Source organism: Streptomyces sp. NPDC004752, from assembly GCF_053601275.1.
The window spans coordinates 1-55,768 of record NZ_JBSGBN010000048.1 but is presented as its reverse complement, the minus strand read 5'-3'; the positions used below and the strand labels follow the sequence as shown (position 1 = coordinate 55,768).

Here is a 55,768-nt window from a genome sequence, read left to right as displayed (position 1 = left end):
AACCGCGCGCCAGCTGGTCGGCCATCTGCCAGAACTGGTCGCCGGTGCGCTGGAAACCGAACATCGAGTAGAAGACGTAGACGGGGATCAGCGGCTCGCCGTGGGTCGCGTACGCCGAGCCCGCCGCGATCAGCGATGCCGCGCAGCCCGCCTCCGAGATGCCGTCGTGCAGCATCTGGCCGGTCGGCGACTCCTTGTAGGCCAGAAGCAGATCCCGGTCCACCGCCTCGTACTGCTGGCCGAGCGGGTTGTAGATCTTCGCACTCGGGAAGAAGGAGTCCATGCCGAATGTGCGGTACTCGTCCGGTGCGATCAGCACGAAGCGCCGGCCGATCTCCTTGTCCCGCATGAGGTCCTTCAGCAGCCGTACGAACGCCATGGTCGTGGCGATGGACTGCTGACCGGTGCCCTTCTTCACGGTCGCGTACGTCGCTTCGTCCGGCAGTGCGAGCGGCTTCGAGCGCACGACCCGGGTCGGGACGTAGCCGCCGAGCCCCTTGCGCCGGTCGTGCATGTACTGGATCTCCGCCGTGTCCCGGCCCGGGTGGTAGTACGGCGGCGGGCCGGACTCCAGATCCCGGTCGGAGATCGGCAGATGCAGCCGGTCGCGGAAGTGCTTGAGGTCGTCGACCGTCAGCTTCTTCATCTGGTGGGTGGCGTTGCGGCCCTCGAAGTTCGGGCCCAGCGTCCAGCCCTTGATCGTCTTGGCCAGGATCACCGTCGGCTGGCCCTTGTGCGCCTTGGCCGCGGAGAACGCCGCGAAGATCTTCCGGTGGTCGTGACCGCCGCGGCCCAGGTGCAGGATCTGGTCGTCGGTCATGCTCTCGACCAGCGCGCGCAGCCGGTGGTCGTCGCCGAAGAAGTGCCGGCGGATGTACGCGCCGGACTCGGTGGCGTACGTCTGGAACTGACCGTCCGGGGTGGTGTTCATCCTGTTGACCAGCACGCCGTCGCGGTCCTGGGCGAGCAGCGGATCCCAGGTGCGGTCCCAGACCAGCTTGATCACGTTCCAGCCGGCGCCCCGGAAGACCGACTCCAGCTCCTGGATGATCTTGCCGTTGCCGCGCACCGGACCGTCCAGCCGCTGCAGATTGCAGTTGACGACGAAGGTGAGGTTGTCCAGGCCCTCGCGCGCGGCGATGGACAGCTGGCCGAGCGACTCCGGCTCGTCCATCTCGCCGTCCCCGAGGAACGCCCATACATGCGACCCGGAGGTGTCGGCGATGCCGCGCGCCTCCATATAGCGGTTCATCCGGGCCTGGAAGATCGCGGCGAGCGGGCCGAGACCCATGGAGACCGTCGGGAACTCCCAGAAGTCCGGCATCGAGCGCGGATGCGGATAGCTGGACAGCCCGTCCGGGTACTTCGACTTCTCCTGGCGGAAGCCGTCGAGCTGGTTCTCGGTGAGCCGGTCGAGCAGGTACGCGCGCGCGTAGATGCCGGGGGAGGCGTGGCCCTGGAAGAAGACCTGGTCGCCGCCGCTGCCGTCGTCCTTGCCGCGGAAGAAGTGGTTGAAGCCGACGTCGTACAGCGAGGCGGAGGAGGCGAACGTGGCGATGTGGCCGCCGACGCCGATGCCGGGGCGCTGCGCGCGCGAGACCATCACGGCCGCGTTCCAGCGGGTCGCGTTGAGGATCTTGCGCTCGATCTCCTCGTTGCCGGGGAAGAACGGCTCGTCCTTGGTCGCGATGGTGTTGACGTAGTCCGTGCTGCGCATCTCGGGCACGGCCACGCGCTTCTCACGGGCCCGCTCGATCAGGCGCAGCATCAGATAACGGGCCCGCTCCCGGCCGCGCTCGTCGACGGCGGCGTCGAGGGAATCGAGCCACTCCTGGGTTTCCTCGGGATCGAAGTCAGGAACCTGACTCGGAAGGCCACCAATGATGATCGGGTTGCGATCGGATCCGGAAGCCACGCTGTTCCTTACCTGTCAGAGGGCCGTTTTTCTGCTTGTCCCTATATCGTTCCCCATCGTGTACCTCGGCACGACGTACGTCATCTCCACCGTGAGGTAATGAGGGGTCCGTCCGGCCCCTCCCGCCTCGCACTGCGGGCGGTGTCGTCGAAACGCAACGATACGCCCAGGGTGTACCGTGCGTGGCAAAGTTGTTCGATAGCCGTATACGCGGCTGATGCGGATGATTCCGAACGGCGCAAACCGGGCACATGGGTGTGGTGTGCGGTCGAGAGCCGCGCGATACGGTGCCAGGAGTTGCGACGACACGGCCGGGATCGTCACCGTTTCGACGGTCTGAACGGCCGGGTACTTGCGCGATCCGCGCCGCCCGTGTGGACTACGGCCAATGCTTCGCGCACGCGCGTGGCTGAGTCATTCACCGAAACATGATCAGGAGGCAACCCGTGAGCGCGACCGCGGACCACGCGGAGGAGCGGACGAGCCCTGCCGCAAGGCTGGGGTTCCAGCCCGAGCAGGTGGTCCAGGAGATCGGCTACGACGACGACGTCGACCAGGAGCTCCGCGAGTCCATCGAGGAAGTCATCGGCAGCGACCTGGTGGACGAGGAGTACGACGACGTAGCCGACGCCGTGGTGCTGTGGTTCCGCGACGAGGACGGCGACCTGACGGATGTGCTGGTGGACGCCATCACGTACATCGAGGAGGGCGGCGCGATCCTGCTCCTCACGCCGAAGACCGGCCGTTCGGGGTACGTGGAGCCGAGTGACATCTCCGAAGCCGCGACGACGGCGGGGCTGTCGGCGTCCAAGAGCGTCAGCGTGGGCAAGGACTGGAGCGGCTCCCGTCTGGTGACCCCGAAGGCCGCCAGGCCCAGGAAGTAGGCCGCCTCATCACGTACGCGGGACGGGCCGGGCGAGCCTCGGCCCGTCTGCAGCTCCCCGGTGATCGCTGCGTAGGGTGGTCTCACCCGAACAGCCCCACCGAAGGGATGCAGGACGATGGCGATCCAGGTCGGCGACAAGGCACCCGACTTCGAACTGAAGGACAACCACGGCCGCTCCGTGAAGCTCTCGGACTTCCGCGGCGAGAAGAACGTGGTGCTCCTGTTCTACCCCTTCGCCTTCACCGGAGTGTGCACCGGCGAGCTGTGCGAACTGCGCGACAACCTGCCGACGTTCGTCAACGACGACACGCAGCTGCTCGCCGTCTCCAACGACTCCATCCACACCCTGCGGGTCTTCGCCGAGCAGGAGGGCCTGCAGTACCCGCTGCTCAGCGACTTCTGGCCGCACGGCGAGACCTCGCGCGCGTACGGCGTCTTCGCCGAGGACAAGGGCTGCGCCGTCCGCGGCACCTTCATCATCGACAAGGAGGGCGTCGTGCGCTGGACCGTCGTCAACGCGCTGCCGGACGCACGTGACCTGAACGCGTACGTGCGGGCACTCGGCGGCCTGTGACGCGGCGCCCCGCGACCGACACCCTTCGGATTCTTCGGCTCCAGGGCCTGCGGGGCGCGGGAACCCGTCACTAGGATCGAGTCGTTGATCCGGTATCCGACGCACTAATGGGGCTCCCCGCCCCCGGACACATATGGAGGACTCGTGGGAGTCAGCCTCAGCAAGGGCGGCAACGTATCACTGACCAAGGAGGCCCCCGGTCTGACCGCTGTCCTCGTCGGTCTGGGCTGGGACGCGCGTTCCACCACCGGCACCGACTTCGACCTGGACGCCAGCGCGCTGCTGCTGAACGGGTCGGGCAAGGTCGGCAGCGACCAGAACTTCGTCTTCTTCAACAACCTCAAGAGCCCGGACGGCTCGGTGGAGCACACCGGTGACAACCTCACCGGTGAGGGCGAGGGCGACGACGAGGTCGTCAAGGTCAACCTCGCGTCGGTCCCGGCCGACGTCGACAAGATCGTCTTCCCGGTGTCGATCTATGACGCCGAGAACCGCCAGCAGTCCTTCGGCCAGGTGCGCAACGCGTACATCCGTGTCGTCAACCAGGCCAACCAGCAGGAGATCGCCCGTTACGACCTCAGCGAGGACGCCTCCACCGAGACCGCCATGGTCTTCGGCGAGCTGTACCGGCACGGCGCCGAGTGGAAGTTCCGCGCCATCGGCCAGGGCTACGCCTCGGGCCTGCGCGGCATCGCGCAGGACTTCGGCGTCAATGTCTGAGACATGACCCGCCCCGTCCGGCGCCGCTGCCCCGTGCAGGGCCGGCGCCGGACGCGCAGGACAACCGAAGAAGCTCCACCCAGGGGAGGACCAGCAACATGGGCGTCACGCTCGCCAAGGGAGGCAATGTCTCCCTCTCCAAGGCCGCACCGAACCTCACCAACGTCCTGATCGGGCTCGGCTGGGACGCGCGTTCCACCACCGGCGCCGACTTCGACCTGGACGCCAGCGCGCTGCTGTGCCAGAGCGGCAGGGTCCTCGGCGACGAGTGGTTCGTCTTCTACAACCAGCTGAAGAGCCCGGACGGCTCGGTGGAGCACACCGGTGACAACCTCACCGGTGAGGGCGAGGGCGACGACGAGACCATCCTGGTCGACCTGCCGAAGGTCCCGGCCGGCTGCGACAAGATCGTCTTCCCCGTCTCGATCCATATGGCGGACGAGCGCGGCCAGACCTTCGGCCAGGTCGCCAACGCCTTCATCCGTGTCGTCAACCAGGCCGACGGCCAGGAACTCGCCCGCTACGACCTCAGCGAGGACGCCTCCACCGAGACCGCCATGATCTTCGGCGAGCTGTATCGCTACCAGGGCGAGTGGAAGTTCCGTGCAGTAGGACAGGGGTACGCGTCGGGACTCCGGGGCATCGCTCTAGACTTCGGAGTCAACGTTTCGTAAAGCCGAGTACGGCGAGGGGGAGACCCTCCCTCAGACTGCGTCTGGGAGGGGCCCCCACACACGATGGGGTAGCCAGTGCTTCTGAAAACCTTCGGCTGGTCGTTCGCGGTCACCGCGCTCGGCCTGGTCGCCGCGGTCTTCTACGGGGGGTGGACCGCATTCGGCATCGTGGCGATCCTGTCCATCCTCGAAATCTCGCTGTCGTTCGACAATGCCGTGGTCAACGCCGGCATCCTGAAGAAGATGAATGCCTTCTGGCAGCGGATCTTCCTCACGGTCGGCGTTCTCATCGCGGTGTTCGGCATGCGGCTGGTCTTCCCGGTCGTGATCGTCGCGATCAGCGCGAAGATGGGTCCCATCGAGGCCGTCGACCTCGCGCTCAACAACAAGGACCGCTACCAGGAACTGGTGACCGACGCCCACCCGGCGATCGCCGCCTTCGGTGGCATGTTCCTGCTGATGATCTTCCTCGACTTCCTCTTCGAGGAGCGGGACATCCAGTGGCTGCGCTGGATCGAACGGCCGCTGGCCAGACTCGGCAAGGTCGACATGCTGTCGGTCTGCATCGCCCTGGCCGCCCTGCTCGTCACCGCCTTCACCTTCGCCACCCACGCCCACCAGCACGCCGGCGCACACGTCGACAAGGCACAGACCGTCCTGATCTCCGGCATCGCCGGCCTGATCACCTACCTGGTCGTCGGCGGCCTCTCCGGCTACTTCGAGGACCGCCTCGAAGAGGAGGAGGAACGCGAACACGAGGAAGAGGAGGAGGCCGCGCGCACCGGGAAGAAGCGCCCGGCCGTCGCCCTGGCCGGCAAGGCCGCGTTCTTCATGTTCCTCTACCTGGAGGTCCTGGACGCGTCGTTCTCCTTCGACGGCGTGATCGGCGCGTTCGCCATCACCAACGACATCGTGCTGATGGCGCTGGGCCTGGGCATCGGCGCGATGTATGTCCGGTCCCTCACGGTCTACCTGGTCCGCCAGGGCACCCTGGACGACTACGTCTACCTGGAGCACGGCGCCCACTACGCCATCGGCGCCCTCGCCGTACTCCTCCTGGTCACCATCCAGTACCAGATCCACGAGGTCATCACCGGTCTCGTAGGCGTCCTACTGATCGGCGCCTCCTTCTGGTCCTCCGTCCGCCGCAACCGGGCCCTCGCCGCGGCCGAGGGCGGCGCCGGCTCGGACGAGAAGGCCGAGGTTCCGTCCGGGGTGTGACACCCCGGACGGTGAGGAACGCTCTGTGCAGGGCGGCCGACGCGCTCGGCCGCCCCGCACACATCGGGCATGAGTACTGGGGGCGGGAATGGGCTTCTTCGACGGGCTGCGGGGCGGGCGTGCGGCCGATTTCGACTCGGGCGACGCGGCCACCAACTCCATCCAGCTCACCAAGCGGCACCAGCAGGTGTCCCTGACCAAGCAGGACGCGGCCACCGGGCATCTGCGCGTCAACCTGTCCTGGCGGATGCGGACGTCCGACATCATGGGCGGCGTCGAGCGCACCAGCCTGTTCCGGCACCCCTTCAAGGCGCTGAAGCCCTCGGAGGCCCTCGGACACGGCCAGAGCATGGTCAACGTCGACCTCGACCTGGGCTGCCTGTACGAGCTGACCGACGGCACGAAGGGGGTCGTACAGCCGCTCGGCGGCTACCTCGGGGACGTCAACGCACCGCCGTACGTCAAGCTGAGCGGCGACGACCGGTTCGGTTCGGCGTCCGGCGAGACGATGTACGTCAATCTGGACCACCGCGAGAACATCAAGCGGCTGCTGGTGTTCGTGTACATCTACGACCAGACGCCCGCGTTCGACCGCACGCACGCGATCGTCACGCTCTATCCGAGCAACGGCCCGCGGATCGAGATAGGACTGGACGAACGCCACCCGCAGGCACGCTCCTGCGCCGTGGTGATGATCGAGAACGTCAAGGGCGAACTGGTGGTCCGACGCGAGGTCCAGTTCGTCTACGGCTTCCAGGGAGAACTGGACCGCCTCTACGGCTGGGGCCTCCAATGGGGCCGAGGCTACAAAACCCAATCAGGCCGCTAACCCCCACCCCTGTCCCCCGGGCAGGGCAGCCCCGCCAAGGGGCGGGACCCCTCTTCCGCCGGGTAGGGCAGCCCCCTCAAGGGGCGCGGGGGACTGCGCGCCAAGCCACGACGTTGCCGCGGCCGCCGGACGGCCGACCGTGGCACCCGCTGGGGCTGATCCACCCCACCCCTGTCCCCCGGGTAGGGCAGCCCCGCCAAGGGGCGCGGGGAACTGCGCGCCAAGCCACGACGTTGCCGCAGTCGCTGGACGGCCGACCGTGGCACCCGCTGGGGCTGATCCACCCCAAACTTGTCCCGCCGGGTAGGGCAGCCCCGCCAAGGGGCGCGGGGAACTGCGCGCCAAGCCACGACGCTGCCGCAGCCGCCCAACGGCCCACCGTGGCACCCCCTGGGGCGCGCCCAGCCACAACACCGCCCACTTGAAATCCCCCGCACAGCCAGCGCAGCGCCACGGCGCCTACCGGCCGATGAACTGCGGCCCCTGCGGCGGCAACCGCACATCAGGCGTCACCGGCGCGATCACAGGCGCCGTCACAGGCGGCGGATAGCCGTACGCCGGCTGGGACGAGACCGGCTGCGGATACCCGTACGCGGGCTGGACCGGAACGGTCGACGGCTGTTCCGGGGGCAGCGGCCGGGACACCTCCGGCGCCACCGCGGCCGGCACCACCGCGCCCGGCTCCTCCGCCGCCTCCGACTCGTCCACCGAGATGCCGAAGTCCGTGGCCAGGCCCTTGAGGCCGTTCGAGTAACCCTCGCCCAGGGCGCGGAACTTCCAGCCCTCGCCACGGCGGTACAGCTCCCCGCAGATCAGCGCCGTCTCCGCGCCGGTCTCCGGCTTCACATCGAAGTGCGCCAGCGCCGCACCGTCGCCCGCCGTCGCGTCGTACAGCAGGATGCGCAGGGACCGTACGCGGTCGAAGGTGACGCCGTCCGCCGAAGCGACCAGCAGAATGCGGCCCACTCTGGGGTCGACACCCGAGAGGTCTGTCTGGATCGTGTCGGTGAGGCCCTCGGCGACCCGCTTCTTGCCGAGCCGCCATACCGTCCCCGACGGGTGCCGGGGCTGGTTGTAGAAGACGAAGTCCTCGTCGGACCGCACGCGACCGTCGGGGCCGAGGAGCAGCGCCGAGGCGTCGACATCGGGGATCCCCTGCCCGGGCGACCAGCGCAGCACGGCCCGCACCGTCCTGGCCTCCAGAGGGACGTTCGACCCTTTCAGCATCGCGTGCGTCATGCGGTCATCCTGCCCTCTCGGTCCTGGTCACGACAATGCGGGGGGTGGCCGCGGTCGACATGGTGGAGTTACCTGAAATTCATGCCCGGTGGGAACCTAGGGCATGAGTCCCTACGTACTATTACCGGCCACCCCAACACGGAACCCATAGGCCCACCTTGCGCCCCGGGGGAGTTATATGCGTCATTTCGGGCACATCGCCCCTGAGGTGCGGCAGCGCCTCTTTCACCAGGAGCCGTGCGAGTTCACCGCCGACTCCGCGGCCCGGTTGCTCTCCGCCGGCCTGGGCGCCACGCTGTACAGCCCGGCCACCCGGCCGCGGCTCGCTGACGACATCGTCAAGCAGGCCGGACTCGGCGTGGTCTCGATGGTGCTGTGCCTGGAGGACTCGATCGACGACGCGGACGTCGTGGCCGGCGAGGAGAACCTCGTCGGGCAGTTCGCCGACCTGGCGTCCCGGCAGGGCGCGCGGCTGCCGCTGCTCTTCATCCGGGTCCGCCACCCCGAACAGATCCCCGACCTGGTACGGCGCCTCGGTCCGAGCACCCGGCTGCTCTCCGGCTTCGTCCTGCCGAAGTTCACCGAGGAGCGCGGAATCCCCTTCCTGGAGGCGCTGACCGGAGCCGAGGCGGCCAGCGGCCGACGGCTGTTCGCCATGCCGGTCCTGGAGTCGCCCGACCTGCTGTACCGGGAATCGCGCGTGGAGACCCTGGAGGGCATCCTGCGCGCGGTCGACAAGTACCGCGACCGGGTGCTCGCGCTGCGCCTGGGCGTGACCGATTTCTGCTCCTCCTACGGGCTGCGCCGGGCGCCCGACATGACGGCGTACGACGTCCAGGTCGTCGCCTCCGTGATCGCCGACGTGGTCAACATGCTGGGCCGGGCCGACGGCACCGGCTTCACGGTCACCGGACCGGTGTGGGAGTACTTCCGGGTCCCGGAGCGCATGTTCAAGCCGATGCTGCGCAGCAGCCCCTTCCTCCAGGGGCAGGCTGTCGAGCTGCGTGAGCGGCTCATCGAGCACGCGATGGACGGACTGCTGCGGGAGATCTCCCTGGACCAGGCCAACGGCCTGCTCGGCAAGACCTGCATCCACCCCTCCCATGTGCTGCCCGTGCACGCACTGTCCGTGGTCAGTCACGAGGAGTTCAGCGACGCCCAGGACATCCTGCGGCCGGAACGGGGCGGCGGGGGTGTACTCCGGTCGGCGTACACCAACAAGATGAACGAGGTGAAGCCGCACCGCGCCTGGGCCGAGCGGACCCTGCTGCGCGCCGAGTTGTTCGGCGTCGCCAACGAGGACGTCGGCTTCGTCGAGCTGCTCGCCGCCGGAATACCCGGCTGAGCGCCCGCGGCACAAGGAACCCATGAACCCCAAGAATCCCACCCCCATGCCCACCACCCCCATGCCCACCACCTCCGTGCCTGGCACCCCGATGCCTTCCGACCCCACGCCCCACAACCCCACGGATTCCATGCACACCACGCACAGAGCGGCGAGTGCCGGGGTCTGGTCCGGCAGCTGGGTCGCCGAGCGGCTCGGCGTCGAGCTGACGGGCGACGACACCCTGACGGGTCTGGTCGGGCTCGCCCTGCGCCGCAATCCCAAGCGGGCGCATCTGCTCGTCTCCAACGTGCTCGGCAAGCATGTGCCGCAGTCGCCGGCCATGGTGTACGGCCACGGTGTCGCCCTCGGCCGGCGGGTGCGCGAGCTGCTCGGCGACGAGGAGGCCGCCGCCGCGGTCGTCCTCGGCTACGCGGAGACCGCCACCGGGCTCGGCCACTCGGTCGCCGACGGCCTGCATCTGGCCCCGTATCTGCACTCCACGCGTCGCCCGGTGCGCGGGGTGACACGGGCCGGCGGCTTCGAGGAGTCCCACTCGCACGCCACCTCGCACCTGCTGCTGCCGGAGGATCCGGCGCTGCTGGTCGGCGACGGCCCGCTGGTGCTCGTCGACGACGAGTTCTCCACCGGGAACACGGTCCTGAACACCATTCGCGACCTGCACGAACGCTATCCGCGTCGGCGCTATGTGGTGGTCGCCCTGGTCGACATGCGCTCCCCGGCCGACACCGCACGGCTGACGGAGTTCGCCCGGGAGATCGACGCCCGCGTGGACCTCGTAGCGGCCGCGTCGGGCACCGTGCGCCTCCCGGCGGGCGTCCTGGAGAAGGGCCGGGCACTGGTCGCCCGCCATGAGACGCCCGCACCCGGCGGCACAGGCGGCGGTCTCACAGCCGGCGTCACAGACCACGCGACCGGGCCGCACGGCACGACGGAGGCGTACGGCGCGACGGAGGCGGAGGGCGCCGTAGGCGGTGCCGTGGGCCGGTTCGGCCGGGTCGAGCTGCGCTGGCCGCACGGGCTGCCCGACGGCGGGCGGCACGGGTTCACGCCCGCGCACCGCGCCCGCCTGGACCGGGCCCTGCCCGCCATGGCCGCCCGTATCGCCGAGGCCCTGACCGCCGACGCCCGGCGCGTCCTGGTCCTCGGCTTCGAGGAGCTGATGTACGCGCCGCTGCGGCTCGCCCGCGAGCTGGAGCAGGTCGTCACCGCCGAGGTCCGCTACTCCACCACCACCCGTTCGCCCGTCCTCGCCGTCGACGACCCCGGCTACGCGATACGCAGCCGCATCGTCTTCCCCGCCCACGACGACCCGGCCGACGGCCCCGGCGAGCGCTACGCCTACAACGTGGCGGGCGGCGGCTTCGACGCCGTCGTCGCGGTCGTCGACTCGGCCGCCGACACCCCCGAACTGCACGCCCCCGACGGCCTGTTGGCCCGGCTCGGCGAGCACACCCCGCATGTCCTGCTCGCCGTCGTACCGTCGTACGTCCCCGAGCCCCTGTACGTCCCCGCCTCCCGCGAGGAGAGATCCGCCATGCTGTCCGAGCCCCTCCGCGGCCCCGCCTTCTCCTCATACGCACCGGACGAGGTGGGCTGGCTGCTCCAGGACCTCTCCGAGGTGACGCTGGAGGCGCCGACCGAGGAGCGCGAGGAGGCCATCCAGAACGGCGGGGCGCACTACGCCGAGTCGCTGCCGGTGGAGTACCAGCCGAGCGAGCAGTACCAGAAGCTGTTCCACGCGGCCCTCGACGCCTCCGCCGTACGGCTGGCGCGGGCGGTCGGCGTGGTCACCGAGACGGTGATCGCCGAGCTGCCGCTCTCTCGACCTCGCTCAAGCGAGGGGGCCGTCCCCCGCCCGGTGCTGGTCTCCCTGGCCCGCGCGGGCACCCCCGTCGGCGTGCTGATGCGCCGCTGGGCCCAGTTCCGGCACGGACTCGACCTGCCGCACTACGCCGTCTCCATCGTGCGCGGCAGGGGCATCGACGCCAACGCGCTGCGCTGGCTGGCCGCCCACCACGACCCGCGGGACGTCGTCTTCGTCGACGGCTGGACCGGCAAGGGCGCCATCACCCGCGAACTCGCCGACGCACTCCGGGAGTTCGAGGAGTCCGACGGCATCACCGGGTTTAACCCGGAGATCGCGGTGCTGGCCGACCCCGGCTCGTGCGTACGGACCTACGGCACCCGCGAGGACTTCCTCATACCGTCCGCCTGCCTCAACTCCACGGTGTCCGGCCTGATCTCGCGTACGGTCCTCCGTGCCGACCTGGTCGGACCGCACGACTACCACGGCGCGAAGTTCTACCGCGAACTCGCCGGCTCGGACCTGTCGGTGGCCTTCCTGGACGCCGTCTCCGCACGCTTCGCCGAGGTCGCGGACCAGGTGGCCGCCGCCGTGCGGGAACTGGCCGCCGCCGACCGCACCCCGAGCTGGGCGGGCTGGGCGGCCGTCGAGCGCATCAGCGAGGAGTACGGCATCCACGACGTGAACCTGGTCAAACCCGGGGTGGGCGAGACCACCCGGGTGCTGCTGCGTCGGGTGCCCTGGAAGATCCTCGCCCGGGCCGGCGCGGACGCCGACCTGGACCATGTACGCCTGCTGGCCGAGCAGCGCGGCGTACCGGTCGAGGAGGTCGGCGAACTCCCGTACACCTGCGTGGGTTTGATCCACCCCAAGTACACGCGGGGCGCCACCGGCGCCGACGGCAGGGTGGTGACGGTCTGATGCCGGTGCTCGTGGCGAGCGACCTCGACCGCACGCTGATCTACTCCGCGGCGGCCCTCGCGCTGACCATGCCGGACGCCCGGGCGCCGCGGCTGCTGTGCGTGGAGGTGCATGAGAGCAGGCCGCTGTCGTATCTGACGGAGACCGCCGCCCAATTGCTCACCGAGTTGGGTGATACGGCCGTGTTCGTGCCGACCACCACCCGGACCCGTAAGCAGTATCTGCGCATCAACCTGCCCGGCCCGGCACCCGCCTACGCGATCTGCGCCAACGGCGGGCATCTGCTGGTGGACGGCGTGTCCGACCCCGACTGGCATGCGCGGGTGCTGGCCCGGCTGGCCGACGAGTGCGCCCCGCTGGACGAGGTCGGGCAGCACCTCGCCGCCACCGCCGACCCGGCGTGGGCACGCAGGCAGCGCGTCGCCGACGACCTGTTCGTCTACCTGGTCGTCGAACGCGAACTGCTGCCCGAGGACTGGGTGAAGGAACTCGCCGTGTGGGCCGAGAGCCGGGGCTGGACGGTCTCCCTCCAGGGCCGCAAGATCTACGCCGTACCGAAGCCACTGACCAAGGGCGCGGCCGTGCGCGAGATCGCCCGCCGCACCGGCGCCGAGCTGACGCTGGCCGCCGGGGACTCCCTGCTCGACGCCGATCTGCTCCTCGCGGCCGACCACGGCTGGCGGCCAGGACACGGGGAGCTGGCCGATTCCGACTGGACGGCACCCACGGTCAGCGCCCTGCCGGAACGCGGGGTACTGGCCGGGGAGCGCATCCTGCGTGAGTTCCTGCGGACGGCACGGCAGGGTTCTTAGCCGTCACGGCCGCGGATGCTAGCCGCAGCACCCGCCGCCGCAGCAGCCGCCACCGCCCCCGGCGCCCGACCGGGGTGCGGACGACTGCGCGGACGACGGCGCGGACGCCGAGCCGCCGACGGCCACGGTCGACAGGAGCTTCACCGTGTCGTCGTGGCCCGCGGGACAGACGGCGGGCGCGGCGGACTCCGCCATCGGACGGCTCAGTTCGAAGGTGTCGCCGCAGCTGCGGCAGCGGTACTCGTATCGAGGCATGCGCACAGGCTAACCGGCGGGACCATCCGCTGCGCGGCCTTGCCGTGGCGTTGTCCTGTCGTTGGCCTGGTTCAGTTGGGGGGTGGTTGGTTCGGCGAGGTCGGGGTGGCGGGCCCGCCAGTACGGGTTGTCGTGCGGCAGGGTCGAGCTGACCCGCCCGTACATCCCGAACACCATCAACAGGAGACCGACCACGAAGCTGAACAACACGTTCTGGATCCGGAACGCGAGGAAGTTGTACCGGCCGTCCAGCAGGGCGAGATTCAGGAAGCCGCTGAGCAGGAACAGGATGCCGAGCGTCATGTTCAGCGTGGACGCGAAGTTCCCGCCGATCACCATGCCGACGAACAGCAGCAGCCCGACGCAGATCGACAGGACGCTGAGCGTGCCGTTGGTGTTCAGGCCCAGCGCGGTGTTCCCGCCCGTGTTGAAGAAGCCGATGTTGTCGGTCAGGCCGAGGATGCCGAAGGCGAGCAGGAACAGGCCCATCAGGCCCGCGCCGATCCGGTAGACCAGGTTCAGCCGGTGGTCGACGGGCAGATGCTCGTCGAACCGGATCCGACGGCGCGTCCCCGACTGCATTGCGTGTGCGGCCATCTCCGCCTCCCTGGGCGTGTGCGCAGGCCATACGTACCTCTCAATATCCGCCCACCCCGCCCCACCGGCAAACGCCTCACCACGCCGCCCGCTCCGCTACCGGTCCGGCGGCCTACGGTGACCCGGTGCCGGTGCCGGTGCCGGTGCCGGTGACCCGGTGAGGCGGCCCATGTCGGGTGGGGGCCGGGCCGAGGCGGACGGCGAGCAGCCGATGCCGCGCTGACCGGCGGCGCTGACCGGCGGCGATGGGCTCCCGTCCGCGCAGCCGACCTCGGCGGACCGGTCAGTGGCCGGGCGCGCCGCGTTCCTCGCGGATGCGGGAGACCACCCGCGCCACCGTCTGCCGCACCGCCTCCGTCTCGGTCAGGAAGTGCCAGTAGTCGGGGTGGCGCCCCTCCATCGCGGCGATCGCCCGCTCAAGGCGGGCCACCGAGTCGTCCAGCGGCCGGGCGTCCCGCGGGTCCGGGGTGGCCCGGCCCGCCATGGCCAGCCGCTGCGCGTCCCGGATCGCGAACCGGGTCCGCTCGATCTCCCGCTGCGGATCCTTCTGCACGGCGTTCAGCCGCGTCAGCCGGTCACCGGCCGCCGACACCGCCTCGTCCGTGGTGTTCAGCAGCGCCCGTACGGTCGACAGCAGCGACGTCGCGTCCGCCCAGCGCTGCGCGTCCCGGGCCGTCTGCGCCTCCCGCAGCTTCAGCTCGGCCTGCCGCACGTTCTCGGCGGCCTGCCCCGGCACCTGCTGGAGGTCCTGCCAGCAGGCGGCCGCGAACCGGCGGCGCAACTCGCTCAGCACCGGGTCGACCTGCCCGGCCCGGGTGGTCAGGGCCTGCGCCCGGGTCCGCAGGCTCACCAGCCGGTGATCGATCTCGGCGGCCTTCTCCGGCAGCCGCTCCGCCTCGACCCGGATTGCCTCCGCCTCCCGCGCCACCCGCTCGGCCCGCTCCAGCGTCGGCTCCACCCCGTGCTGCCCGGCGCCCTGGTTCAGCCGGGTCAGCTCGGGGGAGAGTGCCGCGAGCCGGGCGGCGAGGTCGTCCGCCTTCAGCCCCGTCCCGCGTACGGCGTCCAGCGCGTTCGACGCGGCGAGCAGTGCCTGCCGGGCCCGTTCCACGGCGGGCGCCAGCCGGGCCAGCCGGGTCTCGGCCTTGCCGAGCAGCGGCCCGAGCCCCTCGCCGAACCGGTCCAGCTCCTGCTTGACGCGGACCAGTTCCTCCTTGGCCGCGGTCAGCTCGCCGCGCGCCCGGGAGGCCACGGATGCCTCCAGGTCGTCCCGGTCCAGGTCATGCGCGTCGACCGCTTCGATATAGCGGTGGCTGGCCTCGTCGATGCGCCGGCCGAGCGCCTCGAAGTCGGAGACGGCACGCCGGGCCGCGGGAGAGTCGTCGACGGCCGTGATCGTCTCGATCGAGATCCTGAGATCGCGCTGGGCCGTGTCCAGCTCGTAGAACGCGGACGCAGCGGCGTCCTTCGCGGCCTGCGCCTGCGCCCGCTGGCCCTCCGCCCGCCCGCCGAACCAGCGCCGGGTGCCGCCGCCGGCGAACGCGCCGGGCACCGCGAGGGCGACGAGCACGGGCAGGCCCATCAGCGTAAGGACGTCCCCGAGGGCCGAGGTGCCGCGCCTGCCACGCCGGAGCCGTGCGAACGGCGGGTACGGCTGCGATGGTGTCGTCGCCGGTGTCGCCGTCACATCCCTCTCCCGTGCTGTGCTGCGTCCTCGGTGGTGTCATTCTCCCACCCGTAGAGGACGAACACACGGGCCGTTCAGTTCGCGGTTCGTACCGTGATCTTCCCGTCGTCGGTGTGGGCGGCGACCGCGTGGGCACTGGAGTCGTCGCGCGGCACGGACACATCCACCGAGCCGTCGTCCGCGCCGGTCGTCACCCGGTACCCGGCGCGGGGCAGGTCGATGGTGACGGAGCCGTCGTCGGTACGGGCGTCCACCAGGTCGGGTACGGCCCGGAGCCGGAGGCGGACCGAACCGTCGTGGGAGGTCGCCCGGACCGTGGGCGAGGACACCTCGGCGCGTACGGAGCCGTCGTCCGCACGCAGTTCCAGCGGGCCGCTGGAGTCGGTGACGCGCACGGAGCCGTCATGCGTACGGATGGTGAGCGCGTCCTCGAACCCGCGTGCGCGCACGCTGCCGTCGTCGTCCTCCACCTTGACGGCGATCCCGCGCGGCACCTCGATGCGGTGCCTGGCCGAACAGTCGGCGACCAGGCCGGAGCACTTCATCCGCAGCACCAGCCGGTCGTCCTTCATCGACCAGGTCACCCGCGGGTCGCCGCCGACGACGACCGATCCCTGGAACCACCGGGTGACCTCGACGGTGCCCGCCTCGGCCGAGTCCGCGGCGACGATCTCCAGCGCCGAGTCGTCGGAGTCGACGGTGAGGGTACGTCCGTGCAGTGCGAAGGACCGGTGATCGGGATGCTTGTCGTCCTCGGCGGAGGCGCCACAGCCGGCGACCCCGGCGACGACCACCACGACACCACCCACGGCAACGGCCACGCGGGCAAAAACGGAATGAACCATGACGAGACTCCCCCTGAGCAGGACGGTGCGGGTGTACCCCGACGCTATGGACGCACGCCCTGTGTGACGATCCGGCCCACGCCCGCATCGACGGTGGGGATAACCCCCGCATACGGGTTTGCGGCGCACCGGCGTCGGCAATGTAGGCTGTCGACTCGTTCGGGGTGCGTAGCTCAGGGGTAGAGCGCCTGCCTTACAAGCAGGATGTCGGCGGTTCGAAACCGTCCGCGCCCACCAGTAGGTAATGCCCTGGTCAGCTAGGTTTTGCGGCCCCTCGGAGTGATCTCCGGGGGGCCGTTTCCAGCGCTCCGCGCTCCCGTACCCCGCCGTTGCGTCGGTGGGGTACGGGAGCATCGGGGAGGCCCGGGTCAGCTGTTGGTGCAGGTGTTGCCGAAGGTGGGGTTCAGGAGGGCGACGAGGTCGATGCTGTTGCCGCACAGGTTGACCGGGATCTGCACCGGGACCTGGGTGACGTTTCCGGAGACGACGCCCGGGCTGCCGACCGCGGTGCCGGTCGTCGGGTCGGGGTCGGCCTGGGCGGCCGTGGCACCGAAGACGGTGAGTGCGCTCGCCAGTGCGGCGGCAGCGGCGATGGAGCGCATGCGCATGGAATACCTCCGGGAGTCGCTTGAGGGACGTGCTCATCACACCGGCGGCGGTGTCCGGAGCGCACGTCGAACTGGTCCGACCGGGCCGTTCTTTCCCATCAGCGGAGTACCGCGGAGTAGACCGCGTCCATCTGGCCCCTGCCTCGCGGGTCGAGGCGGGGCTTCGTCGGGTCCGGCCTAACATCCGTGCACGTGGCAGACATCCCCGATCGGCTCATCGCACTGGAACGCACCGCCGAGGAAGAGCGGGCGAGGCTCGCCGGGCTCAGCGGCGACGACTACGACGCACAGTGGCGCCGTTGGTGCGAGGCGGCCGAGGCCGCACAGGTGGCGATCACCGAGCACGCCAAGGCGACCGAGGCCAACCGGCACGAGGTGGAACAGGCCGTGAAGAAGGCCGTCCGGCGCACAGAGGAGGACCCGGCGGAGTGAGCGGCCCGGGCCCCGGTGTGGTCCCCCGCCGGTACGGCCTCCTGTGCGGCCACCGGTATGGCCTCCTGCACGGACCTCGGTACGACCCCCTGTATCGCCCTCGGTCGTGAGGTGACCGTGACCTCGCCCCCGCCGTCCGAGGGCCCGCGGAGCAGTCCGCTGTGCGCTCGCCCGTGCGTGGGGAGAGTGTGGAGACATGGCCGGCATGAAACCCGTGGTGATCTATCCGCCCGATGAGGAAGGCGGCAGGCGGGTGCGCGTGGACGGGGAGATCCTCGGGCGCGCGTTCAGCGTGCAGGACATCGCCCGCTTCATGCAGCAGGCCGGCTTGCAGGGCTGGGACGAGATGGACGTGGTCCGGTCCGCGCTCATCGAGTGGCGGGGTGGTGGCCCGGGGGCGTGGGCGCACTGAAGGAGCCCGGATGCGGAGGGTAGGGCGGGTGCGGCGGGTGTGGTGCGCCGGGGCCGGGGCTTTTCCGGTGCGTCGGGATCAGGGCTTTTCCGGCGGGTCATCGGCTGCGGAGCATGGGGCCGTCGCGGTACCGGTCTGCGACCTGAGAGGATCGCGGGCATCGTGTGCATGCGGAGGAGGGGGACGTGATGATCGTGCTGTTGGTGGGCGTCTTGGCGCTCGTCGTCGGCGGGTGCGTCTGCGTGGTGTGGGCGGAGCGCGGGGGGCCGAGTTGGGTCCGTGGCGTGGCGCGCCTGACGCTTGGCGCGGGCGAATTGCTGCGCGCTTCTGAGAAGCGCCGGCGCCGGCGCCGGAGCCCGAACCGGTCCGGCGGCGACTAGCCGACCGCAGGGGCGACCAGCCGACCAGAGCGGCGAGGGGACGGCGCGGCGGCGGTCCGTGTCAGCCGAGGTGTACCCGGATCGTGCCGTCCTCCGCCCGCTCCGGGCGTACTCGGGTCAGGTCGTTCACCAGGACGTCCGGCGCGTGTACGCCGGCGCGCGGGCCCACTCCCACGACCCGCATGCCCGCGGCGCGACCCGCGGCGATTCCCGCTCCGGAGTCCTCGAAGACCAGACAGTCGGCGGGGGCGACGCCGAGTTCCGCGGCGCCCTTCAGGAAGCCCGCGGGGTCGGGCTTGCTCGCGCCGACCGACTCGGCCGTGACGCGGACGTCCGGCTGGGCCAGCCCGGCCGCGGCCATCCGCGCCGTGGACAGGGCTGTGTCGGCGGAGGTCACGAGGGCGTGTGGCAGTCCGCGCAGGGCCCGCAGGAAGACGCTCGCGCCGGGGATCTCGACTACGCCGTCCATGTCGGCGGTCTCCTCGGCGAGCATGCGGGCGTTGTCGGCGAGGTTCTGTTCGACGGGCCGGTCGGGCAGCAGGACGGCCATCGAGGCGTGCCCTTGGCGGCCGTGCACGACCTTCATCACCTTGTCGCCGTCCAGCCCGTGCCGCTCGGCCCAGCGCCGCCAGATGCGTTCCACGACCGCGTCGGAGTTGACGAGCGTGCCGTCCATGTCGAGCAGCAGGGCGCGGGCGGTGAGGACGGTGGGCGGCATGGGCAGCTCCGAGACGACGGCAGGCGGGTGGGTGGCAAGCGGGTGACAGGCGGTGGCAGGTGCCGGGGACGCCGGTCGCGGCCCCGAAGGGGCAAGGCGACCCCGAGAAGGGACAAGGCGACCCCGCCCGCCGGTCAGGGAAAGCGAGCGGAGCCACTTTGTTTTCTTACGGTACAAAACAATTCCGGCATCCCGCCACCACCCCCGTCAACCGTTCACCCGTCGTTCAGCTCCACTCCGCACCTCCCGCCGCCCCGCGGCATCCACCTCGTCCGGTGCCTGTCGGCGCCTTCCGGCGTGCCCCGGCGCCCTGCGGTGTTCGGGGTGCTCGCCGCCTCCCTGCGTCCCGGCGGTATCGGATTCGCCCGGCGTGACCTGGCGTCCTGTCGCGATCGGCACCTCCCGGCGTGCCCCGGCGTCCCTTGGCGTCCGGCGCCCCCGGCGCCCCCGGCGCCCGCCCCCGGCCGACGTCGCCCGGTCGCGGCACCGTGCTGCCGCCGATGAAAAGTTCAGCGTGAACCTTGTCGTGTCATGTTCGCGTCACTAACTTCTTACCGGACACACACCTGCGCGCAAGGCGGGGCCGCGAGCATTCCCACGCCCGCACCCCAATCCCCCCACCCTTCAAGGGAGTTCGCATGGCCAAGTTCTACGCGCGTCAACGAGTCAGCATACTCGCCGCGTTCACCGCTCTCATAGCCTCCGTCGCGCTCTTCAACTCCCCGACCGCCTCCGCCGCGCTCCCCACCCCGGTCAGCGGCGCCACCGCCCGCAGCTACCTCTCGCAGCTCACCGTGGCCACCGAGAACCGCACCGGCTACAGCCGTGATCTCTTCCCCCACTGGATCACCATCAGCGGCACCTGCAACACCCGTGAGACGGTCCTCAAGCGCGACGGCTCGAACGTCGTCACCGACTCCTCCTGCGCCGCCACCAGCGGCAGCTGGTACTCCCCGTACGACGGCGCCACCTGGAGCGCCGCCTCCGACCTCGACATCGACCACGTCGTCCCGCTCGCCGAGGCATGGGACTCCGGCGCCGGCAAGTGGACCACCGCCCAGCGCCAGGCGTTCGCCAACGACCTGACCCGTCCGCAGCTCATCGCCGTCACCGACAGCGTGAACCAGGCGAAGGGTGACAAGGACCCGGCCGAGTGGATGCCGTCCCGCACGGCCTACAGCTGCACGTACGTCCGCGCCTGGGTCCAGGTGAAGTACTACTACAACCTCTCCGTCGACTCCGCCGAGAAGAGCGCGCTCACCAGCTACCTCAGCGGCTGCTGATCTCCGGAACCGTCCCGCCCGCCTCCGTCGTTCCGTACCGTACGGGACGACGGAGGAGGGTGATCGTGGCCGAACTGCGCCTGGGACCACTACTGAGGTACGCCGACGGCGCGTCCGCGACCGTCTGGGTCGAGGCGAGCCGGCCGTGCGCCGCCGAGGTGCGCTGTACCGACGGCGCGGGCGGCGCGGCCCACACCTTCCAGATCGCGGGCCATCACTACGCCCTGGTCCAGGTCACCGGGCTCACGCCGGGCACGTCAGCGGCGTACGAGGTGCTCCTGGACGGCACGCACGTGTGGCCGCTGCCCGACTCGCCCTTCCCGCCCTCCGAGATCCGCACGCCCGCCGCGGGCGACACCGTGCGCCTCGCCTTCGGCTCCTGCCGCTGGGCCGCGCCCCCGGCCGACGGGCACGACCGGGTCGGCCCCGACGCGCTGGACTCGCTCGCCGCCCGGCTGGCCGCCGACCCGGACGGCGAACGCCCCGACGTCCTGCTGCTGTTGGGCGACCAGGTGTACGCCGACGAGACCTCCGGCGCGATCCGCCGCCGCCTCGCCGCACGCCGCGACCTGAGCGATCCCCCGGGCGGCGAGGTCGCGGACTACGAGGAGTACACCTGGCTCTACTACGAGTCCTGGCTCGACCCCGAGGTGCGCTGGCTGCTGTCCACCGTGCCCAGCTGCATGATCTTCGACGACCATGATGTGATCGACGACTGGAACACCTCCGCCGCCTGGCTCGCCGACATGCGGGCCACCGACTGGTGGCGTGAGCGGCTGCTGAGCGGCCTGATGTCCTACTGGGTCCACCAGCACCTGGGCAACCTGTCCCCGGCCGAACTCGCCGCCGACCCGCTGTACGCGGCCGTACGCGAGACCCCCGACGCCACCGACGTGCTGCGCGCCTTCGCCGCCGAGGCCGACGCCCGCCCCGAATCGGTCCGCTGGAGTTACCGCCGGGACTTCGGGCGGGTCCGGCTGCTGATGGTGGACACCCGGGCGGCCCGGGTGCTCGACGAGGACGGCCGCGCGATGCTCGACCCGGGTGAGGCGGCCTGGCTGCGCGAGCAGGCCCTGGCCGACCGCGGCTCCTGCGACCACCTGCTGATCGGCAGTTCGCTGCCCTGGCTGCTGCCGCACCTGGTGCACGACGCCGAGACCTGGAACGCGGCGCTGTGCCGGGGCGAACGCGGGGCCCGCTGGGCGCGGTTCGGCGAGGACCTGCGCCGCCGGGCCGACCTGGAGCACTGGGCGGCCTTCCCGGAGTCCTTCGCCGCCCTGGCCGCACTGCTCGCCGAGGCCGGCTCCGGGCCGGGGGCGCCGGCCGGCGTCCTTGTCCTGTCCGGAGACGTGCACCATGCCTATGTCGCCGAGCCGTCCTGGCCGGCCGGCCCGCCCGACGCCCGGGTCCTGCAACTCACCTGCTCCCCGGTGCACAACTCCATCCCGCGCTCGATCCGCCTCGGTTTCCGCTTCGGCTGGAGCGCGGCGGCCCGGGTCCTGGGCCGCCGGTTCGTCCGGCACGGCCGCTGCCCGAAGCCGCCGGTCGACTGGCGCAGGACGGGCGGGCCCTGGTTCGGCAACCAGCTCATGACGCTGACGCTGAGGGGGCGTTCGGCCCGGCTGCGGCTGGAACGGGTCCGCCCGGACGGGAGGTTGACGACCGTGGAGGAGTCCCTCCTGACCGGTCCATGAGGGACAACCGGGACCTGTGGGATCCGCGTTGGCTTCCGTGGTGGGCGGCGGCATGATGAGGCGGACCGTCCGCTTCCTGCGGACGTTTCACCGCCTTGCGCCCCAAATGCCCGGGAGTCTCACCTTTGTCTGCACCGACCGAGGAATCCTCTGCGGTCTCCGTCGCCCTGGTCGGCGCCGGTCCACGCGGTACCAGCGTCCTGGAACGCCTCTGCGCCTCGGCGCCGGAGCTGCTCCCGCCCGGTGTCCGGCTGACGGTCCATGTGATCGACCCGGCGCCGCCCGGACCGGGCCGCGTCTGGCACCCCGCCCAGTCGCCGGAACTGCTGATGAACACCGTGGCCTGCCAGGTGACGCTGTTCACCGACGAGAGCGTCGACTGCTCGGGGCCGATCCGGCCCGGCCCCAGCCTCTACGAGTGGGCGGACGGCGAGCTGGACCCGGACGACTACCCGACCCGCGCCCACTACGGCCGCTATCTGGAGTGGGTGTTCGCCCGGATCGTGCGGCACGCGCCGGACACCGTACGCGTACGGACCCACCGGGCCCGCGCCGTACGGCTCGACGACGCCGGTGACGGCCGGCAGGTGCTCACCCTGGACGACGGCCGGACCCTGGCCGGACTGTCGGCGGTGGTCCTCGCCCAGGGTCACCTCCCGGAGGTCGCGGAGCGCACACAGCGGGAGCTGACCGAGTACGCCGAGCGCCACGGCCTGCGCCATATACCGCCCGCCAACCCGGCGGACGTCGACCTCGCCCCGCTCGCGCCCGGCGAGCCGGTGCTGCTGCGCGGCCTGGGCCTCAACTTCTTCGACCACATAGCCCTGTTGACCACCGGCCGGGGCGGACGCTTCACCCGCGGCGCCGACGGCACCCTGCGCTACATCCCGTCCGGCGACGAGCCGCGGCTGTACGCCGGTTCCCGGCGCGGGGTCCCCTACCAGGCGCGCGGCGACAACGCGAAGGGCCCGTACGGCCGGCACACCCCGCGCGTCCTGACCCCGGAGGCGATCGCGGGCTTCCGCAAGCGCGCGGACTCCGGTGAGCCGCCGGACTTCCGCGCGGAGGTCTGGCCGCTGGTCGCCAAGGAGGTGGAGACCGTCTACTACGGCGCGCTGACCCGGCGCTCCGACTTCGCCGAGCGGTTCCTGGCCGTCCCGCACGGCGATCCGCAAGAAGCCCTGCTGCTGGACGAGTTCGGGGTCCGGGACGCCGACCGCTGGAGTTGGGAGCGGGTCTCCCGGCCGCACGCCGGGCGGGACTTCGCGGACCGGCGGCAGTGGCGAGTGTGGCTGCGCGACCATCTGCGTGAGGACGCCGCGCAGGCCGCCCTCGGCAATGTCGCAGGCCCGCTGAAGGCGGCCCTGGACGTGCTGCGCGATCTGCGCAACGAGATACGGCTCGTGGTCGACCACGGCGGGCTGGCCGGCACCTCCCGCCGGGACCACCTGGATGGCTGGTACACCCCGCTCAACGCGTTCCTGTCCATCGGCCCGCCACGGCGGCGCATCGAGGAGCTGACCGCGCTGCTGGACGCGGGGGTGGTGGAGGTGCTCGGGCCGCGGCTGGCGGTGCGCTGCGCGGACGGGGCCTGGACGGCGCACTCACCGGACGTGCCCGGCTCGGCGGTGCGTGTGACGACTCTCATAGAGGCGCGTCTTCCGGAACCCGATCTGCGACGCACCGCCGACGCGTTGCTCGCCCGACTGCTGCGGACCGGCGAATGTCGGCCACACACCGTCGACGGCTATGAGACCGGAGGGCTGGATGTGACGGCGCGCCCCTACTTCTTGATGGACCGTCAAGGTAGGCCGCACGCAGGGAGGTTCGCGTTCGGGGTGCCCACCGAAGGGGTGCACTGGGTGACCGCGGCGGGGGCCCGGCCCGGGGTGGATTCGGTCACGCTGTCCGACGCGGACGCGGTGGCGCGGGCGGTGCTGCGGGCGGCCGGGGCGGAGGTGCGACCGCGAGCGGAAGCGGAACCGCGAGCGGAGGCGGAACACCGCGGCCGAATGTTGAAGTTGCAAGCATTGATTAGGTCCACCTAACCTGGTTTCCTCGTTCGGTACCCCGCCCCCAGACCGGCCCGTCCCCGGCCGGCCCGACCGAAACCGAAGAGGAGAACCCCCATATGTCCGCTCGACTCAACTCCGCTCAGCCGTATGTCATCGGCCTGTTCCGGGTCGTCATCGGCCTGCTCTTCGCCGTGCACGGCGCCGCCTCGCTCTTCGGCGTCCTCGGCGGTGCCGCGGGCACCGACGGCGGCACGATCGACGCCGGAACCTGGCCCGGCTGGTACGCGGCCGTCATCCAGCTCGTGGGCGGCGTCCTCGTGCTGCTCGGCCTCGGCACCCGGGCCGCGGCCCTGATCGCCTCGGGCTCCATGGCGTACGCCTACTTCACCGTGCACCAGGAGACCGCCCTGTGGCCGATACAGAACGGCGGCGAGCTGCCGGCCCTGTTCTCCTGGGCCTTCCTCCTGCTCGTCTTCACCGGCTCCGGCGCGCTCGGCCTGGACGGACTCTTCGCCCGGCGCACGTCCGGCGCGCGGGAGCAGACGGCGGAGCAGGAGCCGGTGGCCGTCTGACCCATCCCGTTACGGCGCCCTTCACCCCCGGTTCGCGCAGGGGAAGGGCGCCGTACCATTTCATCTCCCCAGCCTCTTTCGCCCCCCGCGTCCCCGCTGTCACACCCGCCGCGTACGCTGTATGGCTGTCAACGGGGGAGCAACGGGAGTCGTCGTGTGGGAGAGCATGGGGTCGCTGACCGGCAGCCCATGGATATACGCCATGGTGGCCCTGTCGGTTCTGCTGGACGTGTTCCTGCCGGTGCTGCCGAGCGGGGTGTTGGTGATCACGGCGGCCACCACGGCGGCGGCCGGTTCCGGCGCGGCGACCGGGCAGGTCCCGCACGCGGTGCCCGACATGCTCGTCCTGATCCTCTCCGCGGCCACCGCGTCCGTCCTCGGCGACCTGGTGGCGTACCGCCTGGCCTGGCGCGGCGGGGCGCGACTGGATCGCGCGATCGCCCGCTCCCGCCGCCTGACCTCGGCGCAGGAACGTCTCGGTGCGGCGCTCTCGCGGGGCGGCGGGACCCTGGTGATCCTGGCCCGCTTCGCCCCGGCCGGCCGCTCGATCGTCTCCTTCTGCGCGGGCGCCGCCCACCGCCGCGCCCGCGACTTCCTCCCCTGGTCGGCCCTGGCCGGCCTGTCCTGGGCCGCGTACAGCGTCGCCCTCGGCTACTTCGGCGCGCAATGGCTGGGCGCCACCTGGCTGGCCACGGGAGTCTCCCTGGCCGCCCTGTTCGCAGCCGGAGCAGCGGCAACGTACTGGATGCGCCGCAGCCCCGCGTAACACGCTCCCGCTAGGGCATGGGGAACGCGCCCGGTAGGGGCGCGGGGAACTGCGCGACCGGCCACGACGAACCCGCGGACGACCGCCGACGGTTGTCGTATGAGGGGCGCGGGGAGCTGCGCGATCAACCACGACGAACCCGCGGACGACCGCCGACGGTTGTCGTATGAGGGGCGCGGGGAGCTGCGCGACCAGCCACAACGAACCCGCGGACGACCGCCGACGCATCACGCCGTTTCCGCGGAGCCCCCCGCGGAGCGCCCCCCGCCCCGGACCTCCAGCCCGTCGAGGAGTTCGGCGGTCGCCCGCGCGACCGCGTCCACGGCCCGGTCGAACACCTCCCGGTTGTGTGCGGCGGGCGCCCGGAACCCGGACACCTTCCGCACGTACTGAAGCGCCGCGGCGCGGATGTCCTCCTCCGTGGCCTCCTCGGGCAGCGCGGGCGGACGCAGGGTCTTGATACTCCGGCACATGCGCCCAGTCTCCCTCATGGCCTGTGAGGGGTGGGGCGGAGCGAACGGAACCGAGTACGACCGAAGAGATCACTCGGCACTGAGCTCTGCGAGCTGTTCGGCCGCGGTGATGTTGCCTCGGTCGGCGAGGCGGCGCAGCTCGCTCAGGTCACCTTGCTCGGTGGCGAGTTCGATCAGTTCATCGACTGCCGTCTCGTCGCCGCTGTCGGCCCGCTGTCGGACAGGTCGGAGTCGGTCATGATGGACACTCTCTGCTTGGTGTTGACCCGGATCGGTCGGCCGGGCACGGCGTGATCACAACTGCTGCTCACTGGAGGCGGGCAGCTTTCCCGAGGCGCGAAGGTCGTCGCGATGCGAGTTCCACTCCAGCAACAGTGCGGGCAGGCTCACCCGGTCCATACGCTCGCCGGCGGCACGCGTGCGCCGCACCATCCCGTACGTGGCACCGCGAGAACCTCACCGGCCAGCTGTAGCGCTCGGCCGGGGCACACGTTCGTGTGAAGTGGTGGAAGGAACTCGCATCCCAAAATCGAACAGGCGTAGCATTGTCGTGTGGCTAAGACCTATGACTTTCCGAGTGACCTGCTCGCTGGTCAGGAGGAGCTGCATCAGGTCCGGGCCGAGCTGTCGGCCCTGCTGAAGCGGCTCCCCTGGTCGGTCGAGCCGCTGGATGCCTTCAGTGACGATCAGGGCTGGCGGAAGATGGAGCGGCCCGCGTCCCCGGGTTGGACGGACGACGAACAGGCCGAGGTGGAGAAGTTGCGGCAGCGGGAGCACGAGCTTGCGGTGTTCGTGAGCACGCACCGCTTCTGGGCGGAGGTCGCGGCGGCGGAGCGGGTGGACGCGCGGATGGGGCTCAAGTACGCGCACGAGGAGCCGCCCGCGGGCCTGGAAGATCCCGGATGAGTCCGGGTGAGTCCGGGTGAGTCCAGGGCCCGGCGGGCGGGGTGGGGTCCGTTGCGGTGGAGCGGGACGGTGGATCGGGGCGGCGGGGCGTGGCCAGGCGGCGAAGCGGGGCTCAGGGCTGGGAGGTCTGCGACTCCAGGCTCGCCCGCGTGGCCGTGCCGTAGACGCCGAACTCGTCCGAGCGGATGCCATGGGCCCACTGGTAGCCGCGTACGGCGTTTTCCAGGTGGTTGTCGAAGTGGCCGTTGGCGGGACCCCAGTACTGGTTCAACTGCTTGAGGCGGAGCTGAAGTTCGGTGACCTCGGGGCCCTGGTCGCCGCGTCGCAGGACCGGGCTCGGGGCGGGGGTTGTGGCCTCGGCCGGGTCGGCGGACGTCGCCGTGTCGGACGGTTCGGGGGAGCGGGACGGAGTGGCGGAGGGGGTGGTCGCGCTCGACCGCGGCGCCGAGGGGGTGGGGGAGGTCGTCGGCGTGGGGCTGGTGGGCGCGGAGGGAATGGTGGCGGCCGGGGGAGCGGAGGTGGGGGCCGTGGCCGCCTTCGTCGTGGCCGCCTCGCTCGTCCGCTCGGGCACGCTTGCGCGGATGTCCGCGGGGGCCGCCCCGTCCCGCGAGGGCGTGTCGTAGGTGAACAGCCCGCTCGCGAAACCGGCCACCGCGACGGTGGCGACCGCCGCTCCGGCGACCGAGAGCAGAACGGTACGGCGGCGCCGAGGCCCCGGTGCCGCATCACCGGCCGCGGCACCACCCTCGTACCGCTCGCGCCGCTTCGGATCGAACCGATCCAGATCGACCGCACTCGGCGCGGATGCCGTGGTCCCCAGCGGCGTGGGCAGGGCCGCACCGGCCCCGACGTCCTCGATCCGCCGCAACACCATGGTGGCCTCGTCCCCCGGAGACGCCACGTCCATCGCCCCGGCACCGGCAGCGCCGGCGGCACCGACCCGCCGCAACTCCATGGTGACGTCCCCACCCGAGGTATCGCCCGTGCCGGAGCCCGCGCCGACACCTGCGTCCGGGTGCGCGGTGGCCCCGTCCGCGCCCGCCGGGGAGCCCGCGCTCGCGCTTTCGGCAGCCCTGGTGGGTGCACCGGGGCCCGCGGGGGCGCCCGGGTTCACTCCGGCGTCCTTGGCTGCTCCGGTACTCGCATCGGGTCCCGATCCCCTGCCCGCGTCCGGGTTCGCAGTCGTGGCCTCGGCCGCGCCCGCGCGGGAGCCCCCGCCACCGCCTTCGGCATCCCCGGCATACGTCCGGGAACCCGCGCGGACGCCCATGCCCGCACCCGTGGCCGCAAAGCCCGCCGCAGGGCCTGGGGCAGCACCCATGGCAGGGGTTGCGGCAACTCCCGCACCCGCGTCCCGGCCGCCAGCGCCAGCACCCGGGCCGACAGCTGACCTGGTGCCCGCGCCGGAGCGCGCACCCGCGCCCATTCCCGGACCTGCGTCGGTGCGCCAACCTGCCGCCGACCCGCCACCCGCACCGGTGCCTGCGCCAGTAGCCGCCCCCCGGCGCGCGCCCGCACCACCATCCGCACGGGTGCCTACGTCAGTAGCCGCTCCCAGGCCCGCGCCGGAACCCGCTCCCCGGCCCGCGCCGGAACCCGCGCCCGCGCCCCCGGTCGGTTCGCCGGTCGGTTCGCCAGTCGTGGCCTCGGTCGTGACCTTGGTCGTGGTCCCGGTGGAGGTCGGCGTTCTGGTGCCGTTCGCGTTTCCGGGCGCTGCCTCGGCCAGGACCGTGGTCAGGTTGGTGTCCAGGTCGACGTACGGCCGGATGCGGAGCGGATCGAAGTCCTCCGCTGCCGCCGCCTCCGCCGTGCGGGTATCGCGGAGGGCGTCGGCGGCGCGTTGGGCGCAGGAGCAGGACGCGGTGTTGTCCGGCCCCCGCGGCGCCCCGCACTCCGGGCACGGGCCGCCCTTCGGGTCTGCGCCGCCCCTCGGGCCTGCCTCGTCCCTCGGGTCTGCGCCGCCCGTCGGATCCGTCATATCTGCGTCCCCTCCCCACGCGTCCCCGCGTGATCTCCAGAGATTATGCAGACCTCCCACACATCTCCTACTCGGAAGCCCCCGGAATGACGGATTCCGAAGTGATCTCACGGGACTCAACAGGCCATAACGGGTGACACCACTCACGATGGAAAGACGGGAAAAAGGGAGCCCCGGGAGGTCCCATGGCCCTGGAGACGCACGGCACCGCTCAGGACGCCGAGGGCGCACAAGGCGTCCCCGGAAACGTGCTCGTCCCGATCGGCGCCCTGCTCCTCGGACTGCTGCTCGCCGCGCTCGACCAGACCATCGTGTCGACCGCGCTGCCCACCATCGTCAGCGACCTGGGCGGACTGGACCATCTGTCCTGGGTGGTCACCGCCTATCTGCTGGCGTCGACCGCCGCCACCCCGCTGTGGGGCAAGCTCGGCGACCAGTACGGCCGCAAGAGACTCTTCCAGCTCGCGATAGTGATCTTCCTGGTCGGCTCCATGCTGTGCGGCATGGCCCGTGACATGCCCCAGCTCATCGCCTTCCGGGCCTTGCAGGGCCTGGGCGGCGGTGGCCTGATCGTGCTGTCGATGGCGATCGTCGGGGACATCGTCCCGCCGCGCGAACGCGGCCGTTACCAGGGACTGTTCGGCGCGGTCTTCGGCACCACCAGCGTGCTCGGGCCGCTGCTCGGCGGCCTGCTCACCGAGCATCTGAGCTGGCGCTGGGTCTTCTACGTCAACCTGCCCGTCGGCATCGTCGCCCTCGCGGTGATCGCCACCTCCCTGCGCATCCCGCGCCGGACCGCCCACCACGTCATCGACTACCTCGGCACCTCGCTGATCGCCGCGGTCGCCACCTGTCTGGTCCTGGTCGCCTCCCTCGGCGGCACCACCTGGGCCTGGGGCTCGCCCCAGATCATCGGGCTCGTCGTACTCGGCGTCGTCCTGGCCGTGGTGTTCGTCGGCGTGGAACGCAGGGCCGCCGAACCCGTCCTGCCGCTGGATCTCTTCCGCATCCGCACCTTCACGCTCGCCGCCCTCATCAGCTTCATCGTCGGCTTCGCGATGTTCGGCGCGATGACCTACCTGCCCACGTTCCTCCAGGTCGTGCACGGCATCTCCCCGACCATGTCGGGTGTGCACATGCTGCCGATGGTGGTGGGCCTGATGCTGTCCTCGACCGTCTCCGGGCAGATCGTCAGCCGCACCGGCCGCTGGAAGGTGTTCCCGATCGCCGGCACCGGGGTCACCACGATCGGACTGCTCCTGCTGCACCGGCTCGACGAGCACAGCTCCACGGCCGTGATGAGCACGTATTTCTTCGTTCTCGGCCTGGGCCTCGGCCTGGTCATGCAGGTCCTCGTGCTCATCGTGCAGAACGCCGTCTCCTACGAGGATCTCGGCGTCGCCACCTCCGGCGCGACCTTCTTCCGCTCCATCGGCGCCTCGTTCGGCGTCGCCATCTTCGGCACGGTCTTCGCGAGCCGCCTCGGCACCGAACTCGCCGCCGCCTTCCGGGGCCTGCACCTGCCGCCCGGGGTCACACCGGGCGCGCTCCGGGCCGATCCGCGCGGAATCGGCCTGCTGTCGCCGCCGCTGCGCCCGGCGGCCCTGCACGCGTTCTCGGCCTCCATCACCGATGTCTTCCTGTACGCGGCTCCGGTCGCCGTCCTCGGCTTCGTACTGGCGTGGTTCCTGAAGGAGGACCGGCTGCGCGTCTCGGTGACGGCGCCGGACGGGACGGAGACGCTGGCCTCCAACCCGGTCGAGCGGTCCTCGTACGACGAGGTGTGCCGCGCGCTGTCGCTGCTCGGCACCCGTGACGGGCGGCGGGAGGTCTACCGCAGGATCACCGAACGGGCCGGGTACGACCTGCTGCCCGGGGCGAGCTGGCTACTGCTGCGGACGCGGAAGTACGGCTCGGTGGAGCCCGGTGTGCTCGCCGAGGACGGTTCCATTCCGCTGCACCTCGTCATGGCGGCCGCCCGCCAGGTCGAGGAGCGGCGGCTGGCCGTGCGCGAGGGACTCGACCTGTATCTGACCGACCGGGGCCGTGAGGTCGCCGACCGGCTGGCCCAGGCCCGCGAGGACTCGCTGGCGGAGCTGCTGGGCGACTGGTGGGGACCGGACCGGCCCACCGACCTGGACCGGCTGGTGCGGCAGCTGACCGACGAGATGTGCGGCTCGCGGCGCGAGCAGCCGCAGAGCGAGCGCGCGCCGAAGTTCAGCTAGTCGCTGGTTCAGCTGAGGTCCCGGTTCGCGTCGGGGCCCGTGCCCCCGGGTCCAGGTTCTTGCGGAACCAGTGCTCGGCGTACCGGTCGTCGTTGTGCCGCCCGGTCTCCGTGTAGCCGAGGCGGGCGTACAGGGCACGGGCCTCCACCAGGTCGCCGCGCGTGTCGAGGATCATGCGCGTGGCACCGAGGTCGCGGGCCGCCCGCTCGGCGGCGGTCACGAGCAGAGGGGCGCCGCCCCGGCCGCGCCGTCTCTCGTGCAGGAAGACCCGGGTCAGTTCGGCGGTGGCCGGGTCCAGGAGCCGCACCCCCGCACAGCCGACGGGCTCACCGTCGTACCGGGCGACCAGCAACTGTCCGGTGGGCGGGGCGAGTTCGGCACCCGATGCGGCGGCGATCTCCCGTTCCAGCTCGACGGGGTCGGTGCGATGCCCCTCGTAGCGCAGGTACCAGCGGTCACTGACCTCCGTGTAGTACGCCCGCCACAGCGCGGCGGCGACGGCGGAGTCGAAGGGTTCCGGGGCGACGGTCCAGGTCATGGCCGACATGGTCGGAAGGCGTCCGCTCCGTACGCAACCGGATATCCGTCCATCCGCCTGTTCGTCTATCGGGTTCCCGGACTCCAGGGCTTCCGGCACGAGGGCTTCCCGGGCTCCCGGGCGGTCGGTCTACGCACCCTCGGTCTACGCACCCTCGGTGCTGTGGCGCCGATGCCACTCCCGTACGATCTGGTCGACGTCGTACGGCTTCATGCCGAGCGGTGGGCCCGGTGGCGGCTTGAACATCATGTCGCGGATCTTGACGTTGACATCCGTGATGATCTTCCGCGCGATCCGTTCCGAGGGGGCCGCGTGGGCCGCCGCGAGCGCGTCCTCCGCCTCCTTGCGCAGGGCCAGGGCCGGCGGCAGCAGGGTCAGGCCCTCGCGGGCCATTTTGCGCTTGACCCACCACAGTTCGTCGTACGTGGCGTCGACGTCCTGCGGCAGCGGCCGGCCGGCGCCCGTGAGCCGGTCGAACTCGCCGCGTCCCTGAGCGTCACGGATCTGCTTGTCGACCCAGGTCTCGAACGGGACGCCTGGTGGCTTTCGCTCGGTCATGAGTTCATTGTGCCGGACGCGGCAGGGCCGGGCGATTTATCATTCGGCCGCTGCCGCAAGGGCAGTTCACGACGGAACATCACGCACTTCAGGGGGAACGCACGTGCTCGAACTCACCATGGCCACCGTCTCCGGGGCCGACGCGGGTGCCACGGCCGGGATGCTCATGGCCGACGCGCCCAGCGAACCGGGCGCGGTGCTGCGCGTGGGCAGGGACGGGTCCGTGTGCCGACTCGCCACGCCCGACGACTGGCTGTTCGTCTCCCGGGTGCACCTGGAGTTCCGGTGCGGGCCGGACGGCGGCTGGCAGGTGTCCTGGCTGCGCGGCTCGCAGCCCGATCCGTCCTCCGTGGTACGGCTGACGGTCGGGGAGTACGCCCAGACCATCGCGTACGGCACCGGTGTGGCCCTGCCGCGGGGCGGCTCCGGAGAGATCATCATCCAGGACCGCACCGGGCCGCGCAGCGTCAACGTGGGCTTTTACCACGAGGAGTAGCGTCCGCGCGGCGCGCCCGATCCCACCGTCACGGCAGTACGCGGGCCAGTGCGAAGCCGTCGTAGCCCTTGCTGCCCACCGTCTGGATCGCCGTGCCGGACAGCCTGGGGTGGGCGGCGATCAGCTCGATGGCGGCGCGGGTGCCCACGACGTCCGGCTCCTCGCTGGCCGCGTCCAGCACGCGGCCACCGCGGACGACGTTGTCCACGACGATCAGGCTGCCGGTGCGGGTGAGGCGCAGCGCCCACTCCACGTAGTGCGGGTTGTTGACCTTGTCGGCGTCGATGAAGACCAGGTCGAAGGGGGCCGGGTTCTCGTCGGCCAGCTTGGGCAGCGATTCCAGGGCCGGGCCCACCCGCACCTCCACGACCTTCTCCAGGCCGGCGCGGGCGATGTTGCGGGTGGCGATCTCGGCGTGCCTGGCGCTGTACTCCAGGGAGATCAGCCGGCCGTCGGCGGGCAGGGCGCGGCCCAGCCAGATGGTGCTGTAGCCGCCGAGCGTGCCGATCTCCAGGATCCGCCGGGCGTCCTGGATCTGGGCCAGGAGCTGGAGGAACTTGCCCTGGTTCGCGGTGACGTTGACGTGCGGCAGCGCGGCGGCCTCGCTGTCGCGCAGGGCTGCCTGGAGCGCCTCGTCGTCCGGTGAGAGGTGGCTGATGAAGTAGAAGTCGATGTCGTCCCAGAGCTGCGACCCGCTCATGGCCCCTTGCCTTTCCGTGTCCGATACCTGTCTAGTACCCCGCGCGCGCCTGCCGGCGGCTGACCGGCCCCGGCCAGTCTGCCGCGTCCCTGCGGGGGCGTGGCCGTGTAGGGGGTGGCTCGGTATGTCGTTTTGCGGGTGCGGCTCCGTTGTGGCTGGTCGCGCAGTTCCCCGCGGGTGTCCCTGCGGGGGCTTGGCCGTGTAGGGGGTGCCTCGGTATGCCGTCTTGCGGGTGCGGCAGCGTCGTGGCTGGTCGCGCGGTTCCCCGCGCCCCTTTGGGTCCGCTGGCCTGGGGGGCAACCGTTCAACGGCGCCCCCGCGTCCCTTACGGGGTGAGGATCGCTGCTCTTGGCGAGGCGGGCACAGGCTGCCATTCAGGCGGCACGGCTCTCCGGCAGCTTCGCGAACCGTCTGGTCGACCCATCAGACGCCGAAATCGGCATAGCCCCACAACAGCCTCGCCCGCCGGTGTTCCAGGTAGAAGGTCATCCGCCCCTGGCTGTCGGAGACGGCGGCGTTGACTGTACGGACATGGCCGCAGCCGTTGGCCTGCGTGTTCGCGGTCAGCGCCTGATGGAAGTCGGGGGAGGGCTCGACAGCCACTACGCGGCCGGCCGGGCCAAGGGAGTCCAGGTGAACGAGGTGCGGCCCAGCGAGCAGATGCGCAACCTCGGCGTCATCCAGCAGGGCGCCCCGTCCTGGCCGAGCCGGTCCGGCCCTTGATGGGGATCTCTGAAACTGAAAGTGACCAGTGGTGCTCATCACTCCACTCTCTTCGAGGTTCAAGAGAGTGAGGAATCCCAGCGAGCGACGAGCGTGCTGTCGGCCGCTGGGGCCGTGCGAGAGCACGGCCACCGGCGCATCCGGTGAGTGGAGCGTGTCGGGTTCAGCGTCTGTTCATACGCAACACGCTGATGGCACCGACGGTGACGTAGCCGCGCCATTCCAGGGCTGCGGCGGGCGAATAACTGGTGAAGTCGATGGCCCATCCGCCGTCATCCTGCTGTTCGCGTTCGAGGCGGTCGAGGTCATCCGCCACAGTCCGGGCATCAAGCAGGTCACGGATCGGCCGGCCGGGCTCGGGCGCCAGAGCCAGTGGGTGCAGTGTCTCGCCCTCGGCCCCACCGGCGACCGCCAGGCGCCCATCCTTGGGGACGTACTGGCCCAGGTGGTCAAGCAGCTCGCGCGCCTGCGGGTGGGTGTCCGAGGCGATGTCGAGGAACTGCAGCGCGAAGCAGAGCACGTACGCGAAGGGCGCTTCGTCGATCCGGCCTATCGCGTCGAAGCAGTACCGCGTGGCCGTCGTCAGCCACGAGTGGTCGCGAACCGTGTCGTCGAAGCGTGCGGCGCGGTATGCCTGTGCCGCCACCGCCGTCGTGATCTGCAGGGATGATTGCGAGGGGTCGGCTTGCGCCCAGAACGGGGCGCATCCGGTGGAGTCGCTGATCGGGAGCGCGAAGGGCAACCCGCCGTCCGGCAGCGTCACAGAGTCCAGCCAGTCCAAGAGGGCCGCGGCGTGCGGCGAGGTAACCGGGCCGGCGTCGGCGAGCGCCGCGAGCGCATGCTGGGCGGCGCCCGGCTGGCTCTCCGGCGCACGAAGGTCCGGTTCGAGGCCCCATCCGTAGCCGCCGTCGGCGTTCCGGTAGGCGTCGAGTCCGCTGACGATGGCCTCGCGCGCCGCGTCACTGCCGGTGATGACGGCCTCGAAGCGCCTCTGATCGAGAACGCGCGCGTGCGTGGCCATGAACGCTCTCGCGCGATGCAGGTTTGTGCTCATAAGAGAACCCTGACACCCCTCGGCTACGTCAGTCTTGAACGAAACGGACGCCCGAAGAGACGAACCTGAAGCCAGAAAGCGCCACTTGCAGCGCCCTCTCGCAGGGCAGCCGCTGTATGAGTGAGGAGATCCACTGAGCATGCCTGGGATCTCCGCCGAGCAGGTGGTGGCCATTTTCAACGAGCGCCATCACCCTTCGATCTCCCCGCCGAACGCGGCGCCGCCGAGCAGGCCGTCGAGAGCCTCTCCGTATCCATGGAGCGCATCGCCCAGGCCCACACCTTCGCCAAGGGGGATGGGCATCGCAGCCCCCAGATCGGCATCAGCCGCGCGGCCGCCGTTGTCCAGCCCCCGAGCAGGAGCCGGTGCCATCGTCCTGTTCAACCCTCGCGTCACGGAGGCCGCAGCAGAGACTGACGAGCCTCCGGGGCGTAGGTCAAGACAGCCTTGGCAGTGGCAGGCCGGGCACCTGTGGGTGCCGCAGGTGCTGTCCGCCGTCGTGGATGTGCAGGGTGAATGTCTCCGGTCCCGGCCGGTCGGCCTCGTCATAGGCGTCCAGGACGCGCTCGATGCGCTCCCACAGCCGCACCGGGCCGGCCTCGCGCACCTGCCAACCGCCGTCGTACGGGGTGAGGGTGGCGGCTGAGCCGGTCACCACGTCGACCAGGTGCACCACGTCGCCGACCGTCGTCATCTGCGCGTCCGGCACCGCGCTTTGAGCGAGGAACCGCAGGTGGAACGCTTCCTCGGTGGCGACGGTGATCCGCTGCGGGCTGTGTCGGCCCGTCCGCGGCTTTTCCGGCAGGCCGGCCGCCCAGTGAGCGGGGTTGCCGAACGTCGGCGCCGCGTGGGCACGCGCGGACATGAACGACACCGTGCCGCCCAGCAACTGGCCCTCGGCCGTGCCGTCCTCGGCCACGGTCAGCAGGACGCGGGCGTATCCGTAGAGCCAGCCACTGAGGTTGAGCAGGATCTTCCCTTCCGGCCGGGTCTGGGCCAGCAGCGCGGGAGGCACGGCGCGGAACGAGCAGGCGGCCACGATCCGGTCGAAGTGGGCCTCGGGCCAGTAGCCGTACAGCCCGTCCGCCACGGCGAGTGTGGGGCTGTAGCCGCAGGCGAAGGCGAAGATGCCCGCGGTCAAGGCGCTGGTCGCCTCGCAGACGGGGCGCGTGCACGCGGCCCTCGGCAACGAGCGCCAGGCCGAGCAGCATCTCGGCGACGCCGATGAACTCATGGCGGACGGGCTCGGTGAGGACGTGCCCGAATGGGTCGCATACTTCGACGCTGCCGAGCACGCTGGTGCCCGCGCGGTTTCCGCCCGGGACCTCGCCGGGCTTGGCCGTCCCCGCAAACGAGCGAGCACCCACTTCGAGGATGCGCTGAAACTCAGGAAGCCGGGGTTCGACCGCGTCCGCGTCATGGACCGCGTTGGGCTCGCCGCCGCGCTGTTCGACGAGGGAGAGGCCGAGAGGGGCGCCGCGGCGGCCCAGCAGGCGCTCGACGACGCCGCACGCTTGGACTCGACACTGGTGGCCTCCCGGCTCAACAGCCTGCTCGACGCGGCCCGCCCGTACGAGACAGCCGTCGTCGACGAGGTGCGTACGAGGGCGAAGGATCTCGCCGCCGCTCGGCCGACTACGATCGCGGCCTGAGACCATCGAGCACATGGGCAAGCACAGTCGTCCCGGACCGCCGAATCAGCCGTCGCGCGCGCTCCCACGTGTCGATGCCGACGACCCGCTCGCCGCATACGCCAAGCGGCGCCGCCCGCCGATGGACCAACACCGGCGCCACCGGCCATTGCACGGTGGTGCCGGCCACCTTCGGCCCGAGGAGCCCAGGGCCTTGGAGGAGTGGGACGGTTTCGTCTACGTCCCTGTCGGCACTGCCCCCGACCTCGCAGCAGCCGCGGCCTGGGTTCACGGGCTGGGCTCCCACGAATCGACCGATCTGGCGTAGGACCTCGGCAGAGGCGCCTGGCGCGGAGGGCACTTAGGGCACCTAACAAAAATGGTGGACTCGATCTGGTCAGCGGTCGGTGTCGCGCACGACGCCGCCGGGTAGCGGGACGCGGTCAGCCGCGCAATCGCACGCGATAAACCCGGCGACGTCGACGGTCATCCTCGGGATACTGGTCGCCCGTCGATGAGGTCAAAGTCGTCATCGCCCATTCCGAACGCGCGACCCTGCGCGTCGGCGACGTGTTCCTGAAGGTGGACGCCGATCAGGCGCGCATCGACGTTGAGGTCCAGGCGATGGCCCTGGCGCCGGTCCCGACGCCGAAGGTCCTGTGGTGCAAGCCGCCCGTGCTCGCGATCGCCGCGGTCCCGGGGACGGCGCTCGGCCGCCTCGGCGAGCCGTCGACCGCGTCGCCGGCAGGGTGGGCCGCGGCGGGCGCCGTCGTCCGGAAGTTGCACGACGCGCCGTTGCCGCCCTGGCCCGGCCGGGGCCCCGACGAGTTGGTGGCGGATCTCGACGGCGAGTCCGAGTGGCTCGTGACGAACGGCGTCCTGCCCGCCGACCTCGTCACGCGCAACCGGCTGGTCGCCGAGGCCGCGCTGCGGCCGTGGACTCCGGTATTCACGCACGGCGACCTGCAGATCGCTCACGTGTTCGTCGACGGTGACGAGATCACGGGCATCATCGACTGGTCCGAGGCGGACCGGGGTGATGCTCTGTACGACCTCGCCGCCTTGACGCTCGGACACGAGAAGCACCTCGGCGACGTCATCGCCGGCTACGGCACCGATGTCGACCTCGACGTGATCCGCGCGTGGTGGTCGTTGCGAAGCCTCCTGGAGGTTCGCTGGCTGGTCGAGCACGGCTTCGACCCGTCCGCGCCGGGCTGTGAGATCGACGTGCTGAGATCCCGGATGTGAGGAGCGCGGGCCCGGCTGCTACGAACGCGTTCTGAAGCATTAGCCAACACCGCCGCCGGGCTCGGGATCAGAACAGACAGGACTCGGCGGCGTCAACGGCCACTGCTACGGCTTTCGTCGCGGATCATGCGGCGGAGGCTGGTGCGGGCGCCGCGAGGTCGTCTTCGGCTTCCTCCAGGCGCTGGCTGAGCTGAGTGTTGTCCGGCCGCACCTGCTGGAGCTGGGGTGGACAGTTCGTGGTTATGGCTGGTCGGATCATTGATCCGGGTGATGAGGTCTTTCGTGGCCTGGTCGAGCTGCCGGCCGAGGCGGCAGGCTCTCGACGCCTTCCCACGCGCGGAACAGGCGACGGACGGTGCCCGGGTCCATCCGGACTCCGCGCAAGTCACGCTGTTGCAGACCATGAAGGACCTCTCGCCGGACAATGAAGAGCCAGTGGTGCCAGAGAGAAGTCGGCCATGCTCAACCAGGGAGGTCTGCTGCCCCGTCCATTCCTCCGCTGCCTCCGGACGCGTCGGAGGTCGCGTCGGGCCGGGACGAGGTGCCTGCCGAGTTCCGGGACGACCGCCGGCTCGCCTCTCTGCACGAGGAGTGACGAACCAGCGGCCTCGGTCACTTCTGAAACACACCCTGGCTAGCCGCGCCGGGTCGGGGCTGGGATGGCCGGGAGGGGCTCGTGGGGTTCCACCGATGGTGGGGAGCCCGGCAAGGGGCGGCCTGCTGATTCCTGCATGCGCCAAGCCGCGAAGCCGCCGATGACTGCCGCCGCCATCATGTAGTACGCGGGCATCATCATGTTGCCGGTCGTGCCGATCAGGGCGGTGACCACCAGGGGTGTCGTGCCGCCGAACAGGGAGACCGAGATGTTGAAGCCGATCGACAGGGAGCCGTAGCGGACCCTCGTCGGGAACAGGGCGGGCAGCGCCGACGGCATCGCCGCCGTGAAGCAGACCAGCAGCAGACCCAGCGCGCCCATGCCGAGTGCGACCGCGAGCAGGCTGCCTTGGCGGATCAGCAGCAGGGACGGGATCGAGAGCAGCAGGAAGCCCGCGCAGCCTGTCGCGATCACCGGGCGACGCCCGATCCGGTCGGTCAGGGCGCCCGCGAACGGCTGCACGATCATCATCAGCGTCATCACACCGAGGACCACCAGCAGCCCGTGCGTCTCGTCGTACTTCAGCTCGCTCGTCAGATAGCTCGGCATGTACGACAGCAGCATGTAGTCCGTGACGTTGAAGACCAGGACCAGCGCCATGCAGAGGAGCAGGGTGCGCCACTGGCCGGTCACCATCTCCCGCAGCGGCACCTTCGGGCGGCTCGACTCCGCCTTCGTGGCCTCCGCCGAGAAAGCTGCCTTCTCGACCTCCGCCGAGAATGCCGGTGTCTCCTCCAGCCGCATCCGCAGGTACAGCCCGACGATCCCCATCGGACCCGCGATCAGGAACGGGATCCGCCAGCCCCAGGACACCAGGTCGTCCGCGGACAGCAGTGCGGTCATGAGCGTTACCAGACCCGCACCGCCGATGTACCCGGCGAGCGTGCCGAACTCCAGCCAGCTCCCGAAGAACCCCCGCCTGCGGTCCGGCGCGTACTCGGCGATGAACGTCGACGCGCCCGCGTACTCGCCGCCGGTGGAGAAGCCCTGCACCAGCCGCGCCATCAGGAGCAGGAGCGGCGCGCCCACACCGATCGTGGCGTACGACGGGATCAGGCCGATCGCGAACGTGCCCGCCGCCATCATGATCATGGTGAGGGCGAGCACCTTCTGCCGTCCCACCCGGTCGCCGAGCGGCCCGAAGACCAGTCCGCCCAGCGGCCGGACCAGGAAGGCCGCCGCGAAGGCGCCGAAGGTCGACAGCAGCTGCGCGGTCGGGTTGCCGGACGGGAAGAACACCTTGCCCAGCGTCACCGCGATGTAGCTGTAGACACCGAAGTCGAACCACTCCATGGCGTTGCCCAGCGCGGCGGCCTTCACGGCGCGCTTGACTAGCGCCGGGTCGGTCTCGGTGACCCGGCCGCCCGCGCCGGGGTCGGTCTTCTCGGGCGGCTCGGACGGCTCGGACGGGGTGAAAACTGTGGCGGTCGGCAAAACTCCGCTCGCCTACCTCTCGACGGGGACCGGGACGGGGCCCACCGCAGCAGGCCGAATTTCGACCATAGGTCGACTTACGTCCCTTACGTGCCGTACGCACCCCACCGCGCAGCGCAGCCAAACGCCCCCCAAGCAGGCACGCGGACGCGCCCCGGCGCGTCCGCGCGCCCCGCTCACTGTGATCCATCTCGCTCCCCGCGGAAGCAACCTGGTCCCCCGGTCACTATCGTCTTCCGGACAAAAGGCGGGCGGACGTCAGGTGAAGCGGGGGTTTCCCGCGTCCCCCTCCGGGGGGACGGCGCCACCTCATAGGGTGCGCGAAGGGAATCCGCACGGGACGTGCGGGACGGACGGGGCGGGAGGCCGACGAGGCGTGGCGAACGTGGAGCACAGCGGGCGACCGGGGGAAGCCTTCGCGGGGGCCCAGGCCCGCCTGAAGGCGGCCAGGCTGGCCCTGTGGGGGGTGGTCGCGATCCTCGCGGTGCGCCAGTTGACCGCCGTCCTCGGCTCACCCCGCGGGGAGCGGCTGACGGACCTGGAGACCTGGGTCGGCCCCCACGGCGTCCTGCACGTCAACGGCTCCCTGTACGACTCGACCCGGTTCACCGGCACCCCTTTCGGCGGCCTGGTCCTCAAGCCGCTCACCCGCGCCGCCGAGCAGGCCCTCGGCTGGGGCTGGACCTTCGGCACGCTGCTGCTGGTCGTCGCCCTCGGCCTGGTCGCCGCACGCGCCCTGCCCCAGCCGGTCAGCCGCCGCACCGCGCTGCTCGCCGCCCCGGTCGCCATCAGCCTGTTGATGCTGTCCCTGCCCGTCCGCAACACGCTGTGGCTGGGCCAGACCAGCGTCATACCCGTGCTGCTCGTCCTGCTCGGCTGCTTCGCCGTCCGCGGGGAACGGGCCGGCGGTCTGTGCATAGGCATCGCCGCCGCGCTCCAGCCGACCATCCTGCTGTTCACCCCGCTGCTGTGGTTCACCAGCCGCCGCCGTGCCGCCGTCTCCGCCGCCGCCACCTTCGCCGCGGCCACCGTGCTCGCCTGGGCCGCGATGCCGCACGACTCCCACACCTACTGGGTGCACCACATGGCGGGCGTCGGCCTCGGCGGCAAGGCCGACGCCCTCGCCAACCAGTCCCTGCACGGCGCCCTGCTCCGCCTGGACCTGACCGGCCCGCTGGAGATAGCCCTCTTCCTGCTGCTCGGCGCGGGCGTCGCGACCCTCGCCCTGCGCCGCGCCGTCCGCTACGCCCGCGACGGCCAGCTGCTGCTCGCCGTCGCGCTCACCGGCTGCGCGGCCGTCGCCGTGTCGCCGACCACCTGGCAGCACCAGCTGCTGTGGGTACTGCTCGCGGTCGTCGGCCGGGTCGGCAAGCGCGCCTCCGACCGCTACCTCTGGCCGGTCGCGGTCGTCCTGGTGACCACGCTCCCGGCCAAGATGATGCTGCCGAACATGCCGGTGCTGTACCCGCTGCGGGACAACATCGTGCTGCTCGCGGCCATAGCCGCCGCCACCGTCGTACCGTTCCTGTCCCGCACCTCGCCGTACTACGCGAACCCGGTCCCGGCGGCGTACGCGAAGCCGGTCCCCGCCCGTTTCCGGCACGTCCCGCTGCTGCCGTTCCTCCGCCGGGTCCTCACCCGCCCCAACCTCCTCCTCGAACTGCTCCTCATACGCGTCACCTACGCCGCCTACCAGCAGGTCCGGCTCGCGGCGACCGGAGGCAGCAACACCGGGGGCCGGGCCACCGCCGAACACCACGGCCAACTGGTCCTCGACATCGAACGGTTCCTGCACATCGACATCGAGCACGCGGCCAACCACGCCGTCGTCAAGATCGACTGGCTGCGGAACTTCTTCGACTTCTACTACGAGTCCTTCCACTTCGTCGTCCCGCTCGGCGTCCTCGCCGTCCTCTACTGGCGCCGCCCCGTCGACTACCGCTGGGCCCGCTCCTCCCTCGGCTTCGCCACCCTGCTCGCCCTGGTCGGCTTCTGGCTGTTCCCGCTGGCCCCGCCGCGCCTGATGCCGGGGCTTGGCTTCATCGACACCGTGCACGGCGTCCAGGACTTCTCCAAGCCGGACTACGGCACCCTGACCGCCCTCACCAACCAGTACGCGGCGATGCCCTCGCTGCACTTCGGCTGGTCCCTGTGGTGCGGCGTGGTCATCGCGGTCATCGCCCCGAAGTGGTGGATGAAGGCGCTGGGCCTGCTGCACCCGCTGTTCACGGTGTCCGCCATCGTCGCGACCGGCAATCACTGGGTCCTGGACGCGGTGGGCGGGGCCGCGGTGGTGGGTGCCGGTTTCGCCCTGACATATCTCCTGGCGGGGCCGCGCCGGGTGGGCCGGGCAGACGAACCCCGGCGGCCCGGTGCCGTAGCGGAACCGTTGGGGGAACGGTCGCTCGGTCACGGTGCAGAGCGGAGCAGGGGTACGGAGACAAGGACGTCGACGCCGTGACGACCTTCGCCGACGACGACCATGCGACGGCGACGACGATGCCGACCACATCCGCGGCGACATCCGCAGCGGCACCCGCGGCGAAGGGGAGAGCCGGCGAGCGGTGCCGAGCGGCAGTCCCCCTGGTCGTACCGGCCGCCGTAGCGCTCGTCCTGGGTTTGTGGGGCATCACCCGCCAGGACAGCATGTGGCGTGACGAGTCGGTCACCTATCAGGTGGCCCACCGCTCCCTGCCCGACGTGGCGGGCCTGCTCGGTCACATCGACGCCGTGCACGGGCTGTACTACGTCCTCATGCACGCCGTCTTCGCCCTCTGGGACGGCGGCCTCGTCGCTCTCCGCCTGCCCTCCACCCTGGCCACCGCCGTCGCGGCCGCCGGAGTGGGCGCGATCGGTACCCGTCTGGCGGGCCGCCGGTCCGGAGTATGTGCGGGGCTCGTCTTCGCCCTGCTCCCCATCACGCAGCAGTACGCGCAAGAGGGCCGTTCGTACGCCCTCGTCACCGCCTGCGTCACCTGGGCCACCTATCTCTTCCTCCGCGGCATCCGGTCCCCCCGGGCCGGGTGGTGGGCGGCGTACGCCGTTGTCCTGGGCGTCGGCTGCTGGTTGCACGAGTTCGCCGCGCTGGCCCTGGTGGCCCACGCGCTGACCCTGTGGCGGCTGCGCGTACCGGGCCGGATGTGGCGCCGCTGGGCTGCCGCGGCGGCCTGCGTGCTGGTGAGCGTCCTGCCGCTCGCGGTGGTGAGCGCCGCTCAGGCCGACCGGCAGCTGGGCTGGCTGGGGCGTCCCAGCCTCGCCATGTGGCTGCAGTTCCTGGGGATTTCGGTCTTCGGCACGCTGCTGTGCCGGTACCTCGTGCGCGGTGGGCCGGACCCGGAATCCGACACGGGAACGGAATCCGGCACGGGAACGGGGACGGAGGCGGGGACGGCCGTGGCGACGCTCGCGCTCCCCCTGCTGGTCGCCCCGCCCGCCCTGTTGATGACCGGCTCCCTCGTGAAGCCCTGGTACGTCGACCGGTATGTCCTCTACAGCATGGTCGGGTTGGCGCTGCCCGCCGGGGCTGCCCTGGACCGGCTGCTGTCGCGCCGGTGGCGACTCGTGCCCGTCCTGCGTGTTCCCGTCGTCTGTCTCCTGGCGGTGGGGTTGGCCGCCGCGTGGCTGCCCGCCGCGCAGACGGTCCGCTCGCCGCACAGCCGGAAGGACGACGTGAACGCCGTCGCGCGTACCGTCGAGCGATTCGCGCGCCCCGGTGACGGCGTTCTGTTCCTGCCGTCCAGGCGCCGTGAATGGCTGCTGTCCCACCCGTCCGTCTACCACCGGCTGGAGGACCTGGCCCTCGCCAAGTCCCCCGTCGCCTCGAACTCCCTCCAGGGCACGGAGCTTTCCGTCGATGCCGTCCGCCGCCGCATCCTGGCCTCGGACCGGGTCATCGCGCTGGCCGATCCGGTGGGGCAGCCGCTCGACCCCTTCGCACAGGAGGTGGTCAAACGGCGCACGCTGAAGACGTACTTCCAGGTCTGTGAGCGTGCTCAACTGTGGGGCGCCCAGGTCATCGTGTACGCCAGGAACGGCCGCGGCGACTGTACGAGCCCCGGCGCATAGCGCCGCACCCGTTCCAGGTCAGCCGACACCGCACTCGAACCAGACCGTTTTACCGCCCCCGGGTGCCGGTGACACGCCCCACTTGTCGGCCACCGCGTCGAGCAGGAGGAGTCCGCGTCCGCCCTCCCCGTCCAGCGGCGGGCAGAGCGTGATGAGCGGCAACTCGGGTGACCCGTCGGTCACTTCGACCCGTACGACCGATTTCCGCCGCTGCACCAGCAGGACGCAGCGGCGGTCGGGTACATGGCGTACGACGTTGCTGACCAGCTCGCTCACGCCCAGTTCCAGGGCGTCCGTCAGCTCGGTCAGCCCCCAGTCGCGAAGCAGCGAGCGCACGATGTTGCGGATGTGCCGCACGGAGTGCTCGCCGACGCTGAGGCTCATGCGGTAGTGGGGAATCTGGAGGTTCACACCATGAGGCTGACCTGCCGAGACTACGCTCGGCTATGGAACAGACACAACAGGTCCCGCAGTGGACCGAGTTGCGCGAGAGGGGACCCCGCATGACCCAGATCAACGTCCTCGACCCGGGTGCGTCGCCGCTCGACTACTACGGTTTCGAGCTGCGCCGACATCGAGAGGCGGCGGGACTGACCCAGCGGCAACTCGGGGAGATCCTCAACTACACGGGGTCGTTGGTCGGCCAGATCGAAACGGCCCGCAAGTTGCCCACGCCCGAGTTCAGCGAACGGGCGGACGCGGCACTGGGCACGGGCGGGCTGCTGTCGCGGCTCGTCGGACTGGTGATGCGGTCCCAACTTCCGGCGTGGTTCCAGCAGGTGGCGGAGCTGGAGGCGCGGGCGGCCGAGATCTGCACCTTTCACACTCACCTGGTCCATGGCTTGTTGCAGACTCCGGCCTACGCACGTGCCGTGCTGGGCGCGTTGGACCAAAACGGCCTCGACGACCGGGCCGCAGCGCGGCTGGCACGTCAGCGCATCTTCGAGAAGGGCACGCCACCCGTCTTCTGGGCGGTCGTGAGCGAAACCGTGCTGCGTCAGGAGGTCGGCAGCCGAGAGGTGATGCGCGAGCAGTTGGCGCGCCTGTTGTCATTCGAGGGCAACCCTAGGATCAACGTTCAGGTGCTGCCGTTCTCGGTCGGAGCACATGCGGGCTCGCAGGGCTCATTCGACCTCTTCCGCTTCGTGAACGACCCGAGCATTGTCTACACCGAGGGCTACGGAAGCGGGCATCCAACCGCTAACCCAGACACCATCCAGGATTGCTCGCTCCGATACGATCATCTCCAGGCCGCCGCGCTGTCCATCAAGGACTCGGCGGAGCTGATCCGGCAGGTGATGGAGGAGCGCTATGGGGAGCAACGCGATTCGGTGGCGTAAGTCCAGCTACAGCGGTGATCAGGGAGGATCCTGCGTCGAGTGCGCGCCACTTGGCCCCTTGGCCTGGCGCAAGTCGACGTACAGCAGCGACCAGGGCGGCAACTGCGTAGAGGTCGCCGAAGCCCCCTGCGCCACCGTGGCCGTAAGAGACTCCAAGAACCCCGCAGGCCCGCACCTCGCGTTCGGGCCCGCGGTGTTCACGTCGTTCCTGGAGTGGACTACCGGGAAGCGCATCTGAGACAAGTAGTCGGGTCGCCCGGGGGTGAGACTCCCCGGCGACCCGGTCACTGTTCCGTTGGTCGAGCCAGGCGTGCGGTGGAAACCGGGAGAGCGGCAGCGGCCAGTCCGGCGGCTCCCAAGGCGATGGCCTCGATGAAGGCCGGTAGGTATGTGGGCTCGTGCAGTGGCCATGCCCACAGTGCAGGGGTTCCGTGGTGAACGCCGAAGGCCGCGCAGGCGATCGGGAAGAGAGTGACGCTCGTGGCCGCGACACGAAGGCTGGTAACGGCGCGCAGCAGCAGGGCGAGTCCGAGGTAGCCCAGGAAGTTGCGGGCCATGCCCGCGGCGAGGATATGGCCGGTCATGGACGATACGAGCCAGCCCCCGGCCAGCGTCAGTACGGTGCAGGCCGTCATGAACCCGGTGTCCCACAGCTGTACAGGTCGTACGGCCGTCACTTCGTTGGCGTTGCCTCCACGCGACTGCCCGTACAGGATGAGGCACACCGGTGCGAGTGGCAGCAGGAACGGCAGCGGGAACGAGAAGGAGAGTCCGCCGACCACGACCGGCACGGGGATCTGGATGGAATCGGCGACGGCACCGAGGACCAGGCAGGCGGCGAGGCTGGCGCAGACTGCGGGTACCCGGCGCACGTGAAGCCACCAGTCCATGGATGTTTCTCTCTGTCGGTTGGCTCGTGGTGGAGGGTTCAGAAGTGAGCGGGGTCGAGGACGGGCTGCTTGTCGCACCGGGTGAGTGTCTTCGCATTCTGCTGGAACCAGGCCAGTTGGGCCTGCCGGGGACGTTTGCGAACGCGGGTGGCGACCTCGACTTCCTCTGGTAGGTGTTGGGATGCGACGACCTGGGGGTCCACTCCCGCGGTGAGAGTGAGCCAGGCGCTGAGCGGCCCGAAAGCGTCACCTCCCGGCCATTCACCGTACGTAGCGCATGCCGGAGTCTCTTGGGGCAGAGCGCTCTTTGCGACAAGGGAGCGAATGTCGTCGGCAGCCGGCATGGGCTTCCACGGCGACAGCTCCGGAGCGGTGGTGACACCGGCGGCAGCCAGCCGGGTATGGGCATCCGTTGCCCATTTGACGATGTCCGCGGTGGCATGCTCCTGTTCGGGCCAGAGACAGACCCGCGGCTGAGTGTCCGAGCAGGTGCGCAAGGCGGTGGAACGGGATGCGGCCGCGCTGTACCCGAGGGGATGGACGATCCACGCCGAGACGGTCACCGCAACGGCCAGTACAACGGGAGCCAGGATCCGCAGACCCCGCTGCCGTACCGTCACCAGCCAGGCGGCCAGGAGCAGACCGATCGAAACCAGCGCGGGTGCCAGAATGCTGCGGGGTGCCGCTACTTGGTCGAGTCCGCAGCACTCGGCGAGGTTCGTGCCGTTCAGCTGCCGGACCCAGAAGACGTGCATCGCCGCCGGGTAGGCCATCCACACGAAGCTGCCCACCAGCGCCACGGGAACGGCCAGCAGCCTAGGCAGGCAGAGCCCGATGACATATCCAACGGCGGTATGTGCCGTGACAACCAGCAGCTCCAGACCGAGTACGGCGACAGCGGTCCAGCCGGGAGTACCTGCGGCCTGCGGCAGAAGCAGACCGAGGGCCAGCGCCACCGCAAGGACCCCCAGAACGAGCGTAGGTGTCAGGACGGCGAGTGACACGCCGCTGAAGGTCCGCACCGGCGCCCCCTGTAGCGCCCGGGACTGCCGCACACGCAGCCCCTCCCAAGCGCCGCAGGCGGCCACCGCCGGTGCCGTCCAGACCAGCAGAGAAGTGCTTTGTGCGGCAACCGACTCCCAGTACCCGTCGGTGACCAGTTCGGTGACATTGCCGCTGTAAGCGAGCAACCACAGGATGAGCAGAATGCCGATGCGGGGGGCGAGGGACACCCGCAGCACGATGCGCCACGGCATGTTTACACCTCCTCCTTGACCAGACCGGCGTAAGCGGCCTCGGCCCGGTGCTCCTGTGCGACCTGACCGGGCGCCAGGTCCAGAAAGGAAACGGTGGACCCCTGGAAGAGAACGTGTCCCTGGTCGAGGAGGATGACCGAGTCGTAGCTGTCCGCCAGATCCTCTGTCTGATGGGTGGAGACCACGAAGCTCGCCTGATCCTTGAGGTCGTCCAAGAGGGCGCGGAACACTCTCCGTTGTGTCGGGTCGAGGCCGGCGGTCGGTTCGTCCATCAGTACAACCCGCGCCGAGTGCACCAGCGTCTGGGCGATACCGAGGCGCCGTAACTGGCCTCCTGACAGCTGGGCGGCGGAGCGTTCGGCCAGCTCTCGCAGGCCGACCCGCTCGATCGCCTTCAGCGAACTGTCCCATGCGTCCCGCCGCGACAGGCCCTTCAGCCAGCCGGCATACGCGGCCTGCTCCCTGACCCGCAGCCCAGGCACGGGAGTCACCTGCTGCGGCAGCCAGCCGACCTGCTGTCGGTACTGCTTCAGATCGCCCCGTCTGCGGGTGTCGAGGTCCCCGAGTGTCACGCTGCCTGCGCGGGGTCTGAGCGCGGATGCGAGGAGCGCCAGCAGCGTCGACTTTCCGGCGCCGTTGGGCCCGAGGAGCACTACGCATCCTGACGGCAGTTCGAGGGTCAGCTCTTCGAGGACGAGATCCCGGCGCCGGTATCCAAAGGAACAGCACGAGACGTGGATGCTCATTCTGGCCTTCTGTTGACTTCCATGAGAGGCGCGGCCCCCGGGAAAGTCGGGGCCGTCGGCGTCCGACTGCTGTGAGTACTGGGTGACAACGCTGTTGACGTCGAGCCTAGTCGAGCCCATGTATCGCACGGCGAAGAGGGAAGCCACTGGAAACCGTGGCCTTCAACGGCGCCGTGGGTGGGAGTCGCCCCCGTCCGCGGGGCGTGGATGTCAGAGCGGCAGCCAGGTGTCGAGGGTCGCGGCCAGTTCCTCGCGCCCGGTGAAGATGTGTCCGTTCATGCCGGTGCGGTCGGTGCGCCTGAAATCGCCCGCTGGAACGAACTGACATTCTATGCAAACATTGTCAGCATGTTGGACGACGAAAGGCTCGGGCAGATCCTGGACGCCGCCTACGCCTGCTTCACCCGGCACGGCGTGCGGCGCACGACCATGGACGACATCGCCCGATCGGCAGGCATCTCCCGCGCCGCCGTGTACCAGTACGTGCGCAACAAGAGCGACGCCTTCCGGCGCCTGGGCGCGCGGCTGCTGGATACGTCCCTGGCCGAGGCGTGCGCCGCGGCATCCGCCCCCGGCTCGCTCGGCGATCAGCTGACCGGGGCGTTGGAGGCGAAACTGGAGCTGACACTGCGGCTGTGGCGGGACAGCCCGGCGCACGCCGCAGAGTTGCTGGGTGCCGACGCGCAGCTGCTGGCCGAGCCGATCGCCGACTACAACGCAGCGATGCTCGACCTGCTCGCCGCTACCGTCACCGGTGTCCGCTGGCAGACGGACGGGCGAGAGTTCGCCGAACTGCTGCTGGCCCTCACCCGCGGCCTCGAAGCCGATCTGTCCGATCCGGACGCCCCCCGGCGGCGGCTACGCCGCGGCGTAGCCCTGCTCGTCACCGGCCTGGACCATCCCCATTGCGCCCATCCGGATGCCAAGGAATCTCAATGACCGTTGCCGTCCTCATCACCGGTACCTCATCCGGCATCGGCAGGGCTACCGCCCTGCGCCTGACCCGCCGCCCCGAGTTCACCGTCTACGCCACCGCCCGGCGCCCCGAGACCTTGACCGACCTCGCCCAGGCGGGCGCCCGCACCCTGGCTCTGGACGTCACCGACGAGCAGTCGATGGCCGATGCCGTCGCGAAGGTGGAGGCCGAGCACGGCTCGGTCGGCATCCTGATCAACAACGCCGGCTACGGCGAGTACGGGACCATCGAGGAGACCGGTTTGGACGGGGTACGCCGCCAGTTCGAGACCAACGTCTTCGGGCTCGCCCGGATGACCCAGCTCGTGCTGCCCGGCATGCGCCGCGCCGGCGGCGGCCGCATCATCAACGTCGGCTCCATGGGCGGTCGGCTGGTGTTCCCCGCCGGCGGCTATTACCACGCCAGCAAGTACGCCGTCGAAGCTCTCACCGATGCCCTGCGCTTCGAGGTCGCCCCCTTCGGCATCAAAGTCAGCCTGATCGAACCCGGCCTGATCCGCACAGGATTCGGCGACACCGCCGCCCGGACACTGTCCGAGTCCGCCGCCCCCGTCGGCCCCTACGTCGCCCTCAACACCGCCGCCGACCAGCAGATGGCCGACTCCTACCGCTCCGCCCTGTTGTCCGCACCGCCCGAGGCCGCCGCCTCGGTGATCGACCGCGCCGCCACCGCAGCCAGGCCGCGCCCCCGCTACGTGGTCACTGCCGCCGCCAAGGCGCTGATCCACACCCGGCGCCTGCTCGGTGCCCGCGTCTTCGACGCCTACCTGCGTCGGCAGTTCAAGTCGTGAGCGTCGCGAGCAGATGGCCGAGCGAGTACGACCCGGACAGCAGCGTACTCGGCGCCCGCGAGCCGGAAGCACTCGCCAATCTCGGCAGGCACCTGGACCTCTTCCGTTCTAGTGGCCGATGCGGGCCATCTCGCTCTGGGGCGTGCGGTCGGATCCGGTACGCAGGACCCGGGCGCCCACAACGGTGGTCACACACAGCAGGGTCAGCAGGACGAAGGCGTGGTTGAGGGCGACGAGATGGGTCAGCCAGCCGATGACGGCGGGGCCGGCGAGCATGCCGACGTAGCCGAGCCCGGCGACGCGGGAGACGTTGGCGCCGGCGGATGCCGGGTCGGCGTGTCCGGACGCGCTGAACAGCTGCGGGACGCAGCCGGACAGGCCCAGCCCGAACAGTGCCCAGCCGGTGAACGCGGCCCACATCCACGGGCCGAGAGCCACGAGTGTGATGCCGACGGCGGCCGCGGCCGCGCCGTGGCGCAGGATCGCCAGGGAACCGAACCGGGCGACGAAGCGGTCCGCGAGCAGCCGGCCGATGGTCATGAAACGAACGTATGAGTCAATCGAACGTGTGAAAGAGGGCTGTCATGAAGCTGCTCGTGTACGGCGCCGGGGTGTGCGGCAGCCTGTTCGCCGCCCGCATGCACGAGGCCGGCCATGGCGTCTCGCTCCTCGCCCGGGGCGAGCGCCTGACCGCCCTGCGCCGGCACGGGGTGCAGCTCGCCGAGGAAGACGGCCCAGCTGTCAAGCGGGTGCCGGTACCGGTGATCGAGCACCCGGACGGTGGGTACGACCTGATCACCGTCTTCGTCCGCACCCACCAGGTGGATGCGGTGCTGGAATCACTCGCCGGTGTCCAAGGTGATGTGCTGTTCCTGCTCAACTGGGCAGCCGGCCCGGAGACGCTGGGTGCGGTGATCGGCCACGAGCGGGTGCTGCTCGGCTTCCCCACGACCGGCGGCACGATGGACGGCGATGTGGTCCGCTACCGCAAGAGCAGCTTCATCACCCGCCGGGTCGCGATGCCGATCGGCGAGCCCGACGGCCGTACCACCCCGCGACTGGAACGGATCGTGGAGACGTTCCGTACCGCCGGGATCAACGCCAGGGCCGAGCCGCAGATGGATGCCTGGCTCAGGACGCACGCCGCGTTCGAGGTCCCGCTCGGGCAGGCGGTGCACGCGGCGGGCGGCCCGGCAGTGCTGGCCGACGACCCGGACGCGGTCCGCGGCATGCTCCACCTCATGCGGCAGAACCTCGCCGCGATGGAGACGCCGCCGGTACCTCGCGCGTTCGCCGCGTTGCGGGCTCTGCCGCAAGGGCTCCTCGTGGCCGTGCTCCGGCGCTTCCTGAAGAGCCCGACGGCCGTGCACAGCGGACTCAACGACCCCTCGCCCGCCACGGCGGCCGAACTCGAGCGTCTGACCGAGCAGCTCCGTGCCCCTGCGGGAGCCCGCTGAGCGACCCAGGCTGCGCGGTGTGCGGCTCATGTGGGGCGGCTCGCCGCACCGCCGACCGCCCGCGTACGAACGCTCACCCGGAGGTCAACGGCCCAGGGCGTCGAAAGTGACCGGGGTCTCGAAGGCGGCTCGGCGGGTGGCCCGGCGTAGCGCGCGCAGCAGCGGTGGGCCGAGTGTGAGGGTCAGCACCACCGTGCAGACGGCCCGGCCCAGGTCCCAGCCGAGCGAGGTCGCCAGGCAATAGGCGACGAACCGGGCCAGGTTGGCGGGGACCGCGGACTGCGGGTCGAAGGCGATGTTCGAGGCCAGGGCGCCCATGAAGGGCCAGCCCGCGAGGTTCATGACGGTGCCGTAGGCGAACGCGGCGAGGAAGCCGTAACCGGCCAGCAGCGCGAGTTCGGCGCGCCCGCGCAGCCGGTCCGGGCCCGGGAGCAGGCCCGCGCCCATGGTGAACCAACCCATCGCCAGCATCTGGAACGGCAGCCACGGCCCCACCCCGCCGGTGAGCAGCGCGGACGCGAACATCGTGAGCGAGCCCAGCACGAAGCCGAAGCCGGGGCCCAGGACGCGTCCGCTGAGCACCATCAGGAAGAACATGGGCTCGATCCCCGCCGTGCCCGCGCCGATCGGCCGCAGCGCCGCCCCGGTCGCGGCCAGCACGCCCAGCATGGCCACCGCCTTCGGCCCCAGCCCCGACTCGGAGATCGCCGCGGCGACGACCGCGAGCAGCAGCACCAGCAGGCCCGCGAAGAGCCACGGCGCGTCCTGCGCGTGCGCGCTGATCCGCGAGGCGGGCGGGGCGAGGAAGGGCCACCCGAAGGCGACCACCCCGACCGCCCCGACCAGCACCAGCGCGGCGACGGAACGGGGCCCGAGCCGGACCGCCCTGGCCTGCGGGGTCACCGAGGTCACCGAGGTCGCAGACGCGCGCAAGGAGCCGTCGCTCATGCCAGTGCCTCCCGTATCTGGGCCACCGTGAGCCATTCCTGCGGGGCGAGGATCTTGGTGACCTGGGGGGCGAAGGAGGGCGAGGAGACCACGATGTCGGCGGTCGGGCCGTCGGCGATCACCTCACCGTCGGCGAGCAGCACCACCCGGTGCGCCAACTCGGCGGCCAACTCCACGTCGTGCGTGGCCAGGACGACGGCGTGACCCTCGGCGGCGAGCCCGCGCACCAGCGCGACCAGGCGGGCCTTGGCCGCGTAGTCGAGGCCGCGGGTCGGCTCGTCCAGCAGAAGCAGCGGCGGGCGCGCGGCCAGCACCACGGCCAGGGCGAGCGCCAGCCGCTGGCCCTCGGACAGGTCGCGGGGATGCGTGTCATCGGTGATCCCGGGCAGCAGCTCGGACACCAGCGCACGGCAGGTACCGGGGGTAGCGCCCGCGTCCCGGTCGGCGGCGGCGCACTCGGCGCCCACGGTGTCGGCGTACAGCAGGTCGCGCGGCTCCTGCGGGACCAGGCCGACCAGGCGCACCAGTTCGCTCGGCGGGGTGCGATCCGGAACGGCTCCGCCGACCCGCACACTGCCCGCACTCGGCTCGACCAACCCGACCAGGGAGTTCAACAACGTGGACTTCCCGGCCCCGTTACGCCCCATCAGAGCGACGATCTCCCCACCGTCCACCCTGAGATCAATCCCCCGCAACGCCTCAACCGACCCCCGCCGCACCACCAGCCCCCGCACCTCGACAGCGCCCTGAAGGGGCGCGGGGAACTGTGTGTTCGGCCATGGGGCCGGCGTGGTCGGGTGATGGCGGGTCGCGGGCGGCGGGTCCGCGGGGGCGAGGTCAGTGAGGCGCAACCGCAGCCGGGGGAGTCGCGAGCGCCGGGCCGCCGGGGGCGGGGGTTGCCGGGTGGGGTCGGGATCGGCGGATGGGCTGTTCGGGCCAGGCACATCGTACGAATCCGGCGCCGGTCCGGCAGCGCCCTGAAGGGGCGCGGGGAACTGCGCGCCCGGCCACGACGCTGCAGCAGACGGACGACGCCGTCTCGTGCCCCAAAGGGGCGCGGGGAACTGCGCGACCAGCCACGACGCAGCCGCAGACGAACGACGCCGCTTCACGGCCCCACCGGCGGAGCCCTCCCGCTGCGCCGAGTCCGGAGACAAGCGGGCGATCTCGGGGCGGGTGGGCGGGGAAGCACAGGGAGGCTTGTGATCGGCGAGGCGTAGGCGCAGCTGCCCCGCCGCGCGCCGCGCATTGCGAACCGTGAGGGGGAGCGGGGTCCACCCCGCCAGCCGCCCCAGGTCCACCACCGGCGGGTACACCGGGGACACCGCCATCACCTCGGCCGGGGCGCCGAACACCGGCGCACCCCCCGGCGCGGGCAGCAGCAGCACCTGGTCGGCGTACTGGATCACCCGCTCCAGCCGGTGCTCGGCCATCAGCACCGTCGTCCCCAGGTCGTGGACCAGCCGCTGGAGCACCGCGAGGACCTCCTCCGCGGCAGCCGGATCCAGCGCCGACGTCGGCTCGTCGAGGACCAGCACCTCGGGATGCGGGGTGAGCACCGAACCGATCGCGACCCGCTGCCGCTGCCCGCCGGACAACGTGCCGATCGGCCGGTCCCGCAGCTCCGCCAGCCCGAGCAGGTCCAGGGTCTCCTCGACCCGCCGCCGCATCACCGCCGGCGCCAGCCCCAACGACTCCATGCCGTAGGCGAGTTCGTCCTCCACCGTGTCCGTCACGAAGTGCGCCAGCGGATCCTGGCCCACCGTGCCGACCACATCGGCGAGTTCACGCGGCTTGTGCGTACGGGTGTCCCGTCCCGCGACCGTGACCCGCCCGCGCAGGGTGCCGCCCGTGAAGTGCGGGACGAGCCCGCCGACCGCGCCCAGCACCGTGGACTTGCCGACCCCGGACGGGCCGACGAGCAGCACGAGTTCACCCTCGGGGACCTCGAAGTCCAGTCCCCGGACGGTGGGTTCGACGGCACCGTCGTAGGTCACGCTGACATCCTCGAAGCGGATCACGACGGCTCCTTGGGGACCACGAGTGCGGGCAGCAGGGCGAGGAGTACGGCGGCGGCCGGCCACAGCGGCAGCGCGGGCGCGGTGAGCGGGACGACCCCGGGGTGCAGCGCCGCCGGATCCCGGGCCGCGGCCAGCGCGAGCAGCGCGGCGACCGCGGCACCTGACCCGGCGACCAGCCAGGCGCGCGCGTTCCACGGGTCGGGCCGGTACCGGGTGCGCGGCGAGCGCCGGCCGCCGAGGCGCAGCCCCGCGAGGGCCGCGACGAGTCCGGCGAGCAGCACCGGCAGCCCGTACGTGCCGCCTTCGGCGGTGAGCAGTCCGTACGTGCCCGCGCAGACGCCGAGCAGTCCGCCCAGGGTGAGCGCGGCGGTCGTACGGCGGACGGCGACGGGGACGTCGGCGGTGCGGCCGTAGCCGCGGGCGTCCATCGCGGCGGCCAGCGCGACGGAGCGTTCCAGGGCGCCCTCCAGCACCGGCAGGCCCACCTGGAGCAGGCCGCGCACGCCACGGTCCGGGCGGCCCCGCAGTCGGCGGGCGGCCCGCAGCCGCTGTACGTCCGCGATCAGGTTCGGCGCGAAGGTGAGCGCGACGACCACGGCCACGCCGATCTCGTACAGGGCGCCCGGCAGGGACTTGAGCAGACGGGCCGGGTTGGCGAGGGCGTTCGCCGCGCCGACGCAGATCAGCAGCGTGGCCAGCTTCAGACCGTCGTACAGCGCGAAGACCAGTGCCTCGGCGGTGACCCGGCCGCCGAGCCGGATGCCCTGCGCCCAGTGCGGGAGCGGGACTTCGGGGAGGGTGACGAGGACGTGCGTACCGGGGATCGGGGAGCCGAGGACCACCGCGAAGACGAGGCGGACGACGAGGACGGCGAGCGCCAGCTTGGCGAACGCCGTGTAGGACCGGGCCCAGGGGGCGGAACTGCGATGGGTGGCCACCACATAGCCTGCCGCCGAGATGAGCAGCCCGAGCAGCAGCGGATTGGTCGTCCGACTCGCCCCCACCCCGAGCCCGAGGGCCCACACCCACCAGGCCCCCGGATGTACGACGGACCGCCGCCGGGCCGCGGACCCCTCACCGGGCACTCCACCGGACCCCTCGCCGGGCACCCCACCGGAAGCCGCCCGGCTGCCGACGCGCCGGTCGGTGTCGCTCGCCCGGGTCGGGCGGTTCGTGTCGGGTGTGCGGTGCGGTGGTTCCCGGCGGAGGCCGGTGCGGGTGGTGTCTGCGTTGTCGGTTCCGCCCGGGTGGTCGGTGTCGCCCGTTCCGTCGCTCGTTCCGCTCGGCCGGTCCGTGCCGTTCGTGGCGGGCGACGGCTTCCGGTCGGGGTCCTTAGAGCTCCGAACAGAATGGGCGCCCGGCGTGGGGCGGCTGGGGCGCCCCCGGCCGGGGGTGTGGGGGAGGGCCCCGGGGGGCGCGAAGAGGGGCGGCGAGGGGCCGGGGGGGGCGACCCACC

The 55,768-nt window shown here is 71.1% G+C and carries 53 protein-coding genes, 1 tRNA gene and 2 pseudogenes (1 of these 56 cut by a window edge); 31 read left to right on the top strand and 25 right to left on the bottom strand.

The genetic code is table 11. The features are described 5' to 3' along the window. A protein-coding gene (gene aceE / locus ACWEKM_RS21190; RefSeq protein ID WP_451622737.1) for a pyruvate dehydrogenase (acetyl-transferring), homodimeric type crosses the window boundary here: on the bottom strand, positions 1-1,915 show its 5' portion. It extends 833 nt beyond the left edge of the window; 1,915 of the gene's 2,748 nt are visible here — the first part of the coding sequence; its start codon is at positions 1,913-1,915; its stop codon lies off the left edge, out of view. Positions 1,916-2,361: 446 nt separating this feature from the next. On the opposite strand from aceE, the gene ACWEKM_RS21185 reads away from it, so the two are divergent. From ACWEKM_RS21185 to ACWEKM_RS21160, 6 genes are all read left to right on the top strand, one after another. Then, a complete protein-coding gene (locus ACWEKM_RS21185) occupies positions 2,362-2,799 on the top strand; it encodes a DUF3052 domain-containing protein (protein WP_451622736.1) in 438 nt (145 codons plus the stop codon). Positions 2,800-2,916: 117 nt separating this feature from the next. After that, on the top strand, positions 2,917-3,375 hold the full coding sequence (locus ACWEKM_RS21180) for a peroxiredoxin (protein WP_451622735.1): 459 nt from the start codon (positions 2,917-2,919) through the stop codon (positions 3,373-3,375). A gap of 144 nt (positions 3,376-3,519) precedes the next feature. Beyond that, positions 3,520-4,095 (top strand): TerD family protein, encoded by a 576-nt coding sequence (locus ACWEKM_RS21175; RefSeq protein WP_451622734.1) that lies wholly within the window; start codon positions 3,520-3,522, stop codon positions 4,093-4,095. A gap of 98 nt (positions 4,096-4,193) precedes the next feature. Then, entirely contained in the window at positions 4,194-4,769 is a 576-nt protein-coding gene (locus ACWEKM_RS21170; RefSeq protein WP_451622733.1) for a TerD family protein, read from the top strand. Positions 4,770-4,844: 75 nt separating this feature from the next. Then, positions 4,845-5,990, top strand: a complete 1,146-nt coding sequence (locus ACWEKM_RS21165; protein WP_451622732.1) for a DUF475 domain-containing protein — start codon at positions 4,845-4,847, stop codon at positions 5,988-5,990. An 88-nt stretch (positions 5,991-6,078) separates the two neighbouring features. Further along, positions 6,079-6,819 (top strand): TerD family protein, encoded by a 741-nt coding sequence (locus ACWEKM_RS21160; protein WP_451622731.1) that lies wholly within the window; start codon positions 6,079-6,081, stop codon positions 6,817-6,819. Between the two features lie 459 nt (positions 6,820-7,278). Here ACWEKM_RS21160 and ACWEKM_RS21155 read toward each other — a convergent pair whose 3' ends face one another. Continuing rightward, positions 7,279-8,058: a TerD family protein gene (locus ACWEKM_RS21155; RefSeq protein WP_451622730.1), complete on the bottom strand. Its 780-nt coding sequence runs from the start codon at positions 8,056-8,058 to the stop codon at positions 7,279-7,281. A 178-nt stretch (positions 8,059-8,236) separates the two neighbouring features. On the opposite strand from ACWEKM_RS21155, the gene ACWEKM_RS21150 reads away from it, so the two are divergent. The 3 genes from ACWEKM_RS21150 to ACWEKM_RS21140 all read left to right on the top strand — a co-directional run bounded on the left by ACWEKM_RS21150 (position 8,237) and on the right by ACWEKM_RS21140 (position 12,943). Next, positions 8,237-9,403, top strand: a complete 1,167-nt coding sequence (locus tag ACWEKM_RS21150) for an HpcH/HpaI aldolase/citrate lyase family protein (RefSeq protein ID WP_451622729.1) — start codon at positions 8,237-8,239, stop codon at positions 9,401-9,403. 130 nt (positions 9,404-9,533) lie between these two features. After that, positions 9,534-12,131, top strand: a complete 2,598-nt coding sequence (locus tag ACWEKM_RS21145) for a phosphoribosyltransferase (RefSeq protein WP_451622748.1) — start codon at positions 9,534-9,536, stop codon at positions 12,129-12,131. Then, a complete protein-coding gene (locus ACWEKM_RS21140; RefSeq protein ID WP_451622728.1) occupies positions 12,131-12,943 on the top strand; it encodes an HAD family hydrolase in 813 nt (270 codons plus the stop codon). The genes ACWEKM_RS21145 and ACWEKM_RS21140 overlap by 1 nt, the downstream gene beginning before the upstream one ends. An 18-nt stretch (positions 12,944-12,961) precedes the next feature. Here ACWEKM_RS21140 and ACWEKM_RS21135 read toward each other — a convergent pair whose 3' ends face one another. The 4 genes from ACWEKM_RS21135 to ACWEKM_RS21120 form a co-directional block, all read right to left on the bottom strand. Then, the gene (locus tag ACWEKM_RS21135) at positions 12,962-13,198 is read right to left on the bottom strand and encodes an FmdB family zinc ribbon protein (protein ID WP_451622727.1); all 237 of its coding nucleotides are present in this window, start codon (positions 13,196-13,198) and stop codon (positions 12,962-12,964) included. Between the two features lie 9 nt (positions 13,199-13,207). Continuing rightward, the gene (locus ACWEKM_RS21130) at positions 13,208-13,795 is read right to left on the bottom strand and encodes a DUF4383 domain-containing protein (protein WP_451622726.1); all 588 of its coding nucleotides are present in this window, start codon (positions 13,793-13,795) and stop codon (positions 13,208-13,210) included. A gap of 283 nt (positions 13,796-14,078) precedes the next feature. Then, a complete protein-coding gene (locus ACWEKM_RS21125) occupies positions 14,079-15,479 on the bottom strand; it encodes a hypothetical protein (RefSeq protein WP_451622725.1) in 1,401 nt (466 codons plus the stop codon). A gap of 74 nt (positions 15,480-15,553) precedes the next feature. After that, a complete protein-coding gene (locus tag ACWEKM_RS21120) occupies positions 15,554-16,324 on the bottom strand; it encodes a DUF4097 family beta strand repeat-containing protein (protein WP_451622724.1) in 771 nt (256 codons plus the stop codon). A gap of 162 nt (positions 16,325-16,486) precedes the next feature. Here ACWEKM_RS21120 and ACWEKM_RS21115 point away from each other — a divergent pair. After that, positions 16,487-16,561 (top strand) — tRNA-Val (locus tag ACWEKM_RS21115). 131 nt (positions 16,562-16,692) lie between these two features. Here the strand turns inward: ACWEKM_RS21115 and ACWEKM_RS21110 are convergent. Next, positions 16,693-16,926, bottom strand: a complete 234-nt coding sequence (locus ACWEKM_RS21110) for a chaplin (RefSeq protein WP_451622747.1) — start codon at positions 16,924-16,926, stop codon at positions 16,693-16,695. Between the two features lie 198 nt (positions 16,927-17,124). Between ACWEKM_RS21110 and ACWEKM_RS21105 the strand changes: the two genes are divergently transcribed. The 3 genes from ACWEKM_RS21105 to ACWEKM_RS21095 all read left to right on the top strand — a co-directional run bounded on the left by ACWEKM_RS21105 (position 17,125) and on the right by ACWEKM_RS21095 (position 18,156). After that, entirely contained in the window at positions 17,125-17,364 is a 240-nt protein-coding gene (locus tag ACWEKM_RS21105; protein ID WP_451622723.1) for a hypothetical protein, read from the top strand. Between the two features lie 196 nt (positions 17,365-17,560). Further along, entirely contained in the window at positions 17,561-17,776 is a 216-nt protein-coding gene (locus ACWEKM_RS21100; RefSeq protein WP_451622722.1) for a hypothetical protein, read from the top strand. Between the two features lie 188 nt (positions 17,777-17,964). Next, a complete protein-coding gene (locus ACWEKM_RS21095) occupies positions 17,965-18,156 on the top strand; it encodes a hypothetical protein (protein WP_451622746.1) in 192 nt (63 codons plus the stop codon). Between the two features lie 61 nt (positions 18,157-18,217). Here ACWEKM_RS21095 and ACWEKM_RS21090 read toward each other — a convergent pair whose 3' ends face one another. Further along, entirely contained in the window at positions 18,218-18,874 is a 657-nt protein-coding gene (locus ACWEKM_RS21090) for an HAD-IA family hydrolase (protein ID WP_451622721.1), read from the bottom strand. Positions 18,875-19,512: 638 nt separating this feature from the next. Here ACWEKM_RS21090 and ACWEKM_RS21085 point away from each other — a divergent pair. From ACWEKM_RS21085 to ACWEKM_RS21065, 5 genes are all read left to right on the top strand, one after another. Then, the gene (locus ACWEKM_RS21085; RefSeq protein ID WP_451622720.1) at positions 19,513-20,157 is read left to right on the top strand and encodes an HNH endonuclease family protein; all 645 of its coding nucleotides are present in this window, start codon (positions 19,513-19,515) and stop codon (positions 20,155-20,157) included. A gap of 65 nt (positions 20,158-20,222) precedes the next feature. Then, entirely contained in the window at positions 20,223-21,851 is a 1,629-nt protein-coding gene (locus ACWEKM_RS21080) for an alkaline phosphatase D family protein (protein ID WP_451622719.1), read from the top strand. Positions 21,852-21,976: 125 nt separating this feature from the next. After that, positions 21,977-23,899 (top strand): FAD/NAD(P)-binding protein, encoded by a 1,923-nt coding sequence (locus ACWEKM_RS21075; RefSeq protein WP_451622718.1) that lies wholly within the window; start codon positions 21,977-21,979, stop codon positions 23,897-23,899. Between the two features lie 83 nt (positions 23,900-23,982). Then, positions 23,983-24,438 (top strand): DoxX family protein, encoded by a 456-nt coding sequence (locus ACWEKM_RS21070; RefSeq protein ID WP_451622717.1) that lies wholly within the window; start codon positions 23,983-23,985, stop codon positions 24,436-24,438. A gap of 121 nt (positions 24,439-24,559) precedes the next feature. Then, positions 24,560-25,204 carry a DedA family protein gene (locus tag ACWEKM_RS21065; RefSeq protein ID WP_451622716.1) on the top strand — a complete coding sequence of 215 codons (645 nt, stop codon included), beginning with the start codon at positions 24,560-24,562 and terminating at the stop codon, positions 25,202-25,204. Positions 25,205-25,431: 227 nt separating this feature from the next. Here ACWEKM_RS21065 and ACWEKM_RS21060 read toward each other — a convergent pair whose 3' ends face one another. Continuing rightward, the gene (locus ACWEKM_RS21060) at positions 25,432-25,677 is read right to left on the bottom strand and encodes a DUF2277 domain-containing protein (RefSeq protein WP_451622715.1); all 246 of its coding nucleotides are present in this window, start codon (positions 25,675-25,677) and stop codon (positions 25,432-25,434) included. A gap of 552 nt (positions 25,678-26,229) precedes the next feature. Here ACWEKM_RS21060 and ACWEKM_RS21055 point away from each other — a divergent pair. Further along, positions 26,230-26,583, top strand: a complete 354-nt coding sequence (locus tag ACWEKM_RS21055; protein ID WP_451622714.1) for a hypothetical protein — start codon at positions 26,230-26,232, stop codon at positions 26,581-26,583. 112 nt (positions 26,584-26,695) lie between these two features. Here the strand turns inward: ACWEKM_RS21055 and ACWEKM_RS21050 are convergent, their stop codons facing one another. Further along, entirely contained in the window at positions 26,696-27,697 is a 1,002-nt protein-coding gene (locus ACWEKM_RS21050) for a peptidoglycan-binding domain-containing protein (protein WP_451622713.1), read from the bottom strand. A 1,049-nt stretch (positions 27,698-28,746) separates the two neighbouring features. Here ACWEKM_RS21050 and ACWEKM_RS21045 point away from each other — a divergent pair. Beyond that, on the top strand, positions 28,747-30,786 hold the full coding sequence (locus ACWEKM_RS21045) for a DHA2 family efflux MFS transporter permease subunit (protein ID WP_451622712.1): 2,040 nt from the start codon (positions 28,747-28,749) through the stop codon (positions 30,784-30,786). Here the strand turns inward: ACWEKM_RS21045 and ACWEKM_RS21040 are convergent. After that, positions 30,779-31,324: a GNAT family N-acetyltransferase gene (locus ACWEKM_RS21040; protein ID WP_451622711.1), complete on the bottom strand. Its 546-nt coding sequence runs from the start codon at positions 31,322-31,324 to the stop codon at positions 30,779-30,781. The two genes, ACWEKM_RS21045 and ACWEKM_RS21040, sit on opposite strands and share 8 nt — an antisense overlap. 144 nt (positions 31,325-31,468) lie before the next feature. After that, the gene (locus tag ACWEKM_RS21035) at positions 31,469-31,882 is read right to left on the bottom strand and encodes a DnaJ family domain-containing protein (RefSeq protein ID WP_451622710.1); all 414 of its coding nucleotides are present in this window, start codon (positions 31,880-31,882) and stop codon (positions 31,469-31,471) included. A 103-nt stretch (positions 31,883-31,985) separates the two neighbouring features. Here ACWEKM_RS21035 and ACWEKM_RS21030 point away from each other — a divergent pair, with 103 nt between their 5' ends. After that, complete coding sequence (locus ACWEKM_RS21030; protein ID WP_451622709.1) at positions 31,986-32,378, top strand: hypothetical protein; 393 nt, start codon at positions 31,986-31,988, stop codon at positions 32,376-32,378. 28 nt (positions 32,379-32,406) lie between these two features. Here ACWEKM_RS21030 and ACWEKM_RS21025 read toward each other — a convergent pair whose 3' ends face one another. The 4 genes and pseudogenes from ACWEKM_RS21025 to ACWEKM_RS21010 form a co-directional block, all read right to left on the bottom strand. Then, positions 32,407-33,078 (bottom strand): O-methyltransferase, encoded by a 672-nt coding sequence (locus ACWEKM_RS21025; protein WP_451622708.1) that lies wholly within the window; start codon positions 33,076-33,078, stop codon positions 32,407-32,409. 423 nt (positions 33,079-33,501) lie between these two features. Next, a complete protein-coding gene (locus ACWEKM_RS21020; RefSeq protein ID WP_451622707.1) occupies positions 33,502-33,681 on the bottom strand; it encodes a hypothetical protein in 180 nt (59 codons plus the stop codon). 283 nt (positions 33,682-33,964) lie between these two features. After that, complete coding sequence (locus ACWEKM_RS21015) at positions 33,965-34,855, bottom strand: hypothetical protein (RefSeq protein WP_451622706.1); 891 nt, start codon at positions 34,853-34,855, stop codon at positions 33,965-33,967. A gap of 436 nt (positions 34,856-35,291) precedes the next feature. Continuing rightward, positions 35,292-35,975, bottom strand: a pseudogene (locus tag ACWEKM_RS21010) (ATP-grasp peptide maturase system methyltransferase); the annotation flags it as partial. 7 nt (positions 35,976-35,982) lie between these two features. Here ACWEKM_RS21010 and ACWEKM_RS21005 point away from each other — a divergent pair. The 3 genes from ACWEKM_RS21005 (at position 35,983) to ACWEKM_RS20995 (ending at position 37,734) form a co-directional block, all read left to right on the top strand. Next, positions 35,983-36,507 (top strand): hypothetical protein, encoded by a 525-nt coding sequence (locus tag ACWEKM_RS21005; protein WP_451622705.1) that lies wholly within the window; start codon positions 35,983-35,985, stop codon positions 36,505-36,507. Positions 36,508-36,520: 13 nt separating this feature from the next. Further along, on the top strand, positions 36,521-36,814 hold the full coding sequence (locus ACWEKM_RS21000) for a DUF6087 family protein (RefSeq protein WP_451622704.1): 294 nt from the start codon (positions 36,521-36,523) through the stop codon (positions 36,812-36,814). A gap of 242 nt (positions 36,815-37,056) precedes the next feature. Next, complete coding sequence (locus ACWEKM_RS20995) at positions 37,057-37,734, top strand: phosphotransferase family protein (protein ID WP_451622703.1); 678 nt, start codon at positions 37,057-37,059, stop codon at positions 37,732-37,734. A gap of 634 nt (positions 37,735-38,368) precedes the next feature. On the opposite strand, the gene proP is transcribed toward ACWEKM_RS20995, so the two are convergent. Continuing rightward, complete coding sequence (proP, locus tag ACWEKM_RS20990; protein ID WP_451622702.1) at positions 38,369-39,823, bottom strand: glycine betaine/L-proline transporter ProP; 1,455 nt, start codon at positions 39,821-39,823, stop codon at positions 38,369-38,371. 376 nt (positions 39,824-40,199) lie between these two features. On the opposite strand from proP, the gene ACWEKM_RS20985 reads away from it, so the two are divergent. Beyond that, the gene (locus ACWEKM_RS20985; RefSeq protein WP_451622701.1) at positions 40,200-42,284 is read left to right on the top strand and encodes a bifunctional glycosyltransferase 87/phosphatase PAP2 family protein; all 2,085 of its coding nucleotides are present in this window, start codon (positions 40,200-40,202) and stop codon (positions 42,282-42,284) included. Then, entirely contained in the window at positions 42,281-43,888 is a 1,608-nt protein-coding gene (locus tag ACWEKM_RS20980; protein ID WP_451622700.1) for a glycosyltransferase family 39 protein, read from the top strand. The genes ACWEKM_RS20985 and ACWEKM_RS20980 overlap by 4 nt, the downstream gene beginning before the upstream one ends. A gap of 18 nt (positions 43,889-43,906) precedes the next feature. On the opposite strand, the gene ACWEKM_RS20975 is transcribed toward ACWEKM_RS20980, so the two are convergent. Next, positions 43,907-44,272, bottom strand: a complete 366-nt coding sequence (locus ACWEKM_RS20975; RefSeq protein WP_451622745.1) for an ATP-binding protein — start codon at positions 44,270-44,272, stop codon at positions 43,907-43,909. A gap of 119 nt (positions 44,273-44,391) precedes the next feature. Here ACWEKM_RS20975 and ACWEKM_RS20970 point away from each other — a divergent pair, with 119 nt between their 5' ends. Then, entirely contained in the window at positions 44,392-45,228 is an 837-nt protein-coding gene (locus tag ACWEKM_RS20970) for a helix-turn-helix domain-containing protein (protein ID WP_451622699.1), read from the top strand. Between the two features lie 58 nt (positions 45,229-45,286). Then, positions 45,287-45,466, top strand: a complete 180-nt coding sequence (locus ACWEKM_RS20965) for a DUF397 domain-containing protein (RefSeq protein WP_451622698.1) — start codon at positions 45,287-45,289, stop codon at positions 45,464-45,466. Positions 45,467-45,512: 46 nt separating this feature from the next. Here ACWEKM_RS20965 and ACWEKM_RS20960 read toward each other — a convergent pair whose 3' ends face one another. From ACWEKM_RS20960 to ACWEKM_RS20950, 3 genes are read right to left on the bottom strand one after another with little or no spacing between them, the layout of a single operon-like run. After that, positions 45,513-46,118 (bottom strand): hypothetical protein, encoded by a 606-nt coding sequence (locus ACWEKM_RS20960; RefSeq protein WP_451622697.1) that lies wholly within the window; start codon positions 46,116-46,118, stop codon positions 45,513-45,515. A gap of 38 nt (positions 46,119-46,156) precedes the next feature. Continuing rightward, the gene (locus ACWEKM_RS20955) at positions 46,157-47,374 is read right to left on the bottom strand and encodes a DUF7224 domain-containing protein (RefSeq protein WP_451622696.1); all 1,218 of its coding nucleotides are present in this window, start codon (positions 47,372-47,374) and stop codon (positions 46,157-46,159) included. A gap of 2 nt (positions 47,375-47,376) precedes the next feature. Next, positions 47,377-48,120 (bottom strand): ATP-binding cassette domain-containing protein, encoded by a 744-nt coding sequence (locus ACWEKM_RS20950; RefSeq protein ID WP_451622695.1) that lies wholly within the window; start codon positions 48,118-48,120, stop codon positions 47,377-47,379. A 348-nt stretch (positions 48,121-48,468) separates the two neighbouring features. On the opposite strand from ACWEKM_RS20950, the gene ACWEKM_RS20945 reads away from it, so the two are divergent. Next, complete coding sequence (locus ACWEKM_RS20945) at positions 48,469-49,059, top strand: TetR/AcrR family transcriptional regulator (protein ID WP_451622694.1); 591 nt, start codon at positions 48,469-48,471, stop codon at positions 49,057-49,059. Continuing rightward, positions 49,056-49,886: an oxidoreductase gene (locus ACWEKM_RS20940; protein ID WP_451622693.1), complete on the top strand. Its 831-nt coding sequence runs from the start codon at positions 49,056-49,058 to the stop codon at positions 49,884-49,886. Before ACWEKM_RS20945 ends, ACWEKM_RS20940 begins: the two co-directional genes overlap by 4 nt. Before the next feature lie 108 nt (positions 49,887-49,994). Here ACWEKM_RS20940 and ACWEKM_RS20935 read toward each other — a convergent pair. Then, positions 49,995-50,426: pseudogene (locus ACWEKM_RS20935) on the bottom strand (MFS transporter); the annotation flags it as partial. Positions 50,427-50,470: 44 nt separating this feature from the next. Between ACWEKM_RS20935 and ACWEKM_RS20930 the strand changes: the two are divergent. Then, positions 50,471-51,343 carry a ketopantoate reductase family protein gene (locus tag ACWEKM_RS20930; protein ID WP_451622692.1) on the top strand — a complete coding sequence of 291 codons (873 nt, stop codon included), beginning with the start codon at positions 50,471-50,473 and terminating at the stop codon, positions 51,341-51,343. An 84-nt stretch (positions 51,344-51,427) separates the two neighbouring features. Here the strand turns inward: ACWEKM_RS20930 and ACWEKM_RS20925 are convergent, their stop codons facing one another. Genes ACWEKM_RS20925 through ACWEKM_RS20915 form a run of 3 tightly spaced genes read right to left on the bottom strand, consistent with a single transcriptional unit; the run spans position 51,428 to position 55,397 of the window. Next, positions 51,428-52,291, bottom strand: coding sequence for an ECF transporter S component (locus tag ACWEKM_RS20925; RefSeq protein ID WP_451622691.1), 864 nt, complete (start codon positions 52,289-52,291; stop codon positions 51,428-51,430). Next, positions 52,288-54,312, bottom strand: coding sequence for an ATP-binding cassette domain-containing protein (locus ACWEKM_RS20920; RefSeq protein ID WP_451622690.1), 2,025 nt, complete (start codon positions 54,310-54,312; stop codon positions 52,288-52,290). The genes ACWEKM_RS20925 and ACWEKM_RS20920 overlap by 4 nt, the downstream gene beginning before the upstream one ends. Next, positions 54,309-55,397: an energy-coupling factor transporter transmembrane component T gene (locus tag ACWEKM_RS20915; RefSeq protein ID WP_451622689.1), complete on the bottom strand. Its 1,089-nt coding sequence runs from the start codon at positions 55,395-55,397 to the stop codon at positions 54,309-54,311. The genes ACWEKM_RS20920 and ACWEKM_RS20915 overlap by 4 nt, the downstream gene beginning before the upstream one ends. Positions 55,398-55,768 lie beyond the last annotated feature (371 nt).

Bases quoted from the DNA above. Each gene is read 5' to 3' on its own strand.
- ACWEKM_RS21130 (WP_451622726.1), bottom strand. From the start codon at position 13,795: ATGGCCGCACACGCAATGCAGTCGGGGACGCGCCGTCGGATCCGGTTC.
- ACWEKM_RS20955 (WP_451622696.1), bottom strand. From the start codon at position 47,374: ATGCCGTGGCGCATCGTGCTGCGGGTGTCCCTCGCCCCCCGCATCGGC.
- ACWEKM_RS21095 (WP_451622746.1), top strand. From the start codon at position 17,965: ATGATCGTGCTGTTGGTGGGCGTCTTGGCGCTCGTCGTCGGCGGGTGC.
- ACWEKM_RS20930 (WP_451622692.1), top strand. From the start codon at position 50,471: ATGAAGCTGCTCGTGTACGGCGCCGGGGTGTGCGGCAGCCTGTTCGCC.
- ACWEKM_RS21085 (WP_451622720.1), top strand. From the start codon at position 19,513: ATGGCCAAGTTCTACGCGCGTCAACGAGTCAGCATACTCGCCGCGTTC.
- ACWEKM_RS20940 (WP_451622693.1), top strand. From the start codon at position 49,056: ATGACCGTTGCCGTCCTCATCACCGGTACCTCATCCGGCATCGGCAGG.
- ACWEKM_RS21140 (WP_451622728.1), top strand. From the start codon at position 12,131: ATGCCGGTGCTCGTGGCGAGCGACCTCGACCGCACGCTGATCTACTCC.
- ACWEKM_RS20970 (WP_451622699.1), top strand. From the start codon at position 44,392: ATGACCCAGATCAACGTCCTCGACCCGGGTGCGTCGCCGCTCGACTAC.
- ACWEKM_RS21160 (WP_451622731.1), top strand. From the start codon at position 6,079: ATGGGCTTCTTCGACGGGCTGCGGGGCGGGCGTGCGGCCGATTTCGAC.
- ACWEKM_RS20950 (WP_451622695.1), bottom strand. From the start codon at position 48,120: ATGAGCATCCACGTCTCGTGCTGTTCCTTTGGATACCGGCGCCGGGAT.
- ACWEKM_RS21065 (WP_451622716.1), top strand. From the start codon at position 24,560: ATGGCTGTCAACGGGGGAGCAACGGGAGTCGTCGTGTGGGAGAGCATG.
- ACWEKM_RS21005 (WP_451622705.1), top strand. From the start codon at position 35,983: ATGCCCGCGGTCAAGGCGCTGGTCGCCTCGCAGACGGGGCGCGTGCAC.
- ACWEKM_RS21035 (WP_451622710.1), bottom strand. From the start codon at position 31,882: ATGACCGAGCGAAAGCCACCAGGCGTCCCGTTCGAGACCTGGGTCGAC.
- ACWEKM_RS21040 (WP_451622711.1), bottom strand. From the start codon at position 31,324: ATGACCTGGACCGTCGCCCCGGAACCCTTCGACTCCGCCGTCGCCGCC.
- ACWEKM_RS21060 (WP_451622715.1), bottom strand. From the start codon at position 25,677: ATGTGCCGGAGTATCAAGACCCTGCGTCCGCCCGCGCTGCCCGAGGAG.
- ACWEKM_RS21170 (WP_451622733.1), top strand. From the start codon at position 4,194: ATGGGCGTCACGCTCGCCAAGGGAGGCAATGTCTCCCTCTCCAAGGCC.
- ACWEKM_RS21150 (WP_451622729.1), top strand. From the start codon at position 8,237: ATGCGTCATTTCGGGCACATCGCCCCTGAGGTGCGGCAGCGCCTCTTT.
- ACWEKM_RS21145 (WP_451622748.1), top strand. From the start codon at position 9,534: ATGCACACCACGCACAGAGCGGCGAGTGCCGGGGTCTGGTCCGGCAGC.
- ACWEKM_RS20975 (WP_451622745.1), bottom strand. From the start codon at position 44,272: ATGAGCCTCAGCGTCGGCGAGCACTCCGTGCGGCACATCCGCAACATC.
- ACWEKM_RS21025 (WP_451622708.1), bottom strand. From the start codon at position 33,078: ATGAGCGGGTCGCAGCTCTGGGACGACATCGACTTCTACTTCATCAGC.
- ACWEKM_RS21135 (WP_451622727.1), bottom strand. From the start codon at position 13,198: ATGCCTCGATACGAGTACCGCTGCCGCAGCTGCGGCGACACCTTCGAA.
- ACWEKM_RS21180 (WP_451622735.1), top strand. From the start codon at position 2,917: ATGGCGATCCAGGTCGGCGACAAGGCACCCGACTTCGAACTGAAGGAC.
- ACWEKM_RS21045 (WP_451622712.1), top strand. From the start codon at position 28,747: ATGGCCCTGGAGACGCACGGCACCGCTCAGGACGCCGAGGGCGCACAA.
- ACWEKM_RS20925 (WP_451622691.1), bottom strand. From the start codon at position 52,291: ATGAGCGACGGCTCCTTGCGCGCGTCTGCGACCTCGGTGACCTCGGTG.
- ACWEKM_RS21000 (WP_451622704.1), top strand. From the start codon at position 36,521: ATGGGCAAGCACAGTCGTCCCGGACCGCCGAATCAGCCGTCGCGCGCG.
- ACWEKM_RS21120 (WP_451622724.1), bottom strand. From the start codon at position 16,324: ATGGTTCATTCCGTTTTTGCCCGCGTGGCCGTTGCCGTGGGTGGTGTC.
- ACWEKM_RS21015 (WP_451622706.1), bottom strand. From the start codon at position 34,855: ATGAGCACAAACCTGCATCGCGCGAGAGCGTTCATGGCCACGCACGCG.
- ACWEKM_RS20945 (WP_451622694.1), top strand. From the start codon at position 48,469: ATGTTGGACGACGAAAGGCTCGGGCAGATCCTGGACGCCGCCTACGCC.
- ACWEKM_RS21090 (WP_451622721.1), bottom strand. From the start codon at position 18,874: ATGCCGCCCACCGTCCTCACCGCCCGCGCCCTGCTGCTCGACATGGAC.
- ACWEKM_RS20960 (WP_451622697.1), bottom strand. From the start codon at position 46,118: ATGGACTGGTGGCTTCACGTGCGCCGGGTACCCGCAGTCTGCGCCAGC.
- ACWEKM_RS21110 (WP_451622747.1), bottom strand. From the start codon at position 16,926: ATGCGCTCCATCGCCGCTGCCGCCGCACTGGCGAGCGCACTCACCGTC.
- ACWEKM_RS21155 (WP_451622730.1), bottom strand. From the start codon at position 8,058: ATGACGCACGCGATGCTGAAAGGGTCGAACGTCCCTCTGGAGGCCAGG.
- ACWEKM_RS21070 (WP_451622717.1), top strand. From the start codon at position 23,983: ATGTCCGCTCGACTCAACTCCGCTCAGCCGTATGTCATCGGCCTGTTC.
- ACWEKM_RS21100 (WP_451622722.1), top strand. From the start codon at position 17,561: ATGGCCGGCATGAAACCCGTGGTGATCTATCCGCCCGATGAGGAAGGC.